This window comes from Mycolicibacillus trivialis, assembly GCF_002102395.1.
Lineage (GTDB): Bacteria > Actinomycetota > Actinomycetes > Mycobacteriales > Mycobacteriaceae > Mycobacterium > Mycobacterium triviale.
Genome location: NZ_LQPZ01000008.1, coordinates 1 through 54461, shown reverse-complemented (window position 1 = coordinate 54461; position 54461 = coordinate 1). Strand labels below are relative to the sequence as shown.

The window sequence follows — 54461 nt, the reverse complement described above, 5'->3', positions numbered from 1 at the left end:
GATCGACCAGTAGTGCTTCGGGCGCCCCTCCACCGCCGCATCGATCTTGGCGGCGGCCAGCGTCGTGGTGATCTCGGTGCGCACCTTCGCGAGGTAGGTGTCGCGCGACGGCGCACGGTCGGCCACCAGCCGCACGATCTCCTCGTACTTCTTGGGGTGCAGGATCGCGAACGACAGGTCTTCCAGCTCCCACTTGACCGTCGCCATTCCCAGCCTATGCGCCAGCGGCGCAATCACTTCCAGGGTTTCACGAGCCTTGCTGGCCTGTTTCTCCGGCGCCAGGAACCGGATCGTGCGCATGTTGTGCAGCCGGTCGGCGACCTTGATCACCAGCACCCGCGGATCACGGGCCATCGCGATGATCATCTTGCGGATCGTCTCGCCCTCGGCGGCGCTGCCCAGCACCATCCGGTCGAGCTTGGTGACCCCGTCGACCAGGTGGGCGACCTCCTCGCCGAAGTCGGCGGAGAGTTCGGCGAGTTGGTAGCCGGTGTCCTCCACGGTGTCGTGCAGCAGGGCGGCGACCAGCGTGGTGGTGTCCATGCCCAGCTCGGCGAGGATGTTGGCGACCGCCAGCGGGTGGGTGATGTAGGGGTCGCCGGACTTGCGCATCTGGTGGGCGTGGCGTTGCGCGGCGACCTCGTAGGCCCGGCCCAGCACCGCCACGTCGGCCTTCGGGTAGACCTCGCGGTGCACCGCGATCAGCGGTTCGAGCACCGGGCTGATGGCGCCGCGCTGGGAGGTCATCCGGCGGGCCAGCCGGGCACGCACCCGCCGCGACGCGGCCGCCGACGCCTTGAGCACGTCGGTGCGCTCGGCAGCCGGTTCGGGGGGCAGCACGTCGGCCAGCGACATGGGCTGGGTCGGCTCGCTGCCCGCGGGCGCGCTACCCCGGTCCTGCTCCGTCACGGTGTGCACCTCCGCCCCCGAGGATAATCACTCCCATCCCGCCCCGGGCCGACCGGCGCGGTTTCCCCGGCCGTCGCGCGGCCGGTCAGGCCAGGCACAGGCTGTGCACCGGCACCGGCGAGATCGCCCGTCGCCCGTCGAGCGCGGCCAGTTCGAGCACCACGGCCGCGGCCTGCACGGTGGCACCGCAGCGTTCCAGCAACCGCCGGGCGGCGGCCACCGTGCCGCCGGTCGCCAGCACGTCGTCGACGATCACCACCCGCCGGCCCAGCAGCGTGATGCCCTCGGCCGGGATCTCCAGCGCAGCGGTGCCGTATTCCAGCCGATAGCTCTCCCGGTGCACCGGCGGTGGGAGTTTCCCGCCCTTGCGGACCGCCAGCACGCCCAGATCCAGCCGGGTCGCCACCGCCGCCGCGAGCAGGAACCCGCGCGCGTCCAGCCCGGCGACCAGGTCGGCGCCGTGGGCCGCTTCGGCCAGCCCGTCGGTGACCGCGGCGAGCCCGGCAGCGTCGGCGAACAGCGGCGTGAGGTCCTTGAAGGTGACTCCGGGGGTGGGAAAGTCGGGTACCTGGCGGGTCTTGGCGATGATCAATTCGCCCAGTGGGGTCACCGCGACAACGCCCAGCGGTCCATGTTCCACCCCGCGCCCCAGCGGGTCGGGTTGGCCAGCACGCCGTACATCTTCTGCGGGGTGAGCACGGTGCGCTGCTGACGGTACAGCGGCAGGGTGGGCATGTCGGCCCACAGCACCGGCGCCGCGTCGGCCAGCAGCCGAACCCGCTCGGTGGGGCTGGTCGTCACCGCCAGCGCACCGATGATGAAGTCGACCTTGCCGTTGGCGTAGCCGGAGAGGTTGTTGCCGTTGCCGGCGTGCAGGCTGTAGGAGTCCATGGCCGCCGACCCGGTCGATCCGCTGCCGGTGGCGCCGCCGAGGCTGGCCAGCAGGACGTCGATCCCGCCGTCGCGCAGGGTCTGCGGGCCGACCTCCGGTTCGGCGACGGCGACGACGTCGATGCCCGCCGGGGCGCAGGCGCGGGTGATCTCGCCGACCGCCGCGGCCAGCCGGGCGTCGGGGCCGCGGTAGCCGATCCGCACGGTCAGTGGGGTGTCGCCGAGTTCGGCGCGCGCGGCGTCGGGGTTGGCGGGGGTGAACTCGCCGGCCTCCGAGGCGGCCTCCACGCCGCTGAAGGCGTCGTCGAAGGCGGTGTAAAGCCGGGCGTTGGCGACCGGCACGCCGGCGTTGGCCGCGATCACGTCGCGCGGGGTGCACAGCGCGAGCGCCCGGCGGGCGTGGACGTCGGCCAGCGGGCCGCCCGCGGCGAAGATGAGCTGTTCGATGCCGTCGGCGGGGGTCTCCAGCTTCTGGTAGCCGTCCGGGGCCACCAGCAGTCCCGAGGACCCGGTGGCCACGTCGACGACGTCGACGTCACCGTCGTCGACCAGGTCCTGGATGTCGGCGCCCTGGGGGCTCACCCGCACCTTGCCGGTGGCGGGTGGGGCCTTCCACCACCGGTCGTTGGCGACCAGCAGCACCGCCCCGTCGTCGTCGACCCCGTCGATGCGGTAGGGGCCCGAGGACGGGAACTTGGTGAGGTCGAGGTCGGGGTGCAGGTCCCAGATCGTGTTCCAGGACTGCGCGACCTGCTCCACCAGGGGGCTGTCCGGCCCGTTGAGCGCCATCGTCATCTCGCCGCGGTCCACACCGAGGTCGTCGGCGATGACGTGGGCGGGCATCAGCGCGGTGGCGGTGAACAGCTCGTTGTAGTCGACGAAGTTGCGGTCCGCGCCGAAGCTGACCCGCGCCTTCTTCTCACCGGGCTGGCAGTCCACGCCGACGATGTCGGCGTAGCCGGCCCGGTTTGCCGCGTCGAACGCCGGGAAGCGGCCCGACTGCGCCGCCCAGGTCAGCACCATGTCGTCGCAGGTGACCGGGGTGTCGTCGGAGTAGACGGCCTCCCCGGCGATCTCGTAGTCGAGCACCAGCGGGGCGCGACCGACCACCGCGACGGTCCCGAAGTCGTTGTCGGCGACGACCTGGCCGTTGGGGCCGTGGTAGCCGAACCCGGTGAACGTGCGCGCGAAGGCCTGCGCGCCCGCCGACGCCGCCCCCACCACCGTGTTGGTGTTGTAGCTGACCAGGGCGCCGTCCACGACGTACTCAAGGCGGTCGGCCCGCCCGCCCCAGCAGCCGGTGAGGCCCAGCGGGCCGGCCAGCAGGCAGATCGCCGCCGCGATCAGGACACGCCGACGGTGCACGCCCATGCCGGCTACCGCCGTTTACCGCTGGGACGCCCCTGCCTGGGGCGGGTCGGTCGCACCGGCCGGGCTCCGGGGGCGGGCTTGCCGGCCGCCGGCTCGGTGTCGGCTGCGGCGGCCGCGGGGGCCGCGGGGGCCGTAGCGCTCACCGTCTCCTCGGCGTCGTCGGCGGCGGTGTCCGGCTCGGCGCCGGCGGCGGGCGCACCGGCGACCCGCTCACGGCGCTTGAGCACCTTGCGAGTGTGGTTGCGCACCAGCTCGGTGCGTTCGCGCATGCTGACCAGCAGCGGTGTGGCGAAGTAGATCGAGGAGTAGGTGCCGACGATGATCCCGACCAGCTGCACCAGCGCCAGATCCTTGAGCATCCCCACGCCCAGCAGCCAGACGGCCACGACCATCAGCGCGATCACCGGCAGTACCGCGATCACGCTGGTGTTGATCGAGCGCATGAACGTCTGGTTGACCGCCAGGTTGGCCTGTTCGGCGTAGGTCCGCCGGGTGGTGTGCTGGAAGCCGTGGGTGTTCTCCTCCACCTTGTCGAACACGATGACGGTGTCGTAGATGGAGAAGCCCAGGATGGTCAACCAGCCGATGACGGTGGCCGGGGTGACCTCGAACCCGATCGCGGCGTACACCCCGGCGGTGACCACCAGGTCGAACACCATGGACGCGAGCGCGGAGATCGCCATGTACCGCTCGTAGCGGGCGGCGATGTAGATCGAGACCAGCACCAGGAACACGACGATCGCCAGCATCGCCTTCTTGGTGATCTGGCCGCCCCAGGTCTCCGAGACCGCGGAGTCGCTGATCGCCGAGGCGCTGGGCTGGCCGTCCTCACCCTTCGGGTGGAAGGCGTCGAACAGCGCCGACTTCAGCGCGGCGGTCTGGTCGGTGTCCAGGGTCTGCGACCGGATCTGGATGGTCTTGGAGCCGCCGGAGCCGACCTCCACCACCGCTTCCGGGCCGAACCCGACCGTGTCGGTGAACACCTCGGTCACCTGCGCGACTTCGGCGTCCCCGCGCGGGAAGGACACCGTGGTGCCGCCCTCGAAGTCGATGCCGAAGCTGAACCCGCGGATCAGGATGGCGGCGATCGACAGCGCGAAAATCGCGCCGCTGACCACGTACCACAGCCGTCGGCGGCCGACGACCTCGAAGGCGCCGGTGCCGGTGTAGAGGCGGTTCAGGAAGCTGTGGTGGGGCAGCTCGGCGTCGCCGGTGGTCGCGGTGGACGCGGTGAGCTCGGTGGCCGTGCCGGCCTCGTCGTCGGTGCTCGATTTGGCAGCCACGCGCTACCCCCTTCCCGTCGAGGTGCCGGCCGCGGAGCGTCCCAGTGCCCGGCGTTCCCGCGCCACCTGCTGGACCGCGCCGAGCCCGTTGTAGGCCGGTTTGGCCAGCGTGGTCGACTTCGACGTCAGATAGACCAGCGGCCAGGTCACCAGGAACACCACCACCAGGTCCAGGACCGTGATCAGCCCCAGGGTGAAGGCGAAGCCCTTCACCTGCCCGACGGCCAGGACGTAGAGCACCGCGGCGGCCAGGAAGGTCACCGCGTTGCCGGAGACGATCGTCTTGCGGGCGCGCACCCAGCCGCGCGGCACCGCCGACCGGTAGGAGCGGCCCTCGCGGATCTCGTCCTTGATGCGCTCGAAATACACGACGAACGAGTCGGCGGTGGTCCCGATCCCGATGATCAGACCGGCGATGCCGGCCAGGTCGAGGGTGTAGTTGATGTAGCGGCCCAGCAACACCAGGATTCCGTAGGCCATCACCCCGGCCAGTACCAGCGACAGTGCGGTCAGGATGCCCAGGACCCGGTAGTAGACCAGCGCGTAGATCAGCACCAGCAGCAGCCCGATCGCGCCGGCGATGAGGCCGGCCTCCATCGACCGCAGGCCCAGCGACGCGGAGACGGTCTGGGCCTCGGAGGCCTCGAACGACAGCGGCAGCGAGCCGTACTTGAGGACGTTGGCCAGTTCCCGGGCCTGCGACTGGGTGAAGTTCCCGCTGATGCGGGTGCGCCCGCCGGGGATGGCCTCCTGGATCTGCGGGGCGCTGACCACCTGGGAGTCCAGCGTGAAGGCGGTGGCGGTGCCGACGTTGCGGGCGGTGAAGTCCGCCCAGGTGTCGGCGGCCTCACTCTTGTAGGTCAGCTCGACGATGTTGCCGCCGCCCTGCTGGTCCATCCCGGAGGTGGCGTCTTTGATCTGGTCCCCGCTGATGATCGACGGGGCGAGCAGGTAGGCGGTCTTGCCGTCGGTGGAGCAGGTCACCAGCGGTAGCGTCGGGTCGTCGTTGCCGGCCAGGACATCCTCTTCGCCCTCGCCGCAGCGCATGGACTGGGCCAGCAGCGCCCGGATCTGGATGAACTGGTTGTCGCTCTGCCGGAGCTGCTTCTCCATCTCGATGCGGTCGGCCAGCGCCTGGCGCTTGTCGCCGGGGGCGGCGGGGCCCTCGGCGTCGTCGGGCTGGTCACCACCCGGTGTCGGGGCGGTGCTCGGACTGGGCTCGGGGCCGGGTTCCGGGCTGGGTGCCGGTTCCTGCGGGAACGGTCGCGGCTGTGGCGCCGGTGGGGCGGTCTGCGCCGGGGTGGGTTCGGTGGGCTCGGCGCCGTCGGCCGGTGGCGCCTCGGCGGGCAGTTCGCCGGGCAGCCCGGCGTCGGGCAGCCCCTCGGCCGGCAGCTGCGGTTGCTGCTGCTGTTCGTCGGCGCTGCGGGCCGGGATCGCCTCGAGCACCGGGCGGATGTAGAGCCGGGCGGTCTGACCGAGGTTGCGGGCCTCGTCGCCGTCGTTGCCCGGCACCGTGATCACCAGGTTGTCGCCGTCGATGACCACCTCGGACCCTGACACACCCAGGCCGTTGACGCGCGCACCGATGATCTCCTGGGCCTTGGCCAGCGCGTCGCGGGTGGGCCGAGACCCGTCCGGGGTGCGCGCGGTGAGCGTCACCCGGGTCCCGCCCTGCAGGTCGATGCCGAGCTTGGGTTCGGGCTTCTTGTCCCCGGTGAGAAAGACCAGCAGGAAGGTGCCGATCAACAGCGCCAGAAACACGGAAAGGTAGCGGGCAGGTTGCACCGGCGCCGAAGGCGATGCCACGTTCTTGTGTCTCCTCGCTTGACGATCAGTTCGACAGCACCCGCAAAGAGTACGTGGCGCTGGGCCGGATCACGGGCCGGCCTCAGTCCGCGGTCAGCGGTTCCGTCTCGTTGGCGGTGAGTTCCTCGGCTTCGGAGGTGTCCCGGCCGGCGCCCTCGGGCTCCTCACGATCCCGAATCGCCAGCTTCATCCAAGTGGTGACGACCCCGGGCGCGATCTCCAGATCGACGGTGTCCTCGGTGATCGCGGTGATGGTGCCCTGCAACCCGGACGTGGTGTGCACCCGGTCCCCGATGCGCAGGGCTTCGTGCAGGTCGATGGTGGCCTGCATGGCTCGTTTCTGTCGCCGCGACGCGAAGAACATGAAGGCGCCGAGGACGACGAACAGCGGCAGGAAGACGACCAGTTGTTCCATGGTGACGACAATCTTTCCGGTTGCTCGTTTCTACAGCTCACCAGTGTGCCATTAGCCCCGGCCGGGCCGAGCGGGGACCACCGTTAGAACGATCCCGCCGCGATCGCCGTGACCGGTGTTTAAAGTGAGGCCGCAGGAGGAATCAATCTCAGGACTAGAACCGGATGACCTTGGAGGCACCGATGAAACTGCTGCATCAACTCGCGCCGGTCGCGATGGCGATGCTCGCCCCGCTGGGTGCGGTCGCCGCGGTGACCATCGCCACGCCGGCGGTCGGCTCGGCGGAACCGTTGAACTGCCCGGCCGGACAGTGGTGGGACCCCACCGCCAATGTGTGTCGCCCGCTGAACCAGGGTCCGCAGCCGCTGTTCTGCGACAACGGCTGGTGGTGGAACCCGGCGACCAACGAGTGCGCGCCGCCGGTGCTGCCGCCCAACTGACCACACCCCCGCCCTGACCCCCCGACCTCCGCGCGAGGGCCGGCGGTGACCCGGGCCGCACTGGGTGCGGCCCGGTGGGTCATCTCACAGCGAACGGGCACGGAACCGCCATACCGGAATTAAATTAGTTTTGCTAACGTAGTTTCCGGTGTGGGCGCAATGTGGAGCCCGCCGCCTCGACCTTTGATGACCGCTAGATCCGCTTTGGGGTTTGTTATGTCCGTTGTTACTTCCGAGGACGTCCAGGAACGGCGCAGCGCCGAACTGGCCGCCACCGACCCGCAGTTCGCCGCCGCCCAGCCCGACCCGGCCGTCGCCGCCGCGGCCGAGGACCCGGACCTGACGCTGCCGCAGGTGATCCAGACCGTGCTCGACGGCTACGCCGACCGGCCGGCGCTGGGCCAACGGGTCGTCGAGTTCGTCGCCGATCCGTCGACCGGGCGCACCGTCGCCGATCTGCGCCCGGCGTTCGAGACGATCACCTACCGGGAACTCTCCGATCGGGTGGAGACGCTGGCCAAGGCCTGGTCGGCCGACGTGGTCTCCCCCGGTGACCGGGTCTGTGTGCTGGGCTTCACCAGCATCGACTACACCGTGATCGACGTCGCGCTGGCCAGGCTCGGTGCGGTGTCGGTGCCGCTGCAGACCAGCGCCGCGCTTGCCCAGCTGCAGCCGATCGTGGCCGAGACCGAGCCGGTGGTGCTGGCCGCCAGCGTCGCCAACCTGCCCGACGCCACCGAACTCGCGCTGGCCGGCCGGCCCGCCCGGCTGGTGGTGTTCGACTACCACCCGCAGGTCGACGACCACCGCGACGCGCTGGCCACCGCCCGGGAGCGGCTGGCCGAGGTCGGCGTGGCCGTCGAGACGTTCGCCGAGGTGCTCGACCGCGGCGCCGCCGCGACCGGCCGGCCCACCCCGCCCGCCGAGGACAACCCGCTGGCGCTGCTGATCTACACCTCCGGTTCGACCGGTGCACCCAAGGGCGCGATGTATCCGGCGGTCAACGCCGCCAAGATGTGGCGGCGGACGAACAAGGACTGGTTCGGTCCCAGCGCCGCCTCGATCACGCTGAACTTCATGCCGATGAGCCACGTCATGGGCCGCGGCATCCTCTACGGGACGCTGGCCAACGGCGGGACCGCCTACTTCGCCGCCAGCAGCGACCTGTCGTCGCTGCTGGAGGACCTCGCGCTGGTGCGCCCCACCGAGCTGAATTTCGTGCCGCGCATCTGGGAGATGCTGTTCCAGGAGTTCCAGGCCGAGGTCGACCGCCGCACGGTCGACGGCGACGACCGCACGGTCGTCGAGCAGGAGGTGCTCGCCGAGCAGCGCCGCGACCAGTTGGGCGGCCGGTTCATCTTCGTGATGACCGGTTCGGCGCCGATCTCCGATGAGCTCAAGGCCTGGGTGACCGACCTGGTCGAACAGCCCGTGCTCAACGGCTACGGCTCGACCGAGGCCGGGATGGTCACCTTCGACGGTGAGGTCCAGCGCCCGCCGGTGGTCGACTACAAACTGGTCGACGTCCCCGACCTCGGCTACTTCGCCACCGACCATCCGCATCCGCGCGGTGAACTGCTGGTCAAGACCGAGAACATGTTCCCCGGCTACTACAAGCGGCCGGAGGTGACCGCCGAGGTGTTCGACGCCGACGGCTTCTACCGCACCGGTGATGTGGTCGCCGAGATCGGCCCGGACCACCTGGTCTACGTCGACCGGCGCAACAACGTGCTCAAGCTGGCCCAGGGCGAGTTCGTCACCGTCGCCAAGCTGGAGGCGGTCTTCGGCAACAGCCCGCTGGTGCGACAGATCTACCTCTACGGCAACAGCGCCCAGCCCTATCTGCTGGCCGTGGTGGTGCCGACGCCGGAGGCGCTCAGCGCCCACAGCGTCGAAGAACTCAAGCCGCTGATCGCCGACTCGCTGCAGGCCGTGGCCAAGGACGCCGACCTGCAGTCCTACGAGGTGCCGCGCGACTTCCTCATCGAGACAACGCCGTTCACGCTGGAGAACGGTCTGCTCACCGGGATCCGCAAGCTGGCGTGGCCGAAGCTCAAGGCGCACTACGGCGAACGCCTCGAAGCGCTCTACACCGAACTGGCCGAAGGCCAGGCCAACGAGCTCAACGAGCTTCGACGCCACGGTGCCGACGCTCCGGCTCTGCAGACGGTCAGCCGCGCCGCCGCCGCGCTGTTGGGCGCGGCCAGCAGCGACTTGGGCCCGGACGCGCACTTCACCGACCTGGGCGGAGACTCCTTGTCGGCGTTGACGTTCACCAACCTGCTGCACGAGATCTACGACGTGGATGTGCCGGTCGGGGTGATCGTCAGCCCGGCCACCGACCTGGCCGGCCTCGCCGACTACATCGAGGAGCAGCGCAGCGGTCCGCAGCGGCCCACCTTCGCCGCCGTGCACGGCCGTGACGCGATCGAGGTGGCCGCCGCCGACCTGACCCTCGACAAGTTCATCGACGCCGATCTGCTGGCCACCGCACCCACCCTGCCCGCCGCGCCCAGCACGGTGCACACGGTGCTGCTCACCGGCGCCACCGGCTTCCTGGGCCGCTACCTGGCGCTGGACTGGCTGGAGCGGATGTCGCACGTGGGCGGCACCGTCGTGTGCCTGGTGCGCGCCAAGTCCGACGAGGAGGCCCGGGCCCGGCTCGACGCCACCTTCGACAGCGGTGACACCGGGCTGCTGTCCCGGTACCGCGAGCTGGCGGCCGAGCACCTCGAGGTGCTCGCCGGGGACAAGGGCGAGGAGAACCTGGGCCTGGACGCGGCGACCTGGCAACGTCTGGCCGACACCGTCGACGTCATCGTCGACCCGGCGGCACTGGTCAACCACGTGCTGCCCTACAGCCAGCTGTTCGGACCCAACGTGCTGGGCACCGCGGAGCTGCTGCGATTGGCCATGACCACCACGATCAAGCCGTACACCTACGTCTCGACGATCGGGGTGGGCGACCAGATCGCACCCGGTGAGTTCGTCGAGGACGCCGACGTGCGGACGATGAGTCCGGTGCGGGCGATCAACGACGCGTACGCCAACGGCTACGGCAACAGCAAGTGGGCCGGCGAGGTGCTGCTGCGCGAGGCCAACGACCTGTGCGGGCTGCCCGCCACGGTGTTCCGCTGCGACATGATCCTGGCCGACACCAGCTACGCCGGCCAGCTCAACCTGCCCGACATGTTCACCCGGATGATGCTGAGCCTGGCCGCCACCGGTATCGCGCCCGGCTCCTTCCACGAACTCGACGCCGAGGGCAACCGCCAGCGCGCCCACTACGACGGTCTGCCGGTGGAGTTCATCGCCGAGGCGATCGTGGAACTGGGCGCCAAGTCCGGGGCGGGATTCGCCACCTACCACGTGATGAACCCGCACGATGACGGGTTGGGCATGGACGAGTTCGTCGACTGGCTGATCGAGGCCGGCTACCCCATCCGCCGGATTCCCGAGTACGGCGAGTGGCTGCAGCGGTTCGAGACCAGCCTGCGGGCGTTGCCGGAGAAGCAGCGGCAGGCGTCGCTGCTGCCGTTGCTGCACAATTACCAGAAGCCGGCGCCGCCGATCCGCGGGTCGATCGCACCGACCGACCGGTTCCGCTCTGCGGTGCAGGACGCGAAGATCGGTGCGGACAAGGACATCCCGCACGTCTCGCGGGAGGTCATCGTCAAGTACATCACCGACCTGGAGTTGCTCGGGCTGCTCTGAGCACGGATTTCCGACGCGAACGCCCCCGATTCACCGCGGATCGGGGGCGTTCGCGTCACTCGGCACCGCCCGATCCGGGGCCGCGCGGTGCGGTGTTCCCTGAAATCGACACGAATATCGCGGAATTGGCCGTTTTTTACGGCTATGTGCCGGTGAGCGTGTCGATTTCAGGGGATATCGGCGGGGTGTGGCGCCGCGCTCACTCGAATAACCCCTGCTGGCCCGCTCCGGCCGGCGGCGCCATCCCCAGGTGGGTCCAGGCAGTCGGGGTCGCCACCCGACCGCGCGGGGTGCGGGCGATCATCCCGGCCCGCACCAGGAACGGCTCGCAGACCTCCTCGACGGTGGCGGCCTCCTCCCCCACCGCGACCGCCAGCGTCGACACCCCGACCGGCCCACCCCCGAAGCTCCGGGTCAGCGCCGAAAGCACCGCGCGGTCAAGCCGATCCAGCCCTAGTTCGTCCACGTCGTAGACCGCCAGCGCGGCCTTGGCGACGTCGCGGGTGATCACCCCGTCGGCACGCACCTCGGCATAGTCGCGCACCCGGCGCAGCAGCCGGTTGGCGATCCGCGGGGTACCGCGCGAGCGCCGGGCGATCTCGGCGCCGGCCTCCCGGCCCAACTCGATGCCGAGGATTCCCGCCGAGCGGGCCAGCACCCGCTGCAACTCCTCGGGCTCGTAGAAGTCCATGTGGGCGGTGAACCCGAACCGGTCGCGCAGTGGCCCGGTGAGCGCCCCCGACCTGGTGGTGGCGCCCACCAGCGTGAACGGCGCCACGTCCAACGGAATCGAGGTGGCTCCTGGCCCCTTGCCCACCACCACGTCGACGCGGAAGTCCTCCATCGCCAGGTAGAGCATCTCTTCGGCGGGGCGGGCGATGCGGTGGATCTCGTCGATGAACAGCACGTCATGCTCGACGAGGTTGGACAGCATCGCCGCCAGGTCGCCGGCCCGCTCCAGCGCGGGCCCCGACGTCACCCGCAGCGAGGAGCCCAACTCGGCGGCGATGATCATCGCCAGCGAGGTCTTTCCCAGCCCCGGCGGTCCGGACAGCAGGATGTGATCCGGTGTGCCGCCGCGATTCTTGGCGCCCTCGATGACCAGTTGCAGCTGCTCGCGCACCCGCGGCTGGCCGATGAACTCGTCGAGCGATCGCGGCCGCAGCCCGGCGTCGACGTCGCCCTCCCCGACCGTCAGCGCCGGGGAGACCTCCCGCTCCTGCGGGTTGTCGTCGGTCATTTGCGGCCCAGCATCGACAGGGCGGCGCGCAGGGCGCTCGCGGTGGTCGCCTCCTCGCCGCTGTCACCGGCGGCGGCCAGCACCTTGTCGGTGGCGTCCTCGGCCTGCTTGGCCGGGAACCCGAGACCCACCAGTGCCTCGACCACCGGCGCCCGCACCGCGTGCCCGTTGGCCGCGGCCGGCCCGGCGGCGACACCGGCGACCGCACCGACCTTGTCCCGCAGTTCGAGCACCATCCGTTCGGCGCTGCGCTTTCCGACACCGGGCACCCGGGTCAGCGCGGTGATGTCGGAGTCCGCGATCGCCTGGCGCAGCGCGGGCGCGTCGTGCACCGCCAGGGTGGCCAGGGCGATCTTGGGACCGATCCCCGAAACCGACAGCAGGGTGCGGAACAGGTCGCGGTCCTCGGCGTCGGGGAAGCCGTAGAGCGTCTGGGAGTCCTCCCGCACGATCATCGCGGTGACCAGCCGGGCCTGCTCGCCGCGCCGCAGTGTCGCCAGCGTCGCCGGGGTGGCGTTGACCTGGTAGCCGACTCCGGCGGCTTCGATCACCGCATGGTCCAGCGCGATCTCGAGCACCTCGCCGCGCACCGACGCGATCATGCCCGGGCCGCCTTCAGCCGGGCCTGGTATTTCTTGCGCGCCTCGGCGGCCAGCGCCTCGGCGGCCGCCATCCGCGCGATCATCGGCGCCCGCCAGCAGTGGCAGATGGCCAGCGCGAGCGCGTCGGCGGCATCCGCCGGGGTAGGCTTCTGCTGCAACGCCAGGATGCGGGTGACCATCGCGGTGACCTGCGCCTTGTCCGCCCGGCCGTTACCGGTGACGGCGGCCTTGACCTCGCTGGGGGTGTGGAAGTGCACGTCGATGTCGCGGCGGGCGGCCGCCAGCGCGATCACACCGCCGGCCTGGGCGGTGCCCATCGCGGTGTTGGCGTTGGAGTTGGCGAAGACCCGCTCGATGGCCAGCACGTCGGGACGGTGGGTGTCCAGCCAGTGGTCGACCGCGTCGCTGATCGTCAACAGCCGCCGATGCAGCGGTTCGCCGGCCGGGGTGCGCACCACGTCGACGTCCAGCGCGGTGACCGTGCGGCCCTGTCCGCCCTCGACCACCGACAGCCCGCACCGGGTCAGTCCGGGGTCGACGCCCATCACTCGTACCGCACGCATGTTCGATACTGTAGTGCTCCGGCCGGACCCGCCGGGGTAGACACACCGGGGCCGGCGCCGCGGGCGGCTACTCCTCGGCGTCGAGTTCGGCGGCGACGTCGTCGGGGATGTCGACGTTGGTGTAGACCTCCTGCACGTCGTCGCTGTCCTCGAGTGCGTCGACGAGTTTGAGCACCTTGCGCGCGCCGTCGAGGTCGACCGGCACGGTGACCGACGGCTGGAATCCGGCCTCGGCGGAGTTGTAGTCGATCCCGGCGTCCTGCAACGCGGTGCGCACCGTCACCAGATCGCCGGGTTCGGTGATGACCTCGAAGACCTCGCCAAGGTCGTTGACGTCCTCGGCGCCCGCCTCCAACACGGCGGTGAGCACGTCGTCCTCGGTGAGACCGTTCTTGTCCAGCGTGATCACGCCCTTGCGGCTGAACAGGTAGGCCACCGAACCCGGGTCGGCCATGTTGCCGCCGTTGCGGGTGACCGCCACCCGCACCTCGCTGGCCGCCCGGTTGCGGTTGTCGGTGAGGCACTCGATGAGCACCGCCACCCCGTTGGGGCCGTAGCCCTCGTAGGTGATGGTCTCCCAGTTCGCCCCGCCGGCCTCCTCGCCCGCCCCGCGCTTGCGGGCCCGCTCGATGTTGTCGTTGGGGACCGAGGACTTCTTCGCCTTCTGGATCGCGTCGTACAGCGTCGGGTTGCCGCTCGGGTCACCGCCGCCGACGCGCGCGGCGACCTCGACGTTCTTGACCAACCGGGCGAACATCTTGCCGCGGCGCGCATCGATGACGGCCTTCTTGTGTTTGGTCGTCGCCCATTTTGAATGCCCGGCCATCGTTTTCCCGCCTCAAATCCCTCGAACTGATCGCGTGACGAGTCTACGTGGGGCCGGGTCGCGGTCCGCTCACGTCCCCGCCGCGGGCCGCTCGAAATGCTGGTAGTCCACCGGCGAGCGCCAGTGCCCGCCCCACGTCCAGCCCCGGTCGGTGAAGGCCCGCACCGCCGGATCGCCGTCGTGCAGCAGCCCCGGATCGATGCGGGTGCGGTCCAGATACACCGCCGCATTGGCCGGTTCGACGGTCCCGTCGCCGCTGCGCGACGGGTTGAGCAGCGGGTTGAGGTCGACGGCCCGGCCGTAGGCGTGCTGCGCCCAGGTGCCCGACCCGGGGATGCGCCGACAGTTGAACGCCGAGGTGTTGTTGTCGCGCATCGAGGCCTCGTCGTCGGCGCCGGGATAGCGCTCCACGGTGTGCATCCGCTCGATCGGATAGTCCATCCGGTAGAGGTCGGCGAAGATTGCGACGATGTCGTCGACGACGTCACGGTGCACGATCAGCTCGCCGCGGTGGGTCGCCAGGTCGAATCCGAGGTAGTCGACGGTGACCCGGCGCAGCTGTTCGGGCGGCACCGGGCAGCCGGGCCGCCAGCTGGCCCCCAACGCCGCGGCGTCGACCGCCGCGACCCGGGCCGGCGCGGTCGTCGCCGCCGGCGCGGAGGACGACGGGGCCGAGACCGCCGGTTCGGGCACCGGCGGTGCGCCGCATTGCACCGCGGTCGCGGCGATGACCACCGGGATCGCCGCGACCCGCCAGCGGTGGCCGGCCGCTCGCACGGTGTCCCGCTAGGACTCCGCGGAACCGTCCGGGTCGCCGCCGGGCGGGAAGAAGCCCGGCACCCAGCGCTCGATCAGCTCGGCGTAGTTGACCTCGGCGTCGAGTTGGACGGCCACCCCGATCAGCCCGCCGAGGGTGCGCAGCAGCATCACGTAGCCGGCCGGGATGGTCAGCTGGCGGGCCACCTTGAACCGGTCGTTGAACCCCTCTTCGAACGGGTCGGTGGTCGCCAGCGCGGAGCGCTGGAACCAGGCCCGGGTGAAGTGGAACTGCCCGGCCCGCAGCGGGTCGATGTAGCCCCACAGCGGCCCCAGGTACTCCACCACCTGGTTGGGGCTGAGCTCGTAGTCGGCCGGCATGAACCGCAGTTCCTTGAGCAGCCGGATGACCTCGTCCCACCGTTCGTCGCGGGCGTAGCACAGCAGTTCACCGAAGCCGGCCGGGATGCCGTCGGGGTGCTGGGATACCGCGCCGAAGTCGATGACGCCCAGCCGACCGTCGGCGAGCACCATGAAGTTGCCCGGGTGCGGGTCGGCGTGCACCAGCCCGGCGCGGGCCGGGGAGCTCAAGGTGAACTCCAGCAGCCGGGCGCAGGCGTCGTTGCGTTCCTCCGGGGTGCCCTCGGCGATGATCGACGACAGGCGGCGGCCCTCCGACCACTCCGAGACGATGACCTTGGGCGCGCTGGCCACGATCGCCGGGACGAAGAACTTCTCGTCGTCGGCGTAGGCCTTGGCGAAGGTCCGCTGGTTGTCGGCCTCGTCGCGGTAGTCCAGTTCGGCTTCCAGGGTGTCGCTGACCTCGGCGATCAGCCGGTCCACGTCGGCGCCGGGCACGACCTGTTTGAACACCCAGGAGAACCGCTTGATCATCTTGAGGTCGGCGCGCAGCGCCTCGTCGGCGCCGGGGTACTGGATCTTGACGGCGACGTCGCGGCCGTCCTTCCACACCGCGCGGTGCACCTGGCCGATGCTCGCCGCGGCGACCGGGGTGTCGTCGAAGGACTCGAACCGGTCCCGCCAGCGGGTGCCGAGCTGACCGTCGAGCACCCGGTGCACCTTGGCCGCGGGCAGCGGCGGCGCTTCGCTCTGCAGCTTGACCAGCGCCTCGCGGAAGGGTTCGGCGAACTGCGGCGGGATGGCGGCCTCCATCACCGACAGCGCCTGGCCGACCTTCATCGCCCCGCCCTTGAGCTCGCCGAGGACCTTGAACATCTCGTCGGCGGCCTTCTCCAGAAGCTCCGCGTTGACTTCGTCCTTCGATTTGCCGGTCATCCGCTTGCCGACGCCGAGTGCGGCGCGCCCGGCCACACCTGCGGGCAGGCTCGCGAGCCTGGTAGCCCGGCGGAATCCACCGCGTCTGATCTCTGCCATCAACACATCATGCCTGCCCGGTGGATTCGCCGCTCAACCGCCGGGTCGAATCCCCTCCCGCGCGCTCAGCGGCGGCCGGTGACGATGTCGACGAAGAGTCGGTGGACGCGCCGGTCCCCGGTCACCTCAGGGTGAAACGAGGTCGCCAGCACCGCGCCCTGTCGCACCGCGACGATCCGGTCGGCGGCGCGGGCCAGCACCTGCACGTCGGGGCCGACCTGCTCCACCCAGGGGGCGCGGATGAACACCGCGTGGACCGGGTCGGCCAGCCCGTCAAACGGCAGGTCCTGTTCGAAGGAGTCCACCTGGCGGCCGAATGCGTTGCGTCGCACGGTCATGTCGATGCCGTTCAGCGGGAGCGCGCGACGCTGCCCGGTGCCGGCGTCGAGGATCTCGCGCGCCAGCAGGATCATCCCAGCGCAGGCGCCGTAGGCGGGCATCCCGGCGGCCAGCCGATCCCGCACCGGTTCGAGCAGGTCGAACTCGGTGAGCAGATGGGAGATCGTGGTCGATTCGCCGCCGGGCAGGACCAGCGCGTCGACGGTGTCGAGTTCCTCGCGGCGGCGCACCGGCAGCGGGTCGGCACCGGCCTCGGTCAGTGCGGCCAGGTGTTCGCGGCTGTCGCCCTGCAGGGCGAGCACCCCGATCCGGGGTGCACTCATCGAGGCCGTTGCCCGTGGGGGTAGCGGGTCAGGCCTTCCTGGGTCACCGCGGCGACCATCGCCCCGCTGCGGTCGTAGATCTTGCCCTCGGTCAGTGCGCGCCCGGCGCCCGCCGACGGGGAGGACTGGTCGTAGAGCAGCCAGTCGTCGGCGCGGAACGGCCGCAGAAACCACATGGCGTGGTCCAGGGACGCCACCTGCAGGTTGTCGCGCGCGTCGGGGTGGATCGACCAGGAGGTGCCCAGCAACGTCAGGTCGCTCATGTAGGCCAGCGCGCAGATGTGCAGCACCGGGTCGTCGGGCAGCGGTTCGCGGTGGCGGAACCACACCTGTTGCTCGGCGACCTTGCCCGGCACGTGCGGCAGGTCGGCGGTCGGCACCCGGCGCACGTCCCATTCGGCGAAGGCTTTGAAGCCCTCCTCGTCGATGGCTTTCATGCCGGGCAGCGCCGGCACGTTCTCCGGGTCGGGAGCGGCGGGCATGCCGTCCTGGTGTGCGATGCCGTCCTGGTCGACCTGAAACGATGCCGACATGTTGAAGATGATCTCGCCGTGTTGGACCGCGTTGACCCGCCGGGTGCAGAACGATCCGCCGTCACGGACCCGTTCGACCAGAAAAACGGTGGGCGCCTTGGCATCTCCGGGCCGCAGGAAATATCCGTGCAGGGAGTGCACCCGGAACTGCGGCTCGACGGTGCGGACCGCCGAGACCAGCGCCTGGCCGGCGACGTGGCCGCCGAAGGTGCGCTGGTGGTCACTGGAGTGCGGGCTGAACACCGCGCCGCGGTAGATGTTGACCTCGAGTTTCTCCAGATCGAGGATCTGTTCGATGGACATGCCGGCGGGTTACCAGCCGCGCTCGGCGAGCCGGTGTGGCTGCGCGATGTCCTCCACGTTGATACCCACCATCGCCTCGCCGAGCCCGCGGGAGACCCGCGCGAGCACCTCCGGGTCGTTGTAGAAGGTGGTGGCCTTCACGATCGCCGCGGCCCGCGCCGCCGGGTCACCGGACTTGAAGATGCCCGACCCGACGAACACCCCCTCGGCGCCGAGCTGCATCATCATCGCCGCATCCGCCGGCGTCGCGATCCCACCCGCAGTGAACAGCGTCACCGGCAGTTTGCCGGCCCGCGCCACCTCGGCCACCAGCTCATAGGGCGCCGACAACTCCTTGGCCGCCACGAACAGCTCGTCCTCACTCAACGAGGTCAGCCGACGGATCTCCCCTCCGATCGTGCGCATGTGCGTCGTGGCGTTCGACACGTCCCCGGTGCCGGCCTCGCCCTTCGACCGGATCATCGCCGCGCCCTCGGTGATCCGCCGCAACGCCTCACCCAGGTTGGTCGCCCCACACACGAACGGCACCGTGAACTGCCACTTGTCGACGTGATGGGTGTAGTCCGCCGGGGTGAGCACCTCGGACTCGTCGACGAAGTCCACCCCGAGGCTCTGCAGGATCTGCGCCTCCACGAAATGACCGATCCGCACCTTGGCCATCACCGGAATCGACACCGCCGCCACGATGCTCTCGATCATGTCCGGATCACTCATCCGGGACACCCCGCCCTGGGCCCGGATGTCGGCGGGCACCCGCTCCAGGGCCATCACCGCCACCGCACCGGCCGCCTCGGCGATACGAGCCTGCTCCGGGGTGACGACGTCCATGATGACCCCGCCCTTGAGCATCTCGGCCATGCCGCGCTTGACCCGCGCCGTCCCGGTCTGCCCGGACGCGTCCGAGCCGTTGTGCGCTGCGCTGTCCACTAGCTGCTTCTCCTTCAACCGATGAGTCAACCCAGTCTAGTGGTGCGGCGGTCAGTGGCCGGTTCGCGGCCGGGGCATCACCCGGGAGAACACGGCGCATTCCCGGGGGCCACTCACCTCAACCGAACACCGGTTCCGCCGGAGGCGGTTCGGCGAGCAAGCCGGGCAGCACGAAGACACGCACGTAGCGGCGCATCCGGTCGGCGTCATCCACCCCGGGAACCAGTCGCATCAGCAGCCCGAGCGCCACCGACAGGACGAACCGGGCGGCGTCGGCGGCATCGAGTCCGGGGCGCAGGTAGCCGGCCGGGGCGCCCTGGAACGCCGCCTCGAACTGCGCGGTGAGCAGCGCGTCGAGTGCGGCCGAGCCGATGATCAGGTCGGCCACGCTGCCGGTGTCGGCGTGGTCGGACAGGATGGCCAGCACCCGGTCCTGCCCCACCTCGGTGGCCACCAGCACCAGCGATTCCACCAGCAGATCGGCGAGGTCGGTGGTCCCGGCCAACCGGGCGGCGATCCGCTCCATCGCGCGGTGCGCCACCCGCAGCACGAGCGCCTCAAGCAGGGCGTCGCGGGTGGCGAAGTGCCGGTAGATCACCGCGCGGGAGTACCCGGCCTCCGCGGCGATGGCGGCCATGGTCGAGGCTCGGTAGCCGTTCCGGACGAAGGATCGCTCGGCGGCCTCGAGCAGCACCGCACGGGCCTGTTCCGCGGTGTTGCCGCCGCCGGCCGGGCGACCCCGGCGGCGCGGCGCCGCGGCCTGCACATCGGACATATGTAGACATTAACGTAGAATCGTCTATTATCTGGGTCACAATATTGTGCCGGCAGGAAGGGCCCGCCCATGACCTCACCAGCGACGCCGGGTGGCGTCCCCGACCAGCGCGACTGGGGGGCGGTGCTGGGCTCCTGGCGGCTGCTGGTCAACCCGGCCAAGAACGCCTCGCAGGTCTACGAATTGATCGTCGGGTTGAGCGCCCCGATCCTGGCCCGCAGCTACCACCAGTTGCGCGCCCACCCCAACGGCCGTCGCCTGCTGGCCGAGAAACCCGACCTGCTGGCGGCGCTCGGCGACGACGAGTACCTGGCCTCGCTGCCGGTCGGCTCGCTCGGGCACGCCTACCGCTCGTTCCTCACCACCAACCGGCTCGATGCCGGGGTGTTCAGCGTGGACGAAGTGATCCGCCCGATCGCCGAGCGGCGCGGCTGGGACGACGACTTCTTCTACATGATCCGGCGCGGCACCGCGCTGCACGACATGTTCCACACGCTGGGCGGGTACGGCCCGGACATGGGCGGGGAGTTCGGCAACCTGGGCTTTCACTGCGGACAGATGGAGCCGTCGGGCGCACTGAAGGCGCTGGCCCTGTCCTCGACCGGGGTGCTGATCCCGGCGTCACCGGTGCGCAAGCTTCGCTACTTCCGTCAGGCGGTACGCCGCGGCCAACGCGCCGACAACCTGATGGCCGCGCCCTACGAGGAACTGCTGGACCGGCCCCTCGACGAGGTGCGGGCCCTGCTCGGGGTCGAACCGACCGCGACCGCGCACCCGGACGGGCACCTGTTCGTCTCGTGGATGCCGCCCGGGATGACCGCGCCGACCCGCTGGGACTACGACGCGCAACTGCGCGCGGAGTTGCAGCAGAGCGCCTGAGTAGCGCTCAGCGGATGTAGCGGGCCGGTGGATGCGGCCCGGGGGGCGCGTCGGCCACCGCGTTGGCCTCGGCGAGCAGCTCACCGAGTTGCAGCGGATAGACCGTTTCTCCGGACGCGGTCAGCTCGGCGATCTGCGCCGCGTCGCACCAGCGATGCCCGCTGAGGTATCGGTGTTCCAAGCTGGTGCGTTGCGCCGGAGAGGGCTCGAACCGGGTGGTGCGGTGGACGAAGTAGAACTCCTGGCTGTTGATCACCGCGCCGTTGAACCCGAAGACGGCGTTGCGCCGCCAGACCGGCCCGATCAGGGCCTCCGAGTCGACCTGCAGACCGGTCTCCTCGGCGAGTTCGCGCGCAGCCGTCGCAGCGAGGGCCTCCCCGTCGCCGGCCCGCCCACCGACGGTGAACCACCAGCGTGGCGCGTCCGCGCCCTGCGCGGGGTCCGAACCGCGCAGCAGCAGCACCGCACCGTGCTCATCGAGGAGCACCGTGCGCGCCGACGTGCGCGGCGCGAGCAGACCGGACTGCTGCAGGTCGCCGTAGGCCACCGCGCCGACCCGCTCGGCGATCTCGAAATAGCTTGGTGCCACCGCGGTTCCGCCGAGCCGCAGGAATCGCACCAGCGGCCGTTCGCTGAGCGCACGCGTGTCGCGGACAGCGTCGTTGTAGAACCGGCGGGCCAACACCACCCGGGCCTCCGAGTCGGCCAGTTCGGCGACGAGTTCGGGCGGCAGCGTCGAGGCCGCCACCGCGGACAGCTCGGCGGACAGCGCGTTCTCCTCGTTCTCGCGGGTGTTGCGCGGTGCCCGTTCGGCGACGTCGGCCAGCGCGGCGAGCCGCCTGCCCTCCGGGCTGCCGTGGTAGGCCTCCAACGCGACCGCACGTGCCACCACCGCGCGTCGGGCCAGCGCGGCGTCCAGTGCCTGCCAGGACAGGTCGCAGCGCACGTGCAACCGGTTGAGCCGGTTGGCGGTCTGGTAGGCCCACGCCGCCAACGCGGCCAGCACCGCCACCGCGACGGTGAACGCGGCCACCGCCCAGATCATCAGCCGGCCACCTCCACCTTGGCGCCGGCGCGGGCGACGGTCTCGTAGACCCGCAGGATCTGGCTGGCCACCACCGACCAGTCGTAGCGCTGCACCGCGGCGGTGGCGGCGGTGATGTAGCGCTGGCGGAGTTCGTCGTCGGCGAGCATCGTGATCAGGCCGTCGGCCAGCGCCGCGCTGTCTCCCACGTCGACGAGGAGGCCGGCCTCACCGTCGGCCAGGACGCGCCGGAAGGCGTCGAGGTTGCTGGCGACCACCGCGGTGCCCGCCGCCATCGCTTCGACCAGGACGATGCCGAAGCTCTCACCGCCGAGGTTGGGAGCGCAGTAGACGTCGGCACTGCGCAGCGCTGATGCCTTCTCGGCGTCGTCGGCCTGGCCGAGGAAACGCAGATGGCCGGCGAGATCGCCGGCCTGGCTTCGTAATTGACTCTCATCGCCACGGCCGAGGATGAGGACCTCGAGGTCGGCGAACCGTTCCACCAGGCGCGGCAGCGCTTCCAGCAGTACCGCCATCCCTTTGCGGGACTCGTCGTAACGGCCGAGGAACAGCACCGTCTTGCCCGGGCGCGGGTAGCCCTCCAGCAGCGGCGCGGTGCTGAAGGACGCCACGTCGACACCGTTGGGGATCTCCACCGCGTCCGATCCCAGCGCCTCCATCTGCCAGCGGCGGGCCAGGTCGGAGACCGCGATGCGGCCGACGATCTTCTCGTGCCAGGGCCGCAACACCCCCTGGAAGAGGTTGAGGGTCAGCGACCGTGTCGTCGAGGTGTGGAAGGTCGCCACGATCGGCCCTTCGGCGATCCGCAGTGCCCACATCGACAGGCTCGGCGCGTTGGGTTCGTGCAGGTGCAACACGTCGAAGTCGCCCTCGGCCAGCCAGCGGCGCACCCGACCGTGCACCGCCGGGCTGAACTGCAGCCGCGCGACCGATCCGTTGTAGGGAATGGGTACCGCACGCCCGGCGGAGACGACGTAGTCGGGCAGCGTGACGTGCGGTGAGGCGGGTGCGAGCACGCTGACGGTGTGGCCGCGGGCGCGCATCACCTCCGCCAGTTGCAGAACGTGGGCCTGGACACCGCCGGGGACATCGAACGAGTACGGACAGACCATGCCGATCCGCATCAGTTCTGTCCCAACGATTTCCGGCGCTGCTCCGGAAGGTCGGCCAGCCACTGCGGTTGCAGCATGTGCCAGTCGGCAGGGTGCTCGGCGATGTTCACGGCGAACCGGTCCGCCACGGCCTGGGTGATCGCGCCCACGTCGCCGCTGCCGGTGTCCACCTGCGGGCACACCTGAAAGCCCCAGCCGTCGGGCCCGTCGAACCAACAGTGCCCCGGAAGCAGCGTGGCCCCGGTCTCCAGCGCCAGCTTCGCCGGCCCGGCCGGCATCCGGGTCGGTTCGCCGAAGAAGTCCACCGGCACGCCGCGGCGGGTCAGATCGCGATCGGCCATCAGGCAGACCACCCGGTTCTCCCGCAACCGCTCGGCGCACACCTCGAACGGCGGCCGCTCCCCGCCTTTGTGCGGCAGAATCTCGAAACCCAACGACTCGCGGAAGTCGACGAACCGCTGGTAGAGCGACTCGGGTTTGAGGCGTTCGACCACGGTGGTCAGCGAGCCGTGGGTCTGGGCGACCCATACCCCGGCCATGTCCCAGTTGCCGCTGTGCGGCACCGCCACCACCGCGCCGCGGCCGGACGCCAATGCGGCGTCGAGGTGGTGCTGTCCGGCGACCGAGCTGTCGAGTCGGGCCGCGAGCTTGCGGTGGTCCATCACGGGCAGCCGGAACGCTTCCCGCCAGTAGCGGGCGTAGGACGCCAGCGAGGCCCGCATCAGCGAGCCGGGCACCTCGGCCGGCGGGACCCCGAGCACCCGGGCCAGGTTGCGGCGCAGTTGGTCGGGGCCGCGTCCCCGTGCGGCGTAGAGCGCACCGGCGTCGAACATGGTGCGGGCGGCGAACTCCGGCATGGTCCGCACCATCATCCAGCCGGTCGCATACCCCCAGTCGGTGAGCCGGTCGGCCCCCGGGATCGGGATCACGCCGCTCCCCTGTCGTCGCCGGGAGTCAGCGGATCCACCGCGCCCGGTGAGGTCCGCACGGCGTGCAGTCGCTGGACGAAGGTGAGCACGCTGGTGATCGCGAGTATCCACATGGCGACCGGCAACGCCCAGGCCTGCGGGATCACCGGCAGGTCGGCCAGTCCGGCTCCGGCCAGCACGATGATCAGCCGTTCGGGCCGTTCGATCAGCCCGCCGTCCCCGCGCAGTCCGCTGGCCTCCGCCCGCGCCTTGATGTAGGAGATGACCTGCGAGGTGACCAGGCAGATCAGTGTCGCCACGGCCAGCGAGGCGTCACCGAGCCCGAACGCGGCCCACCACAGCAGACCGCTGAAGATCGCGCCGTCGCTGATCCGGTCACAAGCGGCGTCGAGCACGGCGCCGAAGCGTGAGCCGCCGCCGGTCTGGCGGGCCATCGCGCCGTCGAGCATGTCGAAGAGCACGAAGAACCAGATCACCAGGGTGCCGGCGAACAGGTGACCCATCGGGAACAGTGTCAGTGCCGCGAGCACCGCTGCGGCGGTGCCGATGATCGTGACCCCGTCGGGGGTGAAACCCAGCCGCAGCGCGGCTTTGGCCGCCGGAGTCGTAATACCGCTGAACGTCGCGCGCGACAGGAACCGCAGCTTGCTCACGACTGCTTCACCCACTCCTCGGCCAGCAGACGGCGGGTTTCGGCAAGCAGCTGGGGCATCACCTTCGAGTCGCCGATCACGGTGATGAAGTTCGCGTCACCGCCCCAGCGCGGCACGACGTGCACATGCAGGTGCTCGGCCAGTGAGCCGCCCGCCGCGGCACCGAGGTTCAGCCCGACGTTGAAGCCGTGCGGGCGGGACACCGCCTTGATGACCCGGATTGCCTTCTGGATGAAGGCCATCAGCTCGGCGCTCTCCTCGGTGGTCAGGTCCTCCAGTTCCGAGACCCGGCGGTAGGGCACCACCATGAGGTGACCGGCGTTGTAGGGGTACAGGTTCAGCACGGCGTAGACGAGTTCGCCGCGGGCGACCATCAGACCGTCCTCGTCGGACATCCGCGGGATCTCGGTGAACGGCTGGGACGGTGCGGTGTCGGCGCGGTTGCGCGGTGCCTGGGCCAGATAGGTCATCCGGTGCGGCGACCACAGCCGCTGCAGGTGGTCCGGTTCGCCGACCCCCCGGTCGACCAGGGTGTCCTCGGTCTCCTCGTTGTCGCCGGTCACCCGTGGCCGCCCACCGTCACCGTCGCCGCCGACGGAACCTCGTTGCGCCGGTCGGCGACCCAGTCGACGATCGCCGCGACCGCCTCGTCGCGGGGTACGCCGTTGATCTGGCTGCGGTCGCCGAACCGGAAGCTCACCGCACCGGCCGCCACGTCGCGGTCCCCGGCGAGCAGCATGAACGGCACCCGCTGGTTGGTGTGGTTGACGATCTTCTTCGCCATCCGGTCGTCGCTGACATCGACCTCGACCCGGATGCCGTGGGAACGCAGTTGCGCCGCAACGTCATTGAGGTGCGGGATGTGGTCATCGGCGACCGGGATACCGACCACCTGCACCGGGGCCAGCCACGCGGGGAAGGCGCCGGCGTAGTGCTCGGTGAGCACCCCGAAGAACCGTTCGATCGAGCCGAACAGCGCGCGGTGGATCAGCACCGGGCGTTGCCGGGTGCCGTCGGCCGCGGTGTATTCCAACCCGAACCGTTCGGGCATGTTGAAGTCCAGCTGGATCGTCGACATCTGCCAGTTGCGCCCCAGCGCGTCGGTCACCTGCACGGAGATCTTCGGGCCGTAGAACGCCGCGCCGCCGGGATCGGGCACCAGGTTGAGTCCGGAGGCCTCGGCCACCTCGCGCAGGACCTCGGTCGAGGCGTCCCAGTCCTCGTCGCTCCCGACGAACTTCTCCGGGTCCTTGGTGGACAGCTCCAGGTAGTAGTCGTCGAGGCCGTAGTCGGCCAGCAGGTCCAGCACGAACTGCAGCAGCGAAGCCAGCTCACCGGCCATCTGTTCGCGGGTGCAGTAGATGTGCGCGTCGTCCTGGGTCATCCCGCGCACCCGGGTCAGGCCGTGCACCACACCGGACTTCTCGTAGCGGTAGACCGACCCGAATTCGAAGAGCCGGAGCGGCAACTCGCGGTAGGAGCGGCCCCGCGCGCGGTAGATCAGGTGGTGCATGGGGCAGTTCATCGGTTTGAGGTAGTAGTCCTGCCCGGGCTTGCGCAGGGTGCCGTCCTCGTCGTACTCCGCGTCGATGTGCATCGGCGGGTACATGCCCTCGCGGTACCACTCCAGGTGCCCGGAGGTCTCGTACAGCTGGGCCTTGGTGATGTGCGGGGTGTTGACGAACTCGTAGCCGGCCTCGATGTGCTTGCGCCGCGAGTAGTCCTCCATCTCGGCGCGGACGATGCCGCCTTTCGGGTGGAAGACCGGCAGGCCCGAACCGATCTCGTCGGGGAAGCTGAACAGGTCCAGTTCGACGCCCAGTTTCCGGTGATCGCGGCGCAGCGCCTCCTCGATCAGCTCCAGGTGGCGGTCGAGTGCCTCCTGCGACTCCCACGCGGTGCCGTAGATGCGCTGCAGGCTGGCGTTGTTCTGGTCGCCGCGCCAGTACGCCGCGGAGCTGCGGGTGAGCTTGAACGCCGGGATGTGTTTGGTGGTCGGGATGTGCGGCCCCCGGCACAGGTCGCCCCAGACGCGTTCCTTGGTACGCGGGTTGAGGTTGTCGTAGGCGGTCAGCTCGTCGCCGCCGACCTCCATGATCTCCGCGTCGCCGGACTTGTCGTCGACGAGTTCCAGCTTGTAGGGCTCGTCGGCGAGTTCGGCGCGCGCCTGGTCCTTGGATTCGAAGACGCGGCGGGAGAACAGCTGCCCCTCCTTGACGATCTGGCGCATCCGCTTCTCCAGGGCGGTCAGATCCTCGGGGGTGAACGCGTGGTCGGTGGCGAAGTCGTAGTAGAAGCCGTCGGTGATCGGCGGGCCGATGCCCAGCTTCGTGCCGGGGAACAGATCCTGCACCGCCTGGGCGAGCACGTGGGCGCAGGAGTGCCGGATCACGCTGCGGCCGGCCTCGGTGTCGGCGGCCACCGGGACCACCTCGGTGTCGGTGTCGGGCGCCCAGCTCAGGTCACGCAGGGTCCCGTCGGTGTCGGCAACCACGACGACCGCGTCGGGGGCACCGCGCGACGGCAGGCCGGCGTCGCGGACCGCAGCCCCCACGGTCGTCCCGGCCGGCACCCGGATCGGGTCGGCGGGGGCGTGGACGGCGGGGGCGCTCATGGGCTGGTCTCCAGGGGTGTCGGGCCGGTTTCGACGGTCCCGACCATGCTATCGGGGTGCGATTTAGTGGGTGGGCGGCGCATCGGTCGGCGTTAGGGTTTTTCCATGCAACCTGTCGACAACGTCGTCGTTCGCCACGCTGTCGGCACGTTCGCGGCCAGACCCGAACAACGGACGTCGCTGGATGTGCTGCGGTCCTGCATGTACGGGGAACTGTTGCTGGACACGACCGGCTCGACCGCGTTCGACGCTGCCCGATCCGCGGCCCCAGGTTCGGGGCCTGTTCCGGCCGGCTCGGAATTGCGGATCGCCGGCGGCCGGGGACCCGACGGCGGGCGCGCCCTGTTCGCCTTCACCAGCCATGCCGAGATCGACCGCCATCATCCGCCCGGGACCCGCACCCAGTCGTTGGTCCAGCCGGCCGTCGGCGTGCTGGAGTTGGCCCGAAGCCAGGGCGATCGTTGGCTGTACATCGACCCGGCCGGCCCGACGTGTGCGCTGTCGAACGCCGAGATCGACTTCGCGCTGCGCAATCCCAACAATGCGCCGCTCAAGGCCGCGCTGGCGGGGTCGCAGCCGGACCGGGCAGCGGTCATCCGCCTTCTGCGCACCGACGGCCCGCTGCTGGTCGCCGCCGACGAGACGGCGCCGAACGGCCCGGTCGTGCGGAGCACCACCCGGCCAGACGGCTCCCACTGGCTGCTCGGTTTCACCAGCGCACCCGAGGTCATCGCCTATCACGCGCAGGATGCGGTCGCGGCGTTCAGCACCGGGGAGGTGCTGGCCATGGTGCGGGATCGCGGTTTCCGCGGGCTGCTGCTCAACCCGGCTGGGCCGTGGGCGGCGTTCAGCGCCGAAGAGCTCACGGCTGGCCGGGTTTGAGCCGCACGAACAGTGCGTGCGCCTCGGTGAGCACGGTGTCGCCGTCGCAGAGCCGCCCGGAGACGAAGACCTTGCGTCCGTCGATCTCATCGACGCCCGCGTCGACCTGCAGGTCTTTGCCGATCGGCACGATCGCGCGGTAATCGATGTGCAGGAACGCGGTCCGCTGATAGGGGCTGCCGGTGAGGATGGCCGCGGTCTGCCCGAGCAGCGAATCGAACAGCAGACCCAACGTCCCGCCGTGCGCGGCGCCGTTGCGGCCGAGGTGGTAGCGGGCGAAGCGCGCGGTTCCGGTGATCCGGTCGCCGGCGCGGCTGGTCGTCAGCGGGACGGTGAGCAGGTTGCCGCGGTTGGGCAGATCGGTGCGCCGTCCCGACGGCGATGCCCATTCGTCAGCCGCATAGGGCGCCAGCAGCGTGTTGACGCCGTCGATGAGGTCGGCGGCGCGGGTGATCACACCGTCGGGGGCGTCGACGGAGCGGACATGGTCCTGCAGGGTGCGCACCGCGGCGACCAACCGGCCGTAGTCGGGTCCGCCCTTGCGGGTCGGTTCGGGCGGGTTGAAGCCGCCGCCGGGGTGTCGGGCCATCGCGCCATTGTGCGCATCGCGCATCGAGTCTGCGTCCACCACGACAAAGTACGAGAGAGGAGCGTGGTCACCGCAGAGTCGATGTCAATCGGCGGGGTCGGTGGCACAGTAGGGCTCAATCGGCGGGGTCGGTGGCACAGTAGGGCTGTGGATTTCGCCAAGCTCAACGCCCAGCCGCTGACCTACGAGGAGGTCGGCGCCACCGCCCGGCCGGAGTTGCCCGACGGTTACAAGCACATCGCCGTCGCCGCGGAGATCGGTTCCGGGCGACGGCGGTTCGAGGAGGCCGGGGCGGCGGTGCTGCGCTACGGGATGCAGCGCGGCTCGGGGGTGTCGGTGCAGGCCAGCAGCGACGTGGCCGCGGTAGGGACGGTGGTGGTCGTTCGGCTCGGACCGATCAAGGCGCCGTGCCGGGTGGTCTACGTCGTCGACGAACCGGATCGGCGTGGGTTCGCCTACGGCACCCTTCCGGGGCATCCGGAGTCCGGCGAGGAACTGTTCTCGGTGCGCTACGACCCGGACGACGAAACGGTGTACGCCGAGGTTCGCGCATTTTCGCGCAGCGCCACCTGGTGGAGTCGCCTCGGTGCACCCGTCACGTCGTTGGGTCAGCGGGTGATGACCCGGCGTTACTTGCGTGCGCTGTAACCCTGGTGGACGGCTTGCGCCAGGCGCGCGAGCACCAGCGCCGAAACCAGCAGCCCGAAGTCACGCAGTGCCACGTCGTAGTAACCCGACAGGGTGACCAGGTCGATGATGATGCCGGCCAGCCAGGCCGCCACCACCCAGGCGCCGATGCGGGGTGCGACGGCGACCAGGACACCGGCAACGATCTCGATCACGCCGACCAGATACATATCGGTGGTGGCGCTACCGGGTACCAGGTTGTCGATCCACCCGGCGAGGTACTTGTCCCAGTGGTCGGGGTTGGTCGGCAGGATGTTGAAGAACTTGTCCAGCCCGAACAGGATCGGTGCCACCGTGAACAGCGTGCGGAGCGCGAAGAACGCCTCGAACAACGGGTCCTTGAGTCGCTGGGCAAGCGGCGGGGTGACACTGGTGGATGTGGTGCTCATGATGACTCCTCACCTCTAAAGAAGAACATTTTTAACGTTAGAACGAGTACACTGTAACGTCAATAGTTTCGTCCGTTAGAGATGGGTGGACATGACAGATCTGGGCCGTGATGCCGCCAGGATCGGCGCCCTGGCCGATCCGCTGCGTCGCCGGCTGTACCGATTCGTCTGCTCCCAATCCGATCCGGTCAGCCGCGACCAGGCCGCCGAGGCCGTGGCCGTCCCCCGCCACCAGGCGAAATTCCACCTGGATCGGCTTGAGGCCGACGGGTTGCTGGAAGCCAGCTACGTCCGGCTGACCGGGCGCTCGGGCCCGGGTGCGGGCCGGCCCGCCAAGCTGTACCGGCGCACCGAACGCGACATCGCGGTCAGCCTGCCGCACCGCGAGTACCGGCTGGCCGGCGAGTTGATGGCGTCGGCCATCGCCGAGTCGGCCCGCACCGGCGAGGCGGTGCTGGCGGTGCTGCAGCGCACCGCCCACGACTACGGCCGCACGCTGGGCTCCGCTGCGGCCGAGCAGCAGCCGCCCGGCGACGCCGACGCCGCCCTCGAACTGGCGGTCGCTGTCCTGGAGGAACACGGCTACGAGCCCCGCTACGGCGCGTCCGCCGAGGTGTACCTGGCCAACTGCCCGTTCGAAGCGCTGGCCCGAACCCAGACCGAATTGGCGTGCAACATGAACCATGCGCTGGTGGCCGGAGTGGCGGGAGCACTGACGCCGTTCTGTCCGCGGGCGCGGCTGTGCCCGGCCCATGACCGCTGTTGTGTGGTGCTCGACGCCGGCGAACCCGGTTAGCCCCACCGGGCCAGTAGCTGCGCCGCCCCGACGCACAGCCGGTCGATGACCGCGGCGGCGGGCTGCTCGGCGGTGACCATCGCGACGCCCTGGCCGGCATCCACCGGGGCGATCCGAAAGTCGTCGGCGGCGATGGCCGCGGCCAGCTCCGCGCGGGCGTCGTCGTCCAGCTCCTCCGGGCGTCCGGCCCACCGGGTGAGGAAGTCGTTGACCAGCACACGCGACGGGAAACGGGCCGGCCAGGGCCGGTCCTGACCGATGTCGAAGACCCGGGTGGTGGCGGTGGCGGTCTCGTCGGCGTCGATGAGTGCGGCGCGGGTCCGCGGGCTGCTCAGCGCCTCCGCGCACGCCGACAGCCGGGTGCCCAACCACACCCCGGCCGCCCCGGCGGCCAGGACGGCGGCCACGCTGCGCGGCGAGCCGATACCGCCTGCCGCCAGCACCGGGACCGGGACCGCGTCGAGCACCACGTCCAGCAACGGCAGGGTCGCCAACGACATCGCGCCGTGGCCGCCGCCCTCCGCGCCGCGCGCCACCAGGACGTCGACGCCGGCGTCGACGGCACGAAGCGCGCCTTCCCGGTCGTAGACCTGGGTCGCGGTGGTGATCCCGGCGCCGTGCGCACGCTCGACCCAGCCGAAGTCGGTGCCGAAGCTGACCGACAGCAGGCTGGGACGCGCCGCCAGGGCGGCGTCGAACAACTCCGGTTGACCGGCCATCACCCAGTCCACCAGGCCGATACCGAACGGCCCGGTGACCGCGCCCAGCTCGTCGAGTTCGGTCCGCAGCGCTCGTGCCGTGGCGGCGCTGCCCATCCCGATCATGCCCAGGCCACCGGCGGCGGTGACCGCCGCGGCCAGCCGGCCGCCGGCCACTCCGCCCATCGGGGCGTTGACGATCGGCACCCGCAGGCCCATGCCCGCCGACCAGTTCGTCGTCAACGCCATATCGGCGTTACTGCGGGTGTTTGGCGGCCAGCGCGACGGTCAGCAGCACCGCGGAGTCCGCCAGCGCCTCCAGCGAGTGCCGTTCCATCGGGATCGCCACCCAGTCGCCGGCCTTGCCCTCCCAGGACTCGTTGGGCAGGACCAGGCGCACCTGGCCCTCGAGCACCTGCAGGGTCGCCTCGCCGGGGCTGTCGTGCTCGGCCAGCTCGACGCCGCTGCGCAGCGCCACCAGCGTCTGGCGCAGCCCGTGGGAATGACCGCCGTTGATGGTCACCGCGGTGCGACCGCTCGGCGACTGCTTGGCCTCGGCGACCTTCTCGGCACTCAGGCTGGACAACGAGACGGTGTTCATGGGCTCCTTCGCCTTTCCCTCGGATTTCTCAGCCGGCGAGCAGGGCGATCCCTGCCACCAGCAACGCCGTCAACTTAACCATCTCCAAGCCGACATAGACGTAGTGGAGATGAGAGCGCGGCCCCTCATAGCCGCTCAGCACCAGGTCGGACCGCCGGTTGAGCCCGGGCCGCACCGCGGCCACCTGGACGACCAGCATCGCGATCGCGACCGCGAAGGCGCCGGTCGCCACCGCCGATTGCGGGCTGAGCACCAGCACCGCGACGAGCACGGCCGCGAACACGGCTTCGACGGTGTTGAGCGCCCGGAACACCATCCGCCCGATGCCGAGCCCGATCTGCAGCGTGACACCCGGCGCGCGGAACTTCAGCGGCGCCTCGATGAAGGACAGCCCCGACACCATCCCCAGCCAGGTGAACGCGACGGCGACCGCGACCGCGGCGCCGGGGCTCATCCGGCGGCCCCGTCGGCGTGGCCGGACCGCGCGGCGGCCAGCCCGAGGTGCGCCAGGCACATGTCCGGCTCGACGAAGGTGTCGAGTTGTTTGACCGCGACCGGGGCGTCCCAGGTTTCCAGCGCCCCCTGCATGAGGCCCAGGTGGATGGGGCAGACCACCTCGGGGTCGGTCTCGGCGAGTTCGAGGAACGGGCAGTGCCGCAGCCCGACCTGCTGCTCGCCGCCGGCCTCGCGGCGTTCGGGGGCGAAGCCCAGTTCGTCGAGCATCTCGACGAGGTTCTCGATGGACTTCTCCGGGTCGGCGGCCGGCGGGTCGGTCTCCGGCGGGCGGAGCCGACGCGCCCACGTCCGGCCCGCTTCCAGGGCCCTGGTGGCCGGGTCGGCGTCGGTGGCGAACCCGATGGTGAGGATTTCGGCGAGCAACCGGTAGCGCCGCGGGCCACCGCGGTCCATCTGCCGAATGGCCTGGACCATCACCGGCGGCCGACCGGGTCCCCGGTGCGGCACCTGGACACGTTCGACACGCCCGTCGCCGACCAGGGTGGCCAGATGAAACCGGACGGTGTTCGGGTGGACGCCGAGTTCAGCGGCGATCTGCGCGATGCTCATCGGCGCCTGCGCCGCCTTGAGCACCCGCCACACATCGAAGCGGCGGCCCGTCAGTTCCCCCGATGACCCGGAGATTTGAGCTCACTCCCCCTGTTTGGGCAAGCTCGCCACGAGCGGGGTGTCGATCCCCAGCGCTCCGATCTTGGCCGCTCCGCCCGGCGACCCGAGCGGCTCGTCACGACCGGACAACGTCTCGGAGAAGAACGCCGCGTTGTCATCGAGATGCGGCTCCAGGTCCTCGGGCAGGTCGTCCTCGTAGTAGATTGCTTCGACAGGGCATACCGGCTCGCAGGCACCACAGTCGACGCACTCGTCGGGATGGATGTAGAGAGCGCGGCCACCCTCGTAGATGCAGTCGACCGGGCACTCGTCCACGCAGGACCGGTCCATGACATCGACACAGGGTTTCCCGATCACATAAGTCATGCGCTAGAGTTTACACAACCGATTTTGTGAAAACTAGGAAGGCGAGCCTAGCCATGGCGGACACCGGACCCGACGGCGGCGACCGGACCGACGTGCCGCGGGTTCTGGGCAATTCCGCCGACATCACCGCGGGTGCCCCCGCGACCTCCGGAACCCTCTGGAAGCTCGACCTTCCGGACCGGGGCTTGGACTCCAACATCATCGCACTGCCGCCGCACGGCACCATCGGTGCTCATCACGGCGCCGACGTCGATGTGTTGGTTCACGTGCTGACCGGAAACGGCACCGTGACCACTGAGCAGAGCACCGTGGATCTCCACCCCGGTGCCCTGCTGTGGATGCCGCGACGTTCACGTCGCGAATTTCAGGCCGGCCCGGAAGGGCTGCGTTATCTGACCGTGCATCAGCACCGCGAGATCGGTGGCCTGATGCCTACTGTGAGGCAGGCTGTGTCATGACCGAAATCGAGAACCGTCTCCCGTCCGCCGACCGCGATGCCGAGCACGTGCAGGGGCACTGGCTGCTGGCCCGACTCGGCAAGCGGGTCCTGCGGCCCGGCGGCATCGAGCTTTCCCGGTCGCTGCTGCGCCGGGCGAAGCTGACCGACGCCGACGTGCTCGAGTTCGCCCCGGGATTGGGTCGCACCGCCACCGAGATCATGGCGGCCAAGCCGCGCTCCTACGTGGGTGCCGAGCAGAACCCCGACGCTGCCCGGTTGGTCGAGACGATCGTCGCCGACCGCGGTGAGGTCCGGGTGGCCGACGCCGAGGAGACCGGCCTGCCCGACGCCAGTCGCGACGTCGTCGTCGGCGAGGCGATGCTGACCATGCAGGGCGAGAAGTCCAAGAACGCGATCGTCGCCGAGGCGGCGCGGGTGCTGCGCCCCGGCGGCCGCTACGCGATCCACGAGTTGGCGCTGACCCCCGACTCGCTCAGCGAGGACATCAAGACCGACGTGCAGCAGGCGCTGGCCCGTTCGATCAAGGTCAATGCGCGCCCGCTGACGGTCGCGGAGTGGACCGCCCTGCTCGGCGCGCACGGCCTGGTGGTCGACGAGATCGAGACCGCTCCGATGGCGCTGCTCCAGCCGCGCCGGCTGATCTCCGACGAGGGCCTGTTCGGTGCGCTGCGGTTCGCCAAGAACCTCCTGCTGCAGCCCGATGCCCGCCGCCGGGTGCTCAACATGCGCCAGACGTTCCGCAAGTACAACAAGCAGATGGCCGCGATCGCGATCGTCGCGCACAAGCCCGCTGCGGGCTGACGTCACGCCGGCAGGTGGCCGGCGTGCGACACTGGGCGACATGGCGAACCCACTCACCAAGCCGATCTCGGAAGTCTTCGATCAGGTCGCGCGCGTCTACGATTTCCCGCTGCTGCAGCAGACGTTCTACCGCCCGGCTCAGGACGCCGTGGTGGCCCGGCTGCGACGGGCCGATGCGCAGCGCATCGTCGACGTCGGCTGCGGCACCGGGATCCTCACCACGCGGATCGCCGACGAGTTGGCCCCGACGGCGGTGTACGGCTGCGACATGTCCGACGGCATGCTGGCCAAGGCCCGCGATCGGTCCACCGCGGTGAACTGGACCAAATCTCCGGCTGAACAGCTTCCGTTCGACGACGCCTCGATCGATGCGGTGGTCAGCACCAACGCGTTCCACTTCTTCGACCAGCCCGCGGCGGTCGCGGAGTTCCACCGGGTTCTGGCGCCGGGCGGGTTGATGATGATCGGCGTGGTCAACCCGAGCAGCGCACCTCGGCGTTTCCTGCTCTGGGTCGGTTCCGGGGGCGGTTCGGTCGGACACTTCCCCACCCCGGAGCAGATGCGCAGTCTGGCCACCGGTGCCGGCTTCGCCACCGTGGAGCATCAGGTGGTGCGCCGCTGGACCGGTGAGGGACTCACGGTCGCCACCAAGTAGCGGCGCAGTTCAGCTTTTGTCGGCGGCTTCGGCTTTCGCCCATCGGTAGTCGGCTTTGCCCGACGGTGAGCGGCGCAGGCTCGACCGGAAAAGGATCTGCTTGGGCAGCTTGTAGCGCGCGACGTGCCGCGCGGCTTCGGTGAGCAGGTCATCGATGTCGGGTTCGGCGCCGCCGGCCGGTTGGATCAACGCGACCACCTCCGAGCCCCACCGGCTGCTCGGTCTGCCCACGACGATGACGTCGTAGACGCTCGGGTGATGAGCCAGGGCCGCTTCGACCTCCTCGGCGAAGATCTTCTCGCCGCCGGAGTTGATCGTGACGGAGTCCCGACCGAGCAACTCGATGCTGCCGTCGGCGTCCCAGCGCGCCCGGTCGCCGGGCACCGAGTAGCGCACGCCGTCGATGGTCGGGAAGGTCCGGGCGGACTTCTCCGGATCACCGAGGTAGCCCAGCGGCACCGGGTCCTGCTGGGCCAGCCAGCCGATCTCCTCGTCCCCTGGGGCCAGGACCCCGGTCAACTCCGCGTTGACCACCACCGCGCCAGGGTTGGGGGCGAATCGCCCGGAGCCGACCGAGGCGCGCGTCGACATCTGGCCCATCTGTGCCCCGCTCTCCGAGGATCCGCCGGCGTCCAGAATCGTCAACTGCGGCAACAACTCCAGGAAGCGCGCTTTGACTCCCGCGCTGAAGATCGCTCCGCCACTGACCAGATGCTGCAGGCCCGACAGGTCGTAGCGGCCGGTCTCCAGCTCCGCGAGCAGCGGCCGGGCGAACGCGTCGCCGACGATCGACAGTGACGCCACCCGCTCGCGGGCCGCCAGTGCCAGCGCATCGGCCGGGTCGAACCGGTCGGTGATGTCCGACATGACGAACGGGACGCCGCGCAGCAGCGTGCTGAACGCGGCCCACTGGGCGGCGCCGTGCATCAGCGGCGCCACCGTCATCGAGCCCTGTCCGCCCTGGCGAGACCGGGTGACGATCTGCTCGATGTCGGTGAATCGCTGGTCGGATCCGTAGGCCCGCCCGCCCATCGCCCCGATGTAGATGTCGTGTTGGCGCCACAGCACGCCTTTGGGCAGTCCGGTGGTGCCGCCGGTGTAGAGGATGTACAGATCGTCGGGTGACGGCGCGAGTGGCAGTGGTTCGGCTGAAGTGTCGGCCAGCAACCGTTCGTAGCGAACCGCCCCGGGCAGCGGCGGGTTTCCGGAGTCATCGTCGACGTGGATGAGCCGCGTGGGTGGCAGCCGATCGAGCACGCCGGCGAGCGTGGGCGCGAACCGGGCGTGATACATCACCGCGTCGGCGGCGGCGTTGTCGACCAGGTAGTGCAGTTCTTCGGCGACGTAGCGGTAGTTGACGTTGAACGGCGCCACACGGGACTTGAACGCCCCGAGCATCCCCTCGAGGTATTCGTTGCCGTTGGTCAGATACAGCGCGAGGTGACTCTGTCCCGACTGGTGGCCGGCCAGCTCCGAGCGTTCGCGGTGCGACCCCAGGCCCCAGTCGTGCAGGGCACGGGCCAGTCGGGCGGTGCGGTCGTCGGTCTCGGCGAAGGTGAACCGCCGGTCACCGAAGACGACGGCGTCGCGGTCCGGGTTGGCGGCGGCCACGGCCGCGAACACCTCGGCGAGGTTGAATTCTTCGGCGGCAGACACAGCGGCCCCATCGTAGCCGGGTGCCGCCGTCTGGTGTACTGCCGAGATGACCACCACGACGACGCTGGACGACACCGCGGGCACCCTGACGTTGCGCACCGGGGTGACCGGCCGGGCGGCGCGGATGGGCCACCGGCTGACGATCGCGATGTCTTCCTGGCGCGCCACCGTCGACTGGGATGGCTCAACGCCGGTGGCGGCCCGACTGGTCGTCGACGTCGACTCGATGCGGGTGGTCTCCGGCGAGGGCGGCCTGACACCGCTGAGCGGTCCGGAGAAGACCCTGGTACGCGCCAACGCGCTCAAAACGTTGGACGCCAAGCGGTTTCCGACCGTCGAATTCGAGGCCGAATCGATCACCGCCCGCGACGACGGCTACCTGCTGCGCGGGCCGCTCACCGTGCACGGGGTCAGCAGGCCCGTCGAGGTCGCCCTTGACGTGGCCGACGACGGGTCGGCTCACCGGTTGCGGGTCCGCACCGAGGTCCGCCACAGCGACCACAAGCTGAAGCAGTACTCGATGGCGATGGGCACGATGAAGGTCGCCGATGTGGTGGCGGTGGAGTTCGACGCCACCGCGGATCACTCGTAGTAGGCGAAGGTGCAGGTCGGGTTCGGCTCGTTGACGAAGGCCACCAGCAGGTCGTTCATCATGATCGTGCAGGCCAGCACCTCGGCGCCGCCCTCGGCGGTCACCGAGGAGGAGACCTTGTCGTAGACGTCGTACTGCTTCTCCCACGGCAGCACGACGCCGGGTTCGACCTGCTCGGCCCCGCCGTTGATCTGGTACCGGATGGTCACCGGAGCGGACCCGCCGATGACTTTCATGGTGGCGGTTCCCACCGGCGGGCCGGTCGGTGTGGGCACCGCCGTTGTCGTGGTCGATGAAGTCGGTGCCGCGGCGGGCGTGCCGGTTTCGCTGGTCGATGCGGGGCCGCCGGTGTTGCCGCAGCCGATCATCAGCGGCGCGATCAGGACGGTGCAGGTGAGCGCGGTGACGAACCCATGACGGTGGGACATGACAGCAGCGTAAGTCGGGTCGGCGGAGGCGGCACACGGTTTCTTCGGGACCGCCTCGGTGGCACTCCGACAGTCGCTTTCAACCGGGCGGGGCGCCCCGGTTACCGTCGACAACCGTGATCCTCGTGCTGCCGCCTTCGGAGACCAAGCAATCCGGGGGCGACGGGCCACCGCTGCAACCCGATGCCCTCAGCTTTCCCGAGCTGGACTCGCTGCGCACCGAGCTGATCGACGAGGTGGTGGCCCTGGCCGCCGACCGGCCGACCAGCCGGCGAGCACTGGGCCTCACCGCACGTCAGGACGCGGAGATCGAGCGCAACGCCGCGCTGCGCACGGCGGCGACGATGCCGGCGATCCGGCGCTACACCGGGGTGCTCTACGACGCGTTGGACGCCGACGCGATGCGGGGTGCGCAGGCCGAGCGCGCACGGTCCCGGTTGGCGGTGGCCTCGGCGCTGTTCGGTCTGGTGCGCGCCGACGATCCGATACCGGCCTACCGGCTCTCCGCGGGCTCCAAGCTTCCCGGCCGCCCCGGGTTGGCGGCGCGGTGGCGTCCGGTGCTGGAGCCGGTGTTCGCCGGGCTGGTCGCCGATCAGCTCGTCGTTGACTTGCGGTCCGGGCCGTATGCGGCGTTGGCGCGGATACCGGACGCGGTGAAAGTCGTTGTGGTCTCCGAGACTTCCGACGGCCGCCGCACGGCGGTCAGCCACGCGAACAAGGCGCACAAGGGCAGGCTGGCGCGGGCTCTCGCGGTGAATCGGGCCGAGCCGACCGATGCGGCGTCGGCGGCAAAGGTCGCGCGCCGCGCTGGTATGGCGGTCGAGCACGTCCGCGGTGAACTGACGCTGATCGTGCCCGGTTAGCCGGATTGCCTGATCAGGTCGGCGCACTTCTCGGCGATCATCAGCACCGGCGCGTGAATGTTGTTGCTGGGCACCGTCGGCATCACCGATGCGTCGGCGACGCGTAACCCGTCGATGCCGCGCACCCGCAGCGTCGGGTCGACGACTGCCATCGGGTCGGAGTCCGGGCCCATTTTGGCGGTGCCGCACGGGTGGTACTCGGTGTCGGCGTGCGCGCGAAGGGTTTCCTCGATCTGACGCGGATCGTCGCGGTCGTAGTGCACGATCATCTCACCGCGGTACGGGTCGAACACCGGATCGTTCATGACGTCCAGGACGATCTGGGTGCCCTTGATCAAGGTGGGCATGTCATAGGGGTGGCTGAAGTATTTGGGGTCGATCAGCGGGTCGACGGCGGTGTCCGGGCTCGCCAGGCGCACCTCACCGATGCTCTTGGGGCGAGCGAGCAGCAGGTGCGCCGAATAGCCGTGGCCGATCGGCGGTTTGCGGCCGTGGTCCTCGCCGATGCCGACGATCAGTTCCATCTCCATGTCGGCCACTTCGACGTCCGGACTGGTCCGGTAGTAGGCCCCGGATTCGGCGGCGCAGCTGGTGAGCAGACCGGTCCGGTGGCGGCGCCACTGCCAGGCTGCTGTGGCCATGCGGGCGATTCCCGTCGGTGAGATCCCGACGGTGCCCTCGGTGGTGCGGGCGCGGTAGATCAGCAGCGCCGAGATGTGGTCCTGCAGGTTCTGTCCCACGCCGGGGCTGTCGAGTACCGGGGTGATGCCCAGCTCCTGGAGGTGGGCGCCGGGGCCGACGCCGGAGGCCATCAGGATCTGCGGGGTGCCGAACGCACCGGCCGCCATGATCACCTCCCGCCGGGCGCGTACGCTGCGCAACTGGCGGCCGCGTCGGTAGCTGACCCCGGTGGCCCGCCGGCCGTCGAAGTCGATCCCGGTGATGTGCGCTTTGGTACGAACGTCCAGGTTCGGTCGGTCGAGGTTCGGGTGGATGAACGCGGCGGCCGCACTGTGCCGTTCACCGTCCTTCTGGGTGACCTGCACGTGGTAGCAGCCGAAGTGCTGAGCGCCGTTGTAGTCGTCGTTGAACGGGATGCCCTGCTTCTCACAGGCGGCCAGGAAGACGTCGTTGAGTGGGCTGGGACTGCGCAGGTTGGTCACGTGCAGCGGGCCGGAAGTGCCGTGGTAGCGCGAGTCGCGGTGGACCGCGTTGTTCTCCGATTTGGTGAAGTACGGCAGCACGTCCTCGAAGCCCCAGCCCGGATTGCCCAGGGCTGCCCAATGATCGAAGTCCGAGGGGTGGCCGTGAGCGTAGATCATCGCGTTGATGGTGCTGGAGCCGCCGAGCGCTTTGCCGCGCGGCTGAAACCCGCGCCGGCCGTTGAATCCGGTCTGCGGGACTGTCTGGTAGTGCCAACTGTTGATGCCGCGGGGCATGCCGGCCACGAAGCCCAGCGGGATCCGGATCAGCAGGTTGCGACCCATGCCGCCGGCCTCGAGCAGGCACACCGACACCGAGGGGTCTTCACTGAGCCTGCTGGCCACCACGCAGCCCGCCGACCCGCCGCCGGCCACCACGTAATCGAACTCGTCCGCGTCGTCCATCGTCGAACCGTACCGCCGCTGGCCGCCGCATACGGCGGCTTGTGGAGCGCCAGAGCGCCGCGCGACACCACGGCCCCCTGCTCGTTTCGCAAGCAGCGCGAACGTGGAAATCGCTGCTTACCTCTTCTGGACCGACATACACAAAATCACATCGAGGATACGGAGCGTGGACGCCGCCGTCGGCATCTCCGGCACCTGTGAGCGCAGGCCACTCAGCCAGTTCCAGATGGAATTGTTGTCGGCCGTGAGAACGCAGGATCGCCCAATACGACGCGCTGCTCAACCACCTAGACCACATCGGGGTGTCGGCCACCGGGACACGCCGGGTGGTGATCTTCGCCGGGCGGGGCTGCGGGTGGGGTGTGGCAACCAGCCGTTGACCGTGGTGGTGGCGGGCTGAGGCGCAGCCGCCGTTGCTACGGGGCCCGGACGGCTACAGCCCCGACGGAACAACCTGGCCGTTGACCGTCACCTCGACCTCGTCGGTGCTGGTGTTGTCGGTGACCTTGCCGTGCTCGAACGTGGTCACGAGGAGATCGCCCTCGCTGACCTCGTCGCTGGTCGGCAGGCCCAACGGGCCCATCGATCCGTTGTCGCCGTCCGCCGACGGCACGCCGGCGGGGTCGCGTTGGACGTTCCAGGCCTCACGGATCTTGCCCGAGACGACGTACGCGGGCGTGGCCGGATCATCGTTCGCGGCGATGATCACCCCGCCGTGGAACTGCTGGAACGGCGCGCCGTCTTCCCGCGCGCCCGCGTTGTGGTCACCGGTGAGCGGCTTACCCAGCCTCTCCTTCTGCTCCTCGGTCAAGGTCCGGTACTTGACCGCGATCGGACCCGTCAGCGTCACCTCGACGTCCCGCTCCCCGAGGACGGTCACCGCATCGGGCTGCACCGGGGATTCCGTGGTGGAGGTGCTGATCAACCCGACCTGAGGCGGCTCGGACTTCTCGACACCGTCGGTGTTGCTGCAGCCCACGGCGATCAGCGCGACGGTGGCCAGACCGGCGATTGTTGCGTGGCGGTTGGTGAACATTCCCATGGACTTCCTCTGACGCCTTCGTGGGGATGCGGGTGAAGTTGCGGCTGATTTCGCCGCCCGACCGCGACTATAGCTAACGGTACTTGCAGAAGCCTTCGCCGGACTCCAGGCCGAGATTGCCCTTGTCGACGTAGGTGGTCTTCAGCCAGGCGGCCAACCGCTGCGACTTGGCGTCCCCGTGCACCATGATGTTGTACGGGGTGTTCAGCCCGATGATGTCGTAAATCTTGAACGGCCCCAACGGCGCACCGCACCGGTACCGACCCGCCAGGTGGTGTCCACCGCTTCGGGGTCCGCGTATACCTCGTCGACTCCCTCCCCGAGGAGGACCGCGCCGACGCTCAACGGCGGGAACGGTCACTGTTGTACGTCGCCGCCACGCCGGCGCGTGATGAACCGGTAGTCATGTACGTGGACAAGCCGAGTGAGTTGCTGCCGTTCGACGGGGGCGGCGGAGGTGTCGGCGACACCGGCTGACGCCATCGCTCCCCGGCCGGCAGCCGCCACGGCGCGGGGCGGCCGGCGAGAACCAACGGAGTGTCACCGTCCGGGCCGACGCCACGACCGGTCGCGGACCCCCGTGTAGGTTGGAGCCCGTTGGACACGGGGTGCCGTACGTAGCGGCTGAGATCACACCCGTTGAACCTGCTCCAGGTAACGCTGGCGAAGGGATCGTCTGGTTCTCCGCCCACAGCCGAAGATCGGCGGTGCGTGTCGCTGTCTGCTGCTACGTGTCGGCTCACCGTTTCGTTGTGAAATGAAGGGGATTCGCGCGTGACGACGAGAGCGGTGGATCAAGGCGACGGTTCGGAAGCTCCGGACATCGCCGAGCAGGTGGTAATGGTGACCGGCGCCGGCCGCGGCCTGGGCCGCAGGATCGCCGCGGCGTTGCTGCGGCAGGGCGCGCGGGTGGTCGTCAACTATCACCGCAGCCGCGAGGCCGCCGAGGACCTGGCCACCGACTATCCCGGCCGGGCGATCGCGGTGCAGGCCGATGTGCGCGACCGCGACCAGGTCGAGGCCATGTTCGCCCGCGCCCGCGAGCAGTTCGCCGCCCCGGTGGCCACCGTCGTCAACAACGCCCTGGTCGACTTCGTCTTCGACGGCGACGCGCGGGCCAAAGCCGACCAGATCCGCTACGACGCGTTCGCCGACCAGTTCTCCGGCAGCCTGCAGGGCGCGCTCCACGTCATCCAGGCGGCGCTGCCGCACTTCGACGAACTCGGCTCGGGACGGATCATCAACATCGGGACGAACCTGTTTCAGCACCCGGTGGTGCCCTACCACGACTACACCGCGGCGAAGGCCGCGTTGCTGTCGCTGACCCGCACCTTCGCCGCCGATCTCGGGCCCCGCGGGGTGCGGGTGAACATGGTCAGCGGCGGCCTGCTGCGGACCACCGACGCCAGTGCCGCGACCCCGGAGGCGGTGTTCGACGCGATCGCCGACAGCACACCGCTGGGGTCGGTGACCACCCCGGAGGAGTTCGCCGACGCGGTGCTGTTCTTCGCCTCGCCGTGGTCGCGGGCGGTCACCGGTCAGAACCTGGTCGTCGACGGCGGGCTGGTGAACAATTGAGCGCGCAGAACCACTCCGGTAAGCCCATCCGGCTCAACCTGTTCGCGTTCGCTTGCGGACACCACGCCGCGGCGTGGCGGGCCCCCGATTCGAGCGTCGGCCGACTCGGCGACATCACCTACTGGGAGCGGTTGGCGCGCATCGCCGAACGCGGCAAGCTCGACGCGATCTTCCTCGCCGACGGGCAATCGGCCGGGCTCGGAGCCGTCGGCAGCGGGCCACTGTGGTTCCTCGAGCCGCTGACCACACTGACCGCGATGGCCCGGGCCACCGAGAACATCGGGCTGGTCACCACCGTGTCGAGCACGTTCTGGAGCCCCTTCCACGCGGCGCGACTGCTGGCGAGCCTGGACCACATCTCCGGCGGGCGGGCCGGGGCCAACGTGGTGACCTCGATGACCGACGACGAGGCCCGCAACCACGGCATGGACCGCCTCCCCGATCACGACGAACGCTACGAGCGGGCCGCGGAATTCATCGATGTGCTGCTGCGGCTGTGGGATTCATGGCCGGCCGACGCGATCACCGCCGACCCGGCCGGTTCGTATCTCGACGAGTCGCGGCTGCGCGCGGTGGATCACGCCGGGAAGTCCTTCAGTGTCGCGGGGCCGCTGAACGTCCCGCAGTCACCGCAGGGACGACCGGCGCTGTTCCAGGCCGGGGCGTCGCAGCCGGGCCGGCAGTTGGCCGCCCGCTACGCCGACGGCATCTACGCGGTCGCCTGGGACGCCGAGACCGCACAGGACTACCGGTCCGACGTGCTGTCCCGCGCCGAGGCGCTGGGCCGGAGCCGATCGGAGATCGCCGTTCTGCCCGGCCTGGTCACCTACGTGGCGTCCACCGAACGCGAAGCGAAGCAACAGCAGCGCGCCCTCAACGAGTTGTTGCCGACCCGCGATTCACTGGACCAGCTGTCCTTCTTCGTCGGGGTCGACACGTCGGACTGGGACCTGGACGCCCGGGTCCCGCCGCTGGCCCCGCTGGAGGAGTTCACCGGCCCCAAAGGCCGGTACGCGACCGTGCTGCGGATCATCGAAACCGCCCGGCCCACGGTGCGGGAGTTGCTCGGCTACCTCGCCGCCGGAGGCGGGCACGCCACATTCATCGGCACCCCGGAGGGCATCGCCGACGAGATCGAACGCTGGGTCGACACCGGCGCCGCGGACGGGTTCAACCTGATGCCGCCGACGCTGCCCGGCGGGATCGAGAACTTCGTCGACCACGTCGTGCCGGTGCTGCAACGCCGGGGCCGGTTCCGCCGCGACTACGAGCAGCGGACGCTGCGCGCTCGGCTGGCGGGGGTATCCGATCCGCCGCTGAATCGGCGATGACCGGGGTTTTCGTGTGGTCCCGACTGGGATCGAACCAGTGACCTTCCGCGTGTGAGGCGGACGCTCTCCCGCTGAGCTACGAGACCCGTCAAACGACGTCGAAGACTAACACGAACCGGGCGGCCGACCGAAAGCCGCAGGCCGCGCGCGGGCCTCCGCCGCGGCCGTGGTGAACACCGACCCGCCGCAGGCACCAAGGGATTTGTGCACCGCGACCCGGGTGGACTAATGTCGTGCTTCGCGACGGGCGACGATCTCGCCCGTAGCTCGCGGATGTGGCGCAGCTGGTAGCGCATCACCTTGCCAAGGTGAGGGTCGCGGGTTCGAATCCCGTCATCCGCTCGGAGGGTGCAACAGGCATCAACCCCAACGGTGGAGTGGCCGAGTGGTGAGGCAACGGCCTGCAAAGCCGTGCACACGGGTTCGATTCCCGTCTCCACCTCCAGAGTCGAGATCCCGCGCGATTAGCTCAGTGGGAGAGCGCTTCCCTGACACGGAAGAGGTCACTGGTTCAATCCCAGTATCGCGCACCACGGTTTACGCAGGTAGACCACAGTTTTAAAAGTTCGATACCAGGCTTGCACCACATACGCACCACATGGCGTAGTCGGGCGACTTCCCTCATCCGAGAGGGAGAGTCATGTCCACCACCAGCAACCCCACCAGCATCGAGACGTGGCGTGAGGTCGCCGACCAGCTCACCGACGCTGAGATCAGCGAGTTTGAGGCCGCCGAGCAAGCCGGCGAACACCACCGCATCCTCCGCGAAGCCGCCCACTCTACGATCTGGGGCCGCAAGTACGCCGCCGTGCCCTCCCCTGCCGGTGCGACTCGCGTCCACGAATGGAACCAGTTCGCCGCCGACGAACAACCCGAACGGCTCATCACCGGCGACCGCTGGCCCGGCCGCACCGTCACCCTCACCGCAAACGGCTTCCAACGATGCGACGGCACCATGCGGAGCCGATGGGTTGGGGTCTACGTCAACCCGTCCGATGACACCCTCACCGCTGCGGAGGCGCGAGAACTCGCCGCCCGACTGGTCGCCGCCGCAGACTTCCTCGACGGCTTCGGATGTCAGGGGCCGGTGCAATGATGGCGACACAACGAATCGAGGCCGTCATGAAACGGGTAATCGCAACGGTAGCCGTGGCGGTTGCGGGCATGTTCGCCGCGGCCACTGCCCAGGCCGACCCGAACGTGCCGTATCAGGGCGGCTGGTGCGACTCCGGCGACGGCACCAACGTCATCATGATCCGGTATCAGGGCAGCGTGTTCACCTGTACCCCGCCCGGATTCTGGACCAAGGTCAGCGGCATCAGATAGCGCCTGACCTGTCCGAAATAGCCCTTCAGGTATCCCGCCAAGGCAACCCTTCGGCCGATTTTCGGTCGTGATCAAACGCCCACTAACTCGCCACGGTGGTAAAACGTCTCCATCGGCGCATCGGAGTCGGGGTCGATCCGAACGAAAATACGGCCGTCGCGAACGTCGACAACCACGGCGGTGTGGACGCGGCCGGCAAACGGCACCATGAGACGGTCGCCACGCTTGATCTCACGCTTCGTCACTGTCACCCGCCTTCGTCGTCATTTCAGCCATGTCTTCGCGCCCATTTCCCCCAAGTGTGCCCCAACGACGCGATCAAGGCCACTAGCCATCACGCCAAGCGTCCTACGCCAGCGGTTGGCCGTCGCTAACGTCAGCGGCTGCTGCTCGCGGCATTTCGCTAGCTGCTCCTCGTTGCCATGCGCGATTGCGTTTCGAGCAGCAATTGCATAGCCGAGCTCTCGACGCCAAGGCTTTGCACGCTTATATGCGTCATCCAATTCGGACTGGATATCGAGTCCGATGCGCGAGAAGTCCTCTCGCACGTTTGACCATGTTGGATTCCCTGCGTTGAGGAACCGCTTGCGGATAAATACCGCACGGGCAATGGCGCGTAAACCGGGATCTGCGATGTCCATTTGCTCGACCAACGAGTCAATCGATATGTCGTGAAGGTCGCGGCAGTAGCCCTGAAATTCGGAGACGATTCGCGTGATCAGAGCAAAGTTCATGTGTTCCGTAGCCCACTGGCGACCCTTCTTGCCCTTGGTGATCGCAGCGTGACTTCGCACCAACTTGTCGAGTTCGGCTTGTCGGTCCGTTTTCCAGCGCTCCAAAGCCGATGATGGCATGGAAAGTTCGTAGCACACACTTTGCGCATCGCCTAGGCGACGACGCCTTCGGGCGGGTCGAAGCCCAACAGTCGCGCCAGGAACACGTACTGTCCCGGCGGCCACGTATGCCGACACGCCTGACACGTGCAACCCTCCGGCCCGATCTGCAACGCCGCCTGCCGAACCATCTCTCCTACGTCATTACGGCGTCGAACAGTCCGCACCGCACACGCCGGACACGCCGCCGGCAACCCGAACCGCGGCGAGGGATCGAGCAACGACTTGATTTCCGCCACCCAGCTCTCCACCCGCCCGGCGATGTCCTCTATCAGTCGCACGTCCTGCGGTCGCCAGCCATGCTCCGCAAGCCCCTGCAACCGCGCCACCGTCCCCCCGCCCTTCGGCGACCAGTCGCGCACCGTGTCGTCAATGTTCATTGACAGCACCAGCGCATCGATATGGGCGCTCGGCCGCGACGACGCAAACCGGCGCCCCTCCGAACCGCCAGCCAACGCGCCACCCAAACTCGGCGCCTTCTCCCGGCACAACTGCACATACAAGCTCGGACCCGACCGCACCCGGCCGTCCACCCAGTCCACCGTTGCCGCAGTCAACGCCCCCACCGCCGCCGTCAAACGATCACGGGCAGGCCCCAGCACACCATCCGCCTCGACGACCATCGACAGCCCCCTCACAGCTTCGCGACCAGCAACAACACGCACCCCACCAGCAAACCACCAGCAAACACGTCAGCTAAGTCGACCGCCAAACGGTGCCGCATATTATTCATTCTGCGCGGAAAAGAAAAGTTGAAGGGGAGAGATCGTCGCAATGCCACGAGCGCGACAGGGGCGTGACGTGGCCCACCCCCCAGGGTATGCAGGGCGTTGACCTGCGGTTATGCAATGGATAACGCTTTGACCTGCGGTTATGCGGTATGCAGTCGGCCGCATAACCATGTGGCGTGCGTGGCGGGCTTGGCCGGCGGTTGGCGCGTCCAGCAAGCTTTCCGCGGGTGGTCAGCAAAGGGTTGGTCCTTAGAGGGTGGTGGTGGCGGCGGGGTTCCAGGTGCGGCAGGTGATGGTGTGGTGTTGGCCGCAGCGTGGGCAGGGGCGTGGTGTGTGTGCTGGAGGCGGGGTGTGGTGGCGGTTGGTGATGGTGGCGGCGAGGTTGTCGAGTTCGATGCGGTTGCTGCGGGCGCGGTTGCACGACCGGTGTGTGGCCCGCAGGTTGTCGAGGGTGGTCTGGCCGCCGCGGCTGACGGGGATGATGTGGTCGATTTCGAGGGCGAGGGGATCGTGGTGGTGTGCTTGGTAGTTGATCTCTTCTCCGCAGAGGGCGCAGGGGTCGCGGCGGGCGGCGATGATCTTGCGGTAGCGGCGATCTGCCGATGAGTATTGGCGGCGCCCGGTTTTCTTGTTGAACTGCGGTTTGGCCATGCGTTTTCCCCTGGTTTGGTTTGACCGGCCCCGGCGCTGCACACCGCGAGGTGCAACCCACAAACAACAGCGGTGGCGCGCTCGGGGCCGGAGCCTGTGTTAGATGCCGGCGAGGCGTTCGGCGTGGCGTCGCTGGCGGGCCTGCTGCTGAAGTTCTTCGGTGATGGGTTGGGCGGCTTGCTGTGCCTCGCCGACGGTGGGGTACCAGGGGGTGGCGCCGCGGCGGATGGCGGTCACCACGTCGGGGGCGTTGGCGGCGGGGCGCGGGTCGATCCACCGGCCGCAGGTGGCCCAGTCGGTGCCGTACTGCTCGCGGGGCGCGGTCAGGTAGCGGTCGCGGACGTTGTACAGGCCATTGAGGGCTGCCTCATCGAGGTGGTGTTCGGCCAATAGTTTGGCGTCTTGGTGGCGGCCGTCGCGGATCAGCGCGTCGAGGCTCACGTCGCCGAGGGCGGCGACGGCGGTCAACCGGTCGATCAGTTCGACGGCCTGGTCTCTGAGGGCGTCGTGGAGGCCGTCGCGGGCGGTAAGGATCGCATCGAGTACGTCCTGCGCTGCGGTCTGTGCGGCCTGCGCCCAGCCGTTGCGGCGGGCATCGAAGGTGATCAAATCTGCTGCTGCGGCTGTGGGATCGGCGTCGGTGAGGTAGGCGTGGGCGACACCGCCGGGGTGCGGCTGAACTGGCTCGGCGGCTTCGAGGCGGTCGAGTTGTTTCACCGCGGCGAGCACCGGCTTAGGCAACGTGACGTTGCGGGTCGTGAACGCCTTGACGGCTTCGTGGGCGGTGCTGGCGGTGGCGGCGCGGCGGGTCACGGGGCCTCCTCGGTGGGGTTTGTGGTGATGTGGATCGAGGTGCCGCGGTTGTAGCGGGCCAGTGCATCGGCAGCCACGGTTTTCGGGTCCGCAACTTCATCGGGTGGGCGGGTACGTGCCACCAGGGCGGCGAATTCTGCGGTGCTCATGGAGGCGAGGTGGTCTTCGAGGAATGTTTCGAGGCGGCTTCCACCGCCGTCGTACTGGTCAGACATTGGTTCCCTTTTCTTGTCGGGCAAGCTGACGGATGGTGTCTGCTGGGAACACGGTGTGCCTGCCCACCTTTCGGCCGCCGAGTGATATTGCATTTCGTTGGACGCGCCGGAGCGACCAGCCAAGGGCTTCGGCGACCCACCTGGTACCGACGAGTTCAACATTCTTCAATTGTGTCGTGGCGGTGGTGGTTTCGATAGTTGAGCGTCGCTCGAGCGACACAGCGGCATCGAGTTCGCGGTAATGGGCAGCGAGCCACGGCGGGATCGGTTGGCCGGTGCGGCGACGTTGCCGAACAACTTCGGCGCAGCAGTAATAGGCCGCGTGGAGTCCCGCTACGGGAGTCGTAGGCGCGCTGGCGGGGGCCGGGTGGGGTGGTGAGGCGGGGTCACCCATAGCGGCCCTCCTGGGGCTGTCCGGTCAGAATGGCGACGAAGTCGGCGACGGTCATTGAGACCCACTGCTGCATCGGGTCGCTTGTGCCGCGGCGTTTGTGGACGACCACGCCGACGAGGGCGTCGTCATTGCCGGCCTCTAGTTGTGCCTCTCGCGTCCATTCGGGCAGCCGCAGGGTGGCGGTGTCCTTGCACTCGATAACAACGCGCTCGCCACGTAGGCGCACCCCGCCAATATCTCCCCTATCTTTTGAGCCGTTTCGGGGACGGCGGTCTATGCGGTCGTCCCCCAGGGCCCGGGCGAGTGCGTCGGCGATGAGGCGTTCGAACCGTGCGCCGGCAGCCTTGGCTGACTTTCGGTTGCGGGTCATCGGGTTGACTCCCACACAGACCGGGGCATGATCTTGAACTCTTCAGTCGGCACGGACAGGTCCGCCATCGACATCAGTTCAGCGCCTTCGATGTAGGCGAACGATGTTCGATCCTCCGGTTGGAGTAGCGGCTCCACGCGGGATAGGCGTTCGATGCCGCCATTGCCGTCGTGCGCATCCCATGAGACGTATTGCTCAGTCGCCTCTTCGACCAGTACGCCGGGGCAAGGCTCGACTGCTGGGGCACCGGAGTCGCCGTCCCAAACGATCACCCAATCGTCGAGCGCAGTGAACGACTTAACGACCCATCGCGCGTAGCACAGGCGGTTGGTTGGATTCCTGTCCATTTGGCTCACTCCCCTGCTGACGAACTGACGAGCTGAAAGACATCTCCATTTGTGCTGGTGAGCACCTCGTTCAGTTCGTCACTACATACGTGACGACGAACTGACGAGCTGGCACTCACTGACCTCGTTAACGAACTGGCAACGAGCTGCGACGAGCTGACGAACTGGCCGGTCATGCGAACAGCCCCTCGACGTTCTCGGGGCACTGTTGATGCCGATCTCCACCCGTCGTGACAGGCAGCCCGCACCCGCTACAGGGGCTCGCAATCCGGTGAATCTGCGCGTTCCGTTCGCCGGACTCCTTCACCACCAATTGCCGCTCCACAGCCGCAGCTAGAGCCAACCGGACAGATTTCTGCGTATGTAGTCCTGTTGGACGGGCCTGCTCGATGGCGTTCGCGCTCAGTGCGTCGCCCACCTCGGCGAGCAGTTGAATGACCCACTGCAACGCGGCTTCGGTTTTCGCGTCGGCGCGGCTTCCCCCGGCCAGCGACAGGTGGCGAGTGACAGGATCGAATGCCAATCGACTCTCTGGCACATTCACGTCGCGCCCATATGCAGAGAAATACCGAGGCGAATTCGGCTCGTCGGTCTCGCGCACCAGTCGCCAGATCGCATCTGGCCAGTCCTGCAACCGCGAGTCACCGCGTGCGCGTTCCGGGCCATGTCCCATGTGCTGCACAAGTGCAGCGTCAGAAACGCCGGCATCCTGTAGCAACCGATCGAAGGGAACAAGGAATCTTCCGGCGTCGTGGTTCTCGTCCAAGCTGAGCGCGTCGAGCACCGGACGCAGGCAGTCCAGGATCAGGTAATCGCAACCAAGGTCGCACAGGCGCCGCACCCATTCCTCGCGGCAGTGATCGTCAATGAGGTTGAATGCGCCGACATTGCCGCGCAATGTCACCACATCGGCCACTGCGCCGGTGTTCTCGATGCGGAGCGCGCGTAACCACTGCCGCACCGTGTTGTCCGATAACTCGTTGTCGATCAGCACAATGCGTCGCGCTGGGACGTGGACAGGGAACTTCCCCAGGAACGGCTCACGGTCGGCTAGAGCTCGGATCAGGTTGCCGACCAGGGTCGATTTCCCGGCTTTGTACTGCGCCGACAGCATCACCCGCGCATCGGCGGGTGCTACCCGATCAATCCTGTACGGCGTAGGGGAATCAGGCTCGGCGAGCAGATCATCGAGATCGCGGACAGGCGGATAGTTGACGGGCGGGCGCGCTTCGTTGTCGAGTCGGCGGTTCGCTTCCCTGTTGATCCGCAACGTCGTCATCTTGTGACGAATGGCGTTCTCGGTTGGCTCCATGCTGTCCAGGGCTGGATCAAACGGATCTTCCGGCAGCGGGATGTCAGCCCATTGGGCCTCAAAGTCCTCGAGGGGAGTCATCAGGCCACCTCCCGCTCGATGCGGTTACTGCTGCGGCGGCGGTGAACTTCGGTGGCCACCATCGCCCAGTTGGTTGACGCTGCGATGGCTCCTGATGCGTCAGCGTGGGCCTGCTGAGCGGTATCAACCCGCAGGGCGTGATGTTGGGCAAAGTCGAGGAGACCTGCCCATTTCCGTCGGTCGTCGTCCGCCAGTTCGCACCAGGCCGGCGTTCCGGGCCAGGGGTAATCGCCAGCAGCGTCGAGAAACGGTTGAACCCATTCGTGCACCGACCACCACGAAAGTTGGCGGGACGCGATGCGCGTGTCTTCCACCACTTGTCCGGCCTTCGCGTTATGATGGATGGCAACGACTGGTGTGGCGGTCTTGCTGGTGACGGCAGGGCCGCCCTCCTCTTTTCGGGCGCGACTCATTGGGCGTCGCCTCGTCCGACCGTGGTGTCATCGTCGTCTGTGAGGCCGCGATCATCGATAGCGTCGCGCGACTCTTGCTCAATATGGGGGCCGCAGCTATGCACATCCACCTCCTCGGATTGGGCTGAGAAGGCGCTCAACGGAGTCAGCGTCGACACGAATAAGTCGCGGGCCTAGCCGAACCGCCTCGATATGTCCGCTAGAAATCCAGCGGCGAACAGTTTTTTCGCATACGCCGTACTGGTCGGCGATTTGGCGGATGGAAAGCATGGTGGACACGGTTGAGATCTCCTTTGGCATGAATTGTCCCTTTAACGCCATAGGAGCCTGTCCACGAGATTCGCGCAAGGGATGGACAGGGGGCGACTGTACTGCTGGGGCAACGGGATTCGATTGCGTGCACGCAAAATCGCTGCTCACAGCACACCGATTGTCAGTTATCCCCAGAATTGTCCACAGGAAATAAATTCTGGGAGTTGGTGTGGAATTTAAGTGGAATTAATTCCCCTGGGCGAGCTTCGAGAGCGCCTCGGCGATGGCTTTGTCCCTCCCCCGTGCGGCGTGCTGGTATTTCAGCGCGGCTGCCGGGGTCGAGTGGCCGAGCCGGCTCATGAGTTCGGCTAGGGTGGCGCCGGTCTGGGCGGCGAGAGTGGCTCCGGTGTGCCGTAGATCGTGGAACCTTAAATCGTCGCGTGATGCTGCGGTGCGGGCCTTGTAGTAGTGCCGTGTGAATGTCGACGGCTGTAAGTGGCCCCCGCTCGTGGCGGGAAATAGTAGGGAGCCGGCGGGTTTGGCGACGTGGGCTGCAAGGTGGTGTTCGATAGCGGGCAGCACATGAGGCGGGATAGCCACGTTGCGGACCCCGGCGTCGCTTTTAGGGTCGCCGATTTTCCATCCGCCCTTAACGCGCACGGCGGCGCGCCGGACACGAATCACGTCACTGTCGATGTCACTGCGGCGCAGCTCCACCAGTTCCCCGAAGCGCAGTGCCGCCCAGGTGGCGAGCAGCACCATCGCCCGGAACCGGTCTGGCATGGCCTCGACGATGATGTCCAGTTCGTCGAGGGTTGCGGGTTTTGTCTGCGTTCGGCGTGTGGCGGTACCGGCGCCGCGGATGGCGCACGGGTTGGCGTCGATGAGTTTGTCGCGGGTTCTAGCTGTCTCGAGAATCGTGCGCAGGAGACTGTAGCTATGCGCTCGTAAGGTCAGTTTGTCGGTGAGCGTTTTCGCGTACCAGCGGTCCACTTTCTCGATGGTGATGTCTCGGACGGCCGTGTTGCCGAAGGTCGGCAAGATGTGATCGTCGAGCAAGTTTTGATAGTGGGCGACGGTGCGGGGGCGCAACGGCTTTCCTCGGACCGTGCGAGTTTCCAACCAGCGTTTCGAGTAGTCGCTGAATTTCTGAGTCGCGGCCTTCTTCGCCCGCTTCGCCACCTTCTTCTGCTCATCGGATGCCGGCGGCGACCAGAGTTCGCGGTCTATCTCTCTGCGGCGGTCGGTTAGCCAAGCCTCGGCGTCAACCTTCGCGGCGAACGTCGCCGGGGCCTCGTAGAGTCGCCCATCGGGGCCTGTATAGGACGCTTTCCAGCGACCGGACCGGAACTGGCGAAGGCGGCCGAAACTGCGACGCGTCGAGCGTGGGGTGGGCTTCTGTCGTGCCATCAGATTGACCTCGTTTTGCACCACATATGCACCACATCAGATTACACACGAGGGTTGCCGTGTCCTCTTGATTCCTTGCGTGTCACACGGTACTGTTTTGAATATCAGCAGGTAAATGGCCTGTTGATGCAGGTAGAACACTCAACGGGAAGTTTGCCCTGGCACTGGTTCAATCCCAGTATCGCGCACCACGCAACACGTGCCTCACCATTGTCAACCTGCACGATCTGCGTTTACCGCGCGCTATCCCCAACGGATTCGGCCACCGAATGTCACCGCCAACTCCTAAGCTCCCGACATGGGCGTCTGGAAGGATTTCGGGCAGGGCTTCCGCGACGGCTTTCGCTCTGACTCCGGCGAACCGACAGACGCCTCGCCACCCACACAGGCCAGCACGAATCGACCACCGACGAAATCCTCACTCGACACGCCGTCACTGAAAACACCGGCACACGATAAAAAGTCCGCCCGGCGCCGCAAGGTCAACAAAATCGTGCTGAGCGTCCTGGCCCTCTTCGCGGTGCTCTTACTTGTCGGCCTCGTTATCGATGCTGTCAACAAGGTGGAAGTCGGGAAGACGGACGATCCCGAGGCGCAAGCAACTGCCCTGGGACTACTCGCAACGATTGCCGTCAAAGGGCGAGCCCCCAAGACCGGCTACTCACGAGCGCAGTTCGGCCGGACCTGGGACGACAAAGTCAATGTCGAGGGCGGTCACAATGGCTGCGATACCCGGAACGACATTTTGCGACGAGACATGACCGACGTCGTCGCGGACGGACCGTGTCGGGTGCTGAGCGGCGTTCTCGATGACCCATACACCGGTAAACAAATTCTTTTCGACCGGGAGGAGGGCACCGATGTCCTCGTCCAGATCGACCATGTGGTCGCACTGATGGACGCCTGGGAAAAGGGTGCACAGCAATGGGACCTGGTTACCCGGACTGAATTCGCCAACGATCCGTTAAACCTGCTTGCCGTTAGCGGTAAGGCCAATCGAATGAAAAAAGCCGGCGATGTGGCGACATGGCTGCCGAAGAACAAGGATTTCCGCTGTGCGTACGTCACTCGCGTGATACAGATCAAGGCGAAATACGGGGTGTGGATGACTGACGAGGAACACGATACGGCTGGACGGATTTTGCAAAAGTGCGCCTCCGAAGCCGGCTCGATCTCATCGACCAGTGAGTTCTCGCTCGTCCCTCCGATGCCTTCGACGTCCAGTTGGTTTCCTCCCCCGCCACCGCCACCCTCAACGTCCAGTTGGTTTCCTCCCCCGCCACCGCCACCCTCAACGTCCAGTTGGCATCCGCCCCGCTGAGCAGCGGATCGCGAAGTTTGACCAACGCGACGGCCCGATCGGTGACTGCGGGCGTCGACCCGAGATTGAGGTGAGCCCCCTGTAGTGGTCCAGTCGTTGTGGGACTCTGTTGCCCGAGTGTTCGGGCAGGAAGAATCGACGAC

The 54461-nt window shown here is 68.7% G+C and carries 61 protein-coding genes, 4 tRNA genes, 1 pseudogene and 1 riboswitch (1 of these 67 running past the window's edge); of the genes and pseudogenes, 19 read left to right on the top strand and 47 right to left on the bottom strand.

Going from position 1 to position 54461, the window contains the following annotated elements; all coding sequences use genetic code 11:
- The 6 genes from AWC30_RS01745 to yajC form a co-directional block, all read right to left on the bottom strand.
- On the bottom strand, nt 1-855 hold the 5' portion of the coding sequence (locus tag AWC30_RS01745; protein ID WP_085107990.1) for a RelA/SpoT family protein. The gene continues 1470 nt to the left of window position 1, outside the view; the window shows 855 of its 2325 coding nt (coding positions 1-855); it begins with the start codon at nt 853-855; the stop codon falls past the left edge of the window.
- A gap of 139 nt (nt 856-994) precedes the next feature.
- A complete protein-coding gene (locus AWC30_RS01740; RefSeq protein ID WP_234807901.1) occupies nt 995-1519 on the bottom strand; it encodes an adenine phosphoribosyltransferase in 525 nt (174 codons plus the stop codon).
- On the bottom strand, nt 1516-3171 hold the full coding sequence (locus AWC30_RS01735; protein WP_085107988.1) for an ABC transporter substrate-binding protein: 1656 nt from the start codon (nt 3169-3171) through the stop codon (nt 1516-1518). The genes AWC30_RS01740 and AWC30_RS01735 overlap by 4 nt, the downstream gene beginning before the upstream one ends.
- A 5-nt stretch (nt 3172-3176) precedes the next feature.
- Nucleotides 3177-4454, bottom strand: a complete 1278-nt coding sequence (secF, locus tag AWC30_RS01730) for a protein translocase subunit SecF (protein ID WP_085107985.1) — start codon at nt 4452-4454, stop codon at nt 3177-3179.
- 3 nt (nt 4455-4457) lie between these two features.
- A complete protein-coding gene (gene secD, locus AWC30_RS01725) occupies nt 4458-6260 on the bottom strand; it encodes a protein translocase subunit SecD (protein ID WP_085107982.1) in 1803 nt (600 codons plus the stop codon).
- 82 nt (nt 6261-6342) lie between these two features.
- Nucleotides 6343-6675: a preprotein translocase subunit YajC gene (gene yajC, locus AWC30_RS01720; RefSeq protein WP_085107979.1), complete on the bottom strand. Its 333-nt coding sequence runs from the start codon at nt 6673-6675 to the stop codon at nt 6343-6345.
- A gap of 182 nt (nt 6676-6857) precedes the next feature.
- Here yajC and AWC30_RS01715 point away from each other — a divergent pair, with 182 nt between their 5' ends.
- Entirely contained in the window at nt 6858-7115 is a 258-nt protein-coding gene (locus AWC30_RS01715) for a hypothetical protein (protein ID WP_085107976.1), read from the top strand.
- Nucleotides 7116-7331: 216 nt separating this feature from the next.
- The gene (gene car, locus AWC30_RS01710; RefSeq protein WP_085107973.1) at nt 7332-10829 is read left to right on the top strand and encodes a carboxylic acid reductase; all 3498 of its coding nucleotides are present in this window, start codon (nt 7332-7334) and stop codon (nt 10827-10829) included.
- A 199-nt stretch (nt 10830-11028) separates the two neighbouring features.
- Here the strand turns inward: car and ruvB are convergent, their stop codons facing one another.
- The 10 genes from ruvB to AWC30_RS01660 form a co-directional block, all read right to left on the bottom strand.
- On the bottom strand, nt 11029-12069 hold the full coding sequence (ruvB, locus tag AWC30_RS01705; RefSeq protein ID WP_085107970.1) for a Holliday junction branch migration DNA helicase RuvB: 1041 nt from the start codon (nt 12067-12069) through the stop codon (nt 11029-11031).
- A complete protein-coding gene (gene ruvA, locus AWC30_RS01700) occupies nt 12066-12671 on the bottom strand; it encodes a Holliday junction branch migration protein RuvA (RefSeq protein ID WP_085107967.1) in 606 nt (201 codons plus the stop codon). The genes ruvB and ruvA overlap by 4 nt, the downstream gene beginning before the upstream one ends.
- Complete coding sequence (gene ruvC / locus AWC30_RS01695) at nt 12668-13234, bottom strand: crossover junction endodeoxyribonuclease RuvC (RefSeq protein WP_085107964.1); 567 nt, start codon at nt 13232-13234, stop codon at nt 12668-12670. Before ruvC ends, ruvA begins: the two co-directional genes overlap by 4 nt.
- Before the next feature lie 67 nt (nt 13235-13301).
- Entirely contained in the window at nt 13302-14060 is a 759-nt protein-coding gene (locus AWC30_RS01690) for a YebC/PmpR family DNA-binding transcriptional regulator (RefSeq protein WP_085107961.1), read from the bottom strand.
- A 69-nt stretch (nt 14061-14129) separates the two neighbouring features.
- Nucleotides 14130-14837, bottom strand: a complete 708-nt coding sequence (locus AWC30_RS01685; protein ID WP_420093268.1) for a M15 family metallopeptidase — start codon at nt 14835-14837, stop codon at nt 14130-14132.
- Nucleotides 14838-14846: 9 nt separating this feature from the next.
- A complete protein-coding gene (locus AWC30_RS01680; RefSeq protein WP_085108601.1) occupies nt 14847-16211 on the bottom strand; it encodes an ABC1 kinase family protein in 1365 nt (454 codons plus the stop codon).
- A 65-nt stretch (nt 16212-16276) separates the two neighbouring features.
- On the bottom strand, nt 16277-16873 hold the full coding sequence (gene pdxT / locus AWC30_RS01675) for a pyridoxal 5'-phosphate synthase glutaminase subunit PdxT (protein ID WP_085107958.1): 597 nt from the start codon (nt 16871-16873) through the stop codon (nt 16277-16279).
- Entirely contained in the window at nt 16870-17709 is an 840-nt protein-coding gene (tesB, locus tag AWC30_RS01670) for an acyl-CoA thioesterase II (protein ID WP_085107955.1), read from the bottom strand. The genes pdxT and tesB overlap by 4 nt, the downstream gene beginning before the upstream one ends.
- A gap of 9 nt (nt 17710-17718) precedes the next feature.
- Nucleotides 17719-18636, bottom strand: coding sequence for a pyridoxal 5'-phosphate synthase lyase subunit PdxS (gene pdxS / locus AWC30_RS01665; protein ID WP_085107951.1), 918 nt, complete (start codon nt 18634-18636; stop codon nt 17719-17721).
- A gap of 118 nt (nt 18637-18754) precedes the next feature.
- On the bottom strand, nt 18755-19411 hold the full coding sequence (locus tag AWC30_RS01660; RefSeq protein WP_085107947.1) for a TetR/AcrR family transcriptional regulator: 657 nt from the start codon (nt 19409-19411) through the stop codon (nt 18755-18757).
- Nucleotides 19412-19480: 69 nt separating this feature from the next.
- Here AWC30_RS01660 and AWC30_RS01655 point away from each other — a divergent pair, with 69 nt between their 5' ends.
- Nucleotides 19481-20290: a Coq4 family protein gene (locus tag AWC30_RS01655; RefSeq protein WP_085107944.1), complete on the top strand. Its 810-nt coding sequence runs from the start codon at nt 19481-19483 to the stop codon at nt 20288-20290.
- Nucleotides 20291-20297: 7 nt separating this feature from the next.
- Here AWC30_RS01655 and AWC30_RS01650 read toward each other — a convergent pair whose 3' ends face one another.
- Genes AWC30_RS01650 through thrS form a run of 6 tightly spaced genes read right to left on the bottom strand, consistent with a single transcriptional unit; the run spans nt 20298 to nt 26643 of the window.
- Nucleotides 20298-21335: an NUDIX hydrolase gene (locus AWC30_RS01650; protein ID WP_085107941.1), complete on the bottom strand. Its 1038-nt coding sequence runs from the start codon at nt 21333-21335 to the stop codon at nt 20298-20300.
- On the bottom strand, nt 21335-22459 hold the full coding sequence (locus AWC30_RS01645; RefSeq protein WP_085107938.1) for a glycosyltransferase family 4 protein: 1125 nt from the start codon (nt 22457-22459) through the stop codon (nt 21335-21337). Before AWC30_RS01645 ends, AWC30_RS01650 begins: the two co-directional genes overlap by 1 nt.
- Nucleotides 22459-23376, bottom strand: a complete 918-nt coding sequence (locus AWC30_RS01640) for a phosphatidylinositol mannoside acyltransferase (protein ID WP_234807900.1) — start codon at nt 23374-23376, stop codon at nt 22459-22461. The genes AWC30_RS01645 and AWC30_RS01640 overlap by 1 nt, the downstream gene beginning before the upstream one ends.
- A complete protein-coding gene (gene pgsA / locus AWC30_RS01635) occupies nt 23373-24029 on the bottom strand; it encodes a phosphatidylinositol phosphate synthase (RefSeq protein WP_085107935.1) in 657 nt (218 codons plus the stop codon). The genes AWC30_RS01640 and pgsA overlap by 4 nt, the downstream gene beginning before the upstream one ends.
- Nucleotides 24026-24592 (bottom strand): ATP adenylyltransferase, encoded by a 567-nt coding sequence (locus AWC30_RS01630; RefSeq protein ID WP_085107932.1) that lies wholly within the window; start codon nt 24590-24592, stop codon nt 24026-24028. Before AWC30_RS01630 ends, pgsA begins: the two co-directional genes overlap by 4 nt.
- Complete coding sequence (gene thrS / locus AWC30_RS01625) at nt 24589-26643, bottom strand: threonine--tRNA ligase (RefSeq protein WP_085107929.1); 2055 nt, start codon at nt 26641-26643, stop codon at nt 24589-24591. The genes AWC30_RS01630 and thrS overlap by 4 nt, the downstream gene beginning before the upstream one ends.
- Before the next feature lie 105 nt (nt 26644-26748).
- Between thrS and AWC30_RS01620 the strand changes: the two genes are divergently transcribed.
- A complete protein-coding gene (locus AWC30_RS01620; protein ID WP_085107926.1) occupies nt 26749-27525 on the top strand; it encodes an SseB family protein in 777 nt (258 codons plus the stop codon).
- Here AWC30_RS01620 and AWC30_RS01615 read toward each other — a convergent pair.
- The gene (locus AWC30_RS01615) at nt 27506-28114 is read right to left on the bottom strand and encodes a PaaI family thioesterase (RefSeq protein WP_109561880.1); all 609 of its coding nucleotides are present in this window, start codon (nt 28112-28114) and stop codon (nt 27506-27508) included. The genes AWC30_RS01620 and AWC30_RS01615 overlap by 20 nt on opposite strands.
- 147 nt (nt 28115-28261) lie before the next feature.
- Between AWC30_RS01615 and AWC30_RS01610 the strand changes: the two genes are divergently transcribed.
- Complete coding sequence (locus tag AWC30_RS01610) at nt 28262-28762, top strand: DUF1990 domain-containing protein (RefSeq protein WP_234807899.1); 501 nt, start codon at nt 28262-28264, stop codon at nt 28760-28762.
- Here the strand turns inward: AWC30_RS01610 and AWC30_RS01605 are convergent.
- Nucleotides 28744-29190, bottom strand: a complete 447-nt coding sequence (locus AWC30_RS01605; RefSeq protein WP_085107923.1) for an Rv2617c family stress response/phage resistance protein — start codon at nt 29188-29190, stop codon at nt 28744-28746. The two genes, AWC30_RS01610 and AWC30_RS01605, sit on opposite strands and share 19 nt — an antisense overlap.
- 91 nt (nt 29191-29281) lie before the next feature.
- Between AWC30_RS01605 and AWC30_RS01600 the strand changes: the two genes are divergently transcribed.
- On the top strand, nt 29282-29986 hold the full coding sequence (locus AWC30_RS01600; RefSeq protein ID WP_085107920.1) for a helix-turn-helix transcriptional regulator: 705 nt from the start codon (nt 29282-29284) through the stop codon (nt 29984-29986).
- On the opposite strand, the gene AWC30_RS01595 is transcribed toward AWC30_RS01600, so the two are convergent.
- Genes AWC30_RS01595 through fdxA form a run of 5 tightly spaced genes read right to left on the bottom strand, consistent with a single transcriptional unit; the run spans nt 29983 to nt 32776 of the window.
- On the bottom strand, nt 29983-30933 hold the full coding sequence (locus AWC30_RS01595; RefSeq protein WP_109561879.1) for an NAD(P)H-dependent flavin oxidoreductase: 951 nt from the start codon (nt 30931-30933) through the stop codon (nt 29983-29985). The genes AWC30_RS01600 and AWC30_RS01595 overlap by 4 nt on opposite strands.
- A gap of 7 nt (nt 30934-30940) precedes the next feature.
- Nucleotides 30941-31285 (bottom strand): cupin domain-containing protein, encoded by a 345-nt coding sequence (locus tag AWC30_RS01590; protein ID WP_085107914.1) that lies wholly within the window; start codon nt 31283-31285, stop codon nt 30941-30943.
- A gap of 28 nt (nt 31286-31313) precedes the next feature.
- Nucleotides 31314-31739 carry a hypothetical protein gene (locus AWC30_RS01585; RefSeq protein ID WP_085107911.1) on the bottom strand — a complete coding sequence of 142 codons (426 nt, stop codon included), beginning with the start codon at nt 31737-31739 and terminating at the stop codon, nt 31314-31316.
- Nucleotides 31736-32425 carry a helix-turn-helix transcriptional regulator gene (locus tag AWC30_RS01580; RefSeq protein WP_264000539.1) on the bottom strand — a complete coding sequence of 230 codons (690 nt, stop codon included), beginning with the start codon at nt 32423-32425 and terminating at the stop codon, nt 31736-31738. The genes AWC30_RS01585 and AWC30_RS01580 overlap by 4 nt, the downstream gene beginning before the upstream one ends.
- A gap of 6 nt (nt 32426-32431) precedes the next feature.
- The gene (gene fdxA, locus AWC30_RS01575) at nt 32432-32776 is read right to left on the bottom strand and encodes a ferredoxin (RefSeq protein ID WP_085107908.1); all 345 of its coding nucleotides are present in this window, start codon (nt 32774-32776) and stop codon (nt 32432-32434) included.
- Nucleotides 32777-32829: 53 nt separating this feature from the next.
- On the opposite strand from fdxA, the gene AWC30_RS01570 reads away from it, so the two are divergent.
- Genes AWC30_RS01570 through AWC30_RS01560 form a run of 3 tightly spaced genes read left to right on the top strand, consistent with a single transcriptional unit; the run spans nt 32830 to nt 34692 of the window.
- The gene (locus AWC30_RS01570) at nt 32830-33234 is read left to right on the top strand and encodes a cupin domain-containing protein (protein ID WP_085107905.1); all 405 of its coding nucleotides are present in this window, start codon (nt 32830-32832) and stop codon (nt 33232-33234) included.
- Nucleotides 33231-34037: a class I SAM-dependent methyltransferase gene (locus AWC30_RS01565; protein ID WP_085107901.1), complete on the top strand. Its 807-nt coding sequence runs from the start codon at nt 33231-33233 to the stop codon at nt 34035-34037. Before AWC30_RS01570 ends, AWC30_RS01565 begins: the two co-directional genes overlap by 4 nt.
- A gap of 40 nt (nt 34038-34077) precedes the next feature.
- The gene (locus tag AWC30_RS01560; protein ID WP_085107898.1) at nt 34078-34692 is read left to right on the top strand and encodes a class I SAM-dependent methyltransferase; all 615 of its coding nucleotides are present in this window, start codon (nt 34078-34080) and stop codon (nt 34690-34692) included.
- A gap of 9 nt (nt 34693-34701) precedes the next feature.
- On the opposite strand, the gene AWC30_RS01555 is transcribed toward AWC30_RS01560, so the two are convergent.
- Nucleotides 34702-36348 carry an acyl-CoA synthetase gene (locus AWC30_RS01555; protein ID WP_085108591.1) on the bottom strand — a complete coding sequence of 549 codons (1647 nt, stop codon included), beginning with the start codon at nt 36346-36348 and terminating at the stop codon, nt 34702-34704.
- Between the two features lie 46 nt (nt 36349-36394).
- Here AWC30_RS01555 and AWC30_RS01550 point away from each other — a divergent pair, with 46 nt between their 5' ends.
- The gene (locus AWC30_RS01550; protein ID WP_085107895.1) at nt 36395-36940 is read left to right on the top strand and encodes a YceI family protein; all 546 of its coding nucleotides are present in this window, start codon (nt 36395-36397) and stop codon (nt 36938-36940) included.
- Here the strand turns inward: AWC30_RS01550 and AWC30_RS17955 are convergent.
- Nucleotides 36931-37368 (bottom strand): hypothetical protein, encoded by a 438-nt coding sequence (locus AWC30_RS17955; RefSeq protein WP_234807898.1) that lies wholly within the window; start codon nt 37366-37368, stop codon nt 36931-36933. The two genes, AWC30_RS01550 and AWC30_RS17955, sit on opposite strands and share 10 nt — an antisense overlap.
- A 116-nt stretch (nt 37369-37484) precedes the next feature.
- On the opposite strand from AWC30_RS17955, the gene yaaA reads away from it, so the two are divergent.
- On the top strand, nt 37485-38231 hold the full coding sequence (yaaA, locus tag AWC30_RS01535; protein ID WP_085107886.1) for a peroxide stress protein YaaA: 747 nt from the start codon (nt 37485-37487) through the stop codon (nt 38229-38231).
- On the opposite strand, the gene AWC30_RS01530 is transcribed toward yaaA, so the two are convergent.
- From AWC30_RS01530 to AWC30_RS01520, 3 genes and pseudogenes are all read right to left on the bottom strand, one after another.
- Nucleotides 38228-39838, bottom strand: a complete 1611-nt coding sequence (locus AWC30_RS01530; protein ID WP_085107883.1) for a GMC family oxidoreductase — start codon at nt 39836-39838, stop codon at nt 38228-38230. The two genes, yaaA and AWC30_RS01530, sit on opposite strands and share 4 nt — an antisense overlap.
- A 433-nt stretch (nt 39839-40271) precedes the next feature.
- Nucleotides 40272-40880 (bottom strand): LGFP repeat-containing protein, encoded by a 609-nt coding sequence (locus AWC30_RS01525; protein WP_085107880.1) that lies wholly within the window; start codon nt 40878-40880, stop codon nt 40272-40274.
- 73 nt (nt 40881-40953) lie between these two features.
- Nucleotides 40954-41180 (bottom strand): annotated as a pseudogene (locus tag AWC30_RS01520) (3-hydroxyacyl-CoA dehydrogenase family protein); the annotation flags it as partial.
- Between the two features lie 294 nt (nt 41181-41474).
- Nucleotides 41475-41570: riboswitch (TPP riboswitch) on the top strand.
- A 150-nt stretch (nt 41571-41720) separates the two neighbouring features.
- Between AWC30_RS01520 and AWC30_RS01515 the strand changes: the two are divergent.
- A complete protein-coding gene (locus AWC30_RS01515; protein ID WP_085108589.1) occupies nt 41721-42458 on the top strand; it encodes a 3-oxoacyl-ACP reductase in 738 nt (245 codons plus the stop codon).
- A complete protein-coding gene (locus AWC30_RS01510; protein ID WP_234807897.1) occupies nt 42455-43789 on the top strand; it encodes an LLM class flavin-dependent oxidoreductase in 1335 nt (444 codons plus the stop codon). The genes AWC30_RS01515 and AWC30_RS01510 overlap by 4 nt, the downstream gene beginning before the upstream one ends.
- A 14-nt stretch (nt 43790-43803) precedes the next feature.
- On the opposite strand, the gene AWC30_RS01505 is transcribed toward AWC30_RS01510, so the two are convergent.
- Nucleotides 43804-43875, bottom strand: a tRNA-Val gene (locus AWC30_RS01505).
- Between the two features lie 183 nt (nt 43876-44058).
- On the opposite strand from AWC30_RS01505, the gene AWC30_RS01500 reads away from it, so the two are divergent.
- The 5 genes from AWC30_RS01500 (at nt 44059) to AWC30_RS17495 (ending at nt 45115) form a co-directional block, all read left to right on the top strand.
- A tRNA-Gly gene (locus AWC30_RS01500) sits at nt 44059-44131 on the top strand.
- Between the two features lie 29 nt (nt 44132-44160).
- Nucleotides 44161-44234: transfer RNA gene (locus AWC30_RS01495), tRNA-Cys, on the top strand.
- Between the two features lie 13 nt (nt 44235-44247).
- Nucleotides 44248-44322 (top strand) — tRNA-Val (locus AWC30_RS01490).
- Nucleotides 44323-44429: 107 nt separating this feature from the next.
- Nucleotides 44430-44885: a hypothetical protein gene (locus AWC30_RS01485; protein WP_085107877.1), complete on the top strand. Its 456-nt coding sequence runs from the start codon at nt 44430-44432 to the stop codon at nt 44883-44885.
- Nucleotides 44886-44911: 26 nt separating this feature from the next.
- Entirely contained in the window at nt 44912-45115 is a 204-nt protein-coding gene (locus AWC30_RS17495; RefSeq protein WP_133053637.1) for a hypothetical protein, read from the top strand.
- 71 nt (nt 45116-45186) lie between these two features.
- Here the strand turns inward: AWC30_RS17495 and AWC30_RS17685 are convergent, their stop codons facing one another.
- From AWC30_RS17685 to AWC30_RS01445, 12 genes are all read right to left on the bottom strand, one after another.
- Nucleotides 45187-45360 (bottom strand): hypothetical protein, encoded by a 174-nt coding sequence (locus AWC30_RS17685; RefSeq protein ID WP_165756410.1) that lies wholly within the window; start codon nt 45358-45360, stop codon nt 45187-45189.
- An 18-nt stretch (nt 45361-45378) separates the two neighbouring features.
- Nucleotides 45379-45969 (bottom strand): hypothetical protein, encoded by a 591-nt coding sequence (locus AWC30_RS17490; protein WP_133053636.1) that lies wholly within the window; start codon nt 45967-45969, stop codon nt 45379-45381.
- 32 nt (nt 45970-46001) lie between these two features.
- The gene (locus tag AWC30_RS01480; RefSeq protein WP_133053635.1) at nt 46002-46631 is read right to left on the bottom strand and encodes a DUF7341 domain-containing protein; all 630 of its coding nucleotides are present in this window, start codon (nt 46629-46631) and stop codon (nt 46002-46004) included.
- A 357-nt stretch (nt 46632-46988) separates the two neighbouring features.
- A complete protein-coding gene (locus AWC30_RS01475) occupies nt 46989-47390 on the bottom strand; it encodes an HNH endonuclease (RefSeq protein WP_085107871.1) in 402 nt (133 codons plus the stop codon).
- 99 nt (nt 47391-47489) lie between these two features.
- Nucleotides 47490-48203, bottom strand: coding sequence for a hypothetical protein (locus AWC30_RS01470; protein ID WP_085107869.1), 714 nt, complete (start codon nt 48201-48203; stop codon nt 47490-47492).
- Nucleotides 48200-48442, bottom strand: a complete 243-nt coding sequence (locus AWC30_RS17485) for a hypothetical protein (protein ID WP_133053634.1) — start codon at nt 48440-48442, stop codon at nt 48200-48202. Before AWC30_RS17485 ends, AWC30_RS01470 begins: the two co-directional genes overlap by 4 nt.
- Before the next feature lie 362 nt (nt 48443-48804).
- On the bottom strand, nt 48805-49182 hold the full coding sequence (locus tag AWC30_RS01465; protein WP_085107866.1) for a hypothetical protein: 378 nt from the start codon (nt 49180-49182) through the stop codon (nt 48805-48807).
- Nucleotides 49179-49529 carry a hypothetical protein gene (locus AWC30_RS17480; protein ID WP_133053633.1) on the bottom strand — a complete coding sequence of 117 codons (351 nt, stop codon included), beginning with the start codon at nt 49527-49529 and terminating at the stop codon, nt 49179-49181. Before AWC30_RS17480 ends, AWC30_RS01465 begins: the two co-directional genes overlap by 4 nt.
- Nucleotides 49530-49701: 172 nt before the next feature.
- Nucleotides 49702-50922, bottom strand: a complete 1221-nt coding sequence (locus AWC30_RS01460) for an AAA family ATPase (RefSeq protein WP_085107863.1) — start codon at nt 50920-50922, stop codon at nt 49702-49704.
- Entirely contained in the window at nt 50922-51335 is a 414-nt protein-coding gene (locus AWC30_RS01455) for a DUF2742 domain-containing protein (RefSeq protein ID WP_085107861.1), read from the bottom strand. Before AWC30_RS01455 ends, AWC30_RS01460 begins: the two co-directional genes overlap by 1 nt.
- Before the next feature lie 96 nt (nt 51336-51431).
- A complete protein-coding gene (locus AWC30_RS01450) occupies nt 51432-51605 on the bottom strand; it encodes a helix-turn-helix domain-containing protein (protein ID WP_085108585.1) in 174 nt (57 codons plus the stop codon).
- A gap of 228 nt (nt 51606-51833) precedes the next feature.
- The gene (locus AWC30_RS01445; RefSeq protein ID WP_085108583.1) at nt 51834-52997 is read right to left on the bottom strand and encodes a tyrosine-type recombinase/integrase; all 1164 of its coding nucleotides are present in this window, start codon (nt 52995-52997) and stop codon (nt 51834-51836) included.
- 298 nt (nt 52998-53295) lie between these two features.
- On the opposite strand from AWC30_RS01445, the gene AWC30_RS01440 reads away from it, so the two are divergent.
- Nucleotides 53296-54318, top strand: coding sequence for an HNH endonuclease family protein (locus AWC30_RS01440; RefSeq protein ID WP_085107857.1), 1023 nt, complete (start codon nt 53296-53298; stop codon nt 54316-54318).
- The last annotated feature ends 143 nt before the right edge of the window (nt 54319-54461 follow it).

Coding starts and splice junctions, on each gene's coding strand:
- AWC30_RS01735 (WP_085107988.1), bottom strand. CDS start 3,171: ATGGGCGTGCACCGTCGGCGTGTCCTGATCGCGGCGGCGATCTGCCTG.
- yajC (WP_085107979.1), bottom strand. CDS start 6,675: ATGGAACAACTGGTCGTCTTCCTGCCGCTGTTCGTCGTCCTCGGCGCC.
- AWC30_RS01715 (WP_085107976.1), top strand. CDS start 6,858: ATGAAACTGCTGCATCAACTCGCGCCGGTCGCGATGGCGATGCTCGCC.
- car (WP_085107973.1), top strand. CDS start 7,332: ATGTCCGTTGTTACTTCCGAGGACGTCCAGGAACGGCGCAGCGCCGAA.
- ruvB (WP_085107970.1), bottom strand. CDS start 12,069: ATGACCGACGACAACCCGCAGGAGCGGGAGGTCTCCCCGGCGCTGACG.
- ruvA (WP_085107967.1), bottom strand. CDS start 12,671: ATGATCGCGTCGGTGCGCGGCGAGGTGCTCGAGATCGCGCTGGACCAT.
- ruvC (WP_085107964.1), bottom strand. CDS start 13,234: ATGCGTGCGGTACGAGTGATGGGCGTCGACCCCGGACTGACCCGGTGC.
- AWC30_RS01690 (WP_085107961.1), bottom strand. CDS start 14,060: ATGGCCGGGCATTCAAAATGGGCGACGACCAAACACAAGAAGGCCGTC.
- AWC30_RS01680 (WP_085108601.1), bottom strand. CDS start 16,211: ATGGCAGAGATCAGACGCGGTGGATTCCGCCGGGCTACCAGGCTCGCG.
- pdxT (WP_085107958.1), bottom strand. CDS start 16,873: ATGAGTGCACCCCGGATCGGGGTGCTCGCCCTGCAGGGCGACAGCCGC.
- tesB (WP_085107955.1), bottom strand. CDS start 17,709: ATGTCCATCGAACAGATCCTCGATCTGGAGAAACTCGAGGTCAACATC.
- AWC30_RS01660 (WP_085107947.1), bottom strand. CDS start 19,411: ATGTCCGATGTGCAGGCCGCGGCGCCGCGCCGCCGGGGTCGCCCGGCC.
- AWC30_RS01655 (WP_085107944.1), top strand. CDS start 19,481: ATGACCTCACCAGCGACGCCGGGTGGCGTCCCCGACCAGCGCGACTGG.
- AWC30_RS01650 (WP_085107941.1), bottom strand. CDS start 21,335: ATGATCTGGGCGGTGGCCGCGTTCACCGTCGCGGTGGCGGTGCTGGCC.
- AWC30_RS01645 (WP_085107938.1), bottom strand. CDS start 22,459: ATGCGGATCGGCATGGTCTGTCCGTACTCGTTCGATGTCCCCGGCGGT.
- thrS (WP_085107929.1), bottom strand. CDS start 26,643: ATGAGCGCCCCCGCCGTCCACGCCCCCGCCGACCCGATCCGGGTGCCG.
- AWC30_RS01620 (WP_085107926.1), top strand. CDS start 26,749: ATGCAACCTGTCGACAACGTCGTCGTTCGCCACGCTGTCGGCACGTTC.
- AWC30_RS01615 (WP_109561880.1), bottom strand. CDS start 28,114: ATGGCCCGACACCCCGGCGGCGGCTTCAACCCGCCCGAACCGACCCGC.
- AWC30_RS01605 (WP_085107923.1), bottom strand. CDS start 29,190: ATGAGCACCACATCCACCAGTGTCACCCCGCCGCTTGCCCAGCGACTC.
- AWC30_RS01600 (WP_085107920.1), top strand. CDS start 29,282: ATGACAGATCTGGGCCGTGATGCCGCCAGGATCGGCGCCCTGGCCGAT.
- AWC30_RS01595 (WP_109561879.1), bottom strand. CDS start 30,933: ATGGCGTTGACGACGAACTGGTCGGCGGGCATGGGCCTGCGGGTGCCG.
- AWC30_RS01590 (WP_085107914.1), bottom strand. CDS start 31,285: ATGAACACCGTCTCGTTGTCCAGCCTGAGTGCCGAGAAGGTCGCCGAG.
- AWC30_RS01585 (WP_085107911.1), bottom strand. CDS start 31,739: ATGAGCCCCGGCGCCGCGGTCGCGGTCGCCGTCGCGTTCACCTGGCTG.
- fdxA (WP_085107908.1), bottom strand. CDS start 32,776: ATGACTTATGTGATCGGGAAACCCTGTGTCGATGTCATGGACCGGTCC.
- AWC30_RS01570 (WP_085107905.1), top strand. CDS start 32,830: ATGGCGGACACCGGACCCGACGGCGGCGACCGGACCGACGTGCCGCGG.
- AWC30_RS01565 (WP_085107901.1), top strand. CDS start 33,231: ATGACCGAAATCGAGAACCGTCTCCCGTCCGCCGACCGCGATGCCGAG.
- AWC30_RS01560 (WP_085107898.1), top strand. CDS start 34,078: ATGGCGAACCCACTCACCAAGCCGATCTCGGAAGTCTTCGATCAGGTC.
- AWC30_RS01550 (WP_085107895.1), top strand. CDS start 36,395: ATGACCACCACGACGACGCTGGACGACACCGCGGGCACCCTGACGTTG.
- AWC30_RS17955 (WP_234807898.1), bottom strand. CDS start 37,368: ATGTCCCACCGTCATGGGTTCGTCACCGCGCTCACCTGCACCGTCCTG.
- AWC30_RS01530 (WP_085107883.1), bottom strand. CDS start 39,838: ATGGACGACGCGGACGAGTTCGATTACGTGGTGGCCGGCGGCGGGTCG.
- AWC30_RS01525 (WP_085107880.1), bottom strand. CDS start 40,880: ATGGGAATGTTCACCAACCGCCACGCAACAATCGCCGGTCTGGCCACC.
- AWC30_RS01515 (WP_085108589.1), top strand. CDS start 41,721: ATGGTGACCGGCGCCGGCCGCGGCCTGGGCCGCAGGATCGCCGCGGCG.
- AWC30_RS01485 (WP_085107877.1), top strand. CDS start 44,430: ATGTCCACCACCAGCAACCCCACCAGCATCGAGACGTGGCGTGAGGTC.
- AWC30_RS17495 (WP_133053637.1), top strand. CDS start 44,912: ATGAAACGGGTAATCGCAACGGTAGCCGTGGCGGTTGCGGGCATGTTC.
- AWC30_RS17490 (WP_133053636.1), bottom strand. CDS start 45,969: ATGCCATCATCGGCTTTGGAGCGCTGGAAAACGGACCGACAAGCCGAA.
- AWC30_RS01480 (WP_133053635.1), bottom strand. CDS start 46,631: ATGGTCGTCGAGGCGGATGGTGTGCTGGGGCCTGCCCGTGATCGTTTG.
- AWC30_RS01475 (WP_085107871.1), bottom strand. CDS start 47,390: ATGGCCAAACCGCAGTTCAACAAGAAAACCGGGCGCCGCCAATACTCA.
- AWC30_RS01465 (WP_085107866.1), bottom strand. CDS start 49,182: ATGACCCGCAACCGAAAGTCAGCCAAGGCTGCCGGCGCACGGTTCGAA.
- AWC30_RS17480 (WP_133053633.1), bottom strand. CDS start 49,529: ATGGACAGGAATCCAACCAACCGCCTGTGCTACGCGCGATGGGTCGTT.
- AWC30_RS01460 (WP_085107863.1), bottom strand. CDS start 50,922: ATGACTCCCCTCGAGGACTTTGAGGCCCAATGGGCTGACATCCCGCTG.
- AWC30_RS01455 (WP_085107861.1), bottom strand. CDS start 51,335: ATGAGTCGCGCCCGAAAAGAGGAGGGCGGCCCTGCCGTCACCAGCAAG.
- AWC30_RS01450 (WP_085108585.1), bottom strand. CDS start 51,605: ATGCTTTCCATCCGCCAAATCGCCGACCAGTACGGCGTATGCGAAAAA.
- AWC30_RS01445 (WP_085108583.1), bottom strand. CDS start 52,997: ATGGCACGACAGAAGCCCACCCCACGCTCGACGCGTCGCAGTTTCGGC.
- AWC30_RS01440 (WP_085107857.1), top strand. CDS start 53,296: ATGGGCGTCTGGAAGGATTTCGGGCAGGGCTTCCGCGACGGCTTTCGC.